This is a genomic window from Spirosoma aureum (assembly GCF_011604685.1).
In the GTDB taxonomy this organism is placed as follows: Bacteria; Bacteroidota; Bacteroidia; order Cytophagales; family Spirosomataceae; genus Spirosoma; species Spirosoma aureum.
In genome coordinates this window covers 5602247-5659917 of sequence record NZ_CP050063.1, presented here as the reverse complement: position 1 = coordinate 5659917, position 57671 = coordinate 5602247, and the positions used below count along the sequence as shown (strand labels likewise).

Genomic DNA, 57671 nt, shown 5'->3' with positions numbered 1-57671 from the left:
CTTTACCCGGATTTAGCTGGTCTCAGCCAGGCACAATTTCGGGATGCGTTACTGACCGAACGAGCCCGAGAATTCGTGGGCGAAGGACACTATCGTTGGGATTTGCTACGACATGATCGGCTGATTTCCAACGCCAAGCAACTCGGCATTACGGCGGCTGCCGATAAACACGTGTTATTTCCGATTCCGGCACTGCAACTAAGTCGAAACACGGCACTCAAGCAAAACCCAGGGTATAATTAGGACCCGTCAAGCTTAATTCTACTTAAACCGATAAGGTTTTAGAAACCTTATCGGTTTGAATGCAGCCAATCGCTATTTCTTACCTTTTTTTATATTCTATGAATCAACGTAAACGCAATTCCTGGCTAAAGCTGATGGCACTCAATGCCTGTATGCTCAGCTCTCTTCCCAGCACCGGTTTACTGGCGCAGACCAGTTCTGACAAACCCACACAGATTGAAGTTGATCTGACGAAAGACAAAGGTCCACTAAAACCGATCTGGGCGTGGTTTGGCTATGACGAACCCAATTATACGTATATGAAGGACGGTAAGAAATTGCTGACCGAAATCTCTAAATTGAGTAAAATACCGGTCTATGTTCGGGTGCATAGTCTGCTTGTAACGGGCGATGGAGAAGCCGCGCTAAAATGGGGTTCAACCAATGCCTATACGGAGGACGCCAACGGAAAACCGGTTTATAACTGGACCATCGTCGATAAGATTTTCGATACGTTCATCGAGCGCGGTATGAAGCCCATTGCTCAGATTGGGTTTATGCCGCAGGCTCTTTCTACGAAGCCTGAACCGTACCGGCACCATTGGAAGCCAGGTGATAATTATAATGACATTTACCTCGGCTGGGCTTACCCCCCCAAAGATTACGCCAAATGGAGCGAGCTGGTCTATCAGTGGGTGAAGCACTCGGTCGCGAAATACGGCCAGAAAGAGGTCGAAAGCTGGTATTGGGAACTATGGAATGAACCCAACATCAGCTACTGGAAAGGCACAACGGAGGAATACATCAAACTTTATGACTATACCGCCGATGCCGTGAAGCGGGCTTTGCCAACCGCCAAAATGGGCGGTCCCGAAGTGACGGGTCCGGGCAACGAAAAATCGCATGTATTTTTCAAAGCGTTCATGGATCATATTGTTAATGGAAAGAACTACGTGACGGGAAAGGTCGGTACCCCAATTGATTTCATTACATTCCATGCCAAAGGCGCCCCAAAACTGGTGGATGGGCATGTGCAGATGAACATGGGCACGCAACTACGTGACATCGACAAAGGCTTTGAAGTCGTAGCTTCGTACCCAAGTCTGAAAAACCTGCCGATCATTATTGGCGAGTCAGACCCGGAAGGTTGCGCGGCCTGTTCGGAGGATTTTAGTCCCCAGAATGCCTACCGCAATGGCACGATGTATTCCAGCTATACAGCCGCTTCATTTGCCCGCAAATATGACCTGGCTCAGTCGCGTGGCGTTAACTTGGCCGGTGCGGTTACCTGGGCGTTTGAATTTGAAGATCAGCCCTGGTTCCGGGGTTTCCGCGATCTGGCCACCAACGGCGTCGATAAACCCGTTCTGAACGTATTCCGCATGTTTGGCATGATGCCGACTACGCGCGTCGATGTAAAAAGCGGCTTAGCCTATGACTACGTTCGTGTGCGGGATGCGAGCGTACGTGCCGAAGCAGATATCAATGCCCTGGCGTCTAAAGATGCACAATCGGCCGCTGTAATGGTCTGGAACTACCATGATGATAACGTACCAGCACCTGATGCCCCCGTTTCGGTTCGGTTGAAAGGATTGCCTAATAAGAAAGTTCTTCTTCATCATTACCGCATTGACAAGGAATTCAGCAACTCATATGAAGTCTGGAAGAAAATGGGCTCGCCCAAGAATCCAACGACCGAACAGGTGGCCGAACTGGAAGCCGCTGGACAGTTGAAAGAACTTTCTGCCCCCGAACCAGTAACAGTGACCAGCGGTGAAGCCACGCTGAATTTCTCCTTACCCCGGCAGGGTGTATCCCTGTTAAAGTTGTCGTGGGATTAATATAAACCTTGATTACAACCATTTTAACCAGTTTTTTAAGCCCTGTCACTTGAAATATGTCTACTTTCGTTCAACAATATTGAACGAAAGTAGACGAAGGAATATGATTTCAATCGACAATAATACCAGCAAGCTGAACCTGGGAGATCGGATTAAAATCCTGCGGATTAACCAGAACCGGACACTTCAGGAAATCGCGGATGCCAGCGATTTGTCAAAAAGTATGATCTCGAAAATAGAGAACAATAAAACGGTTCCGTCGGTGGCGGCTCTGGTGAAAATCGCGAATACACTGGGTACAACGATTTCCAATTTACTTGAACATGACGGCTGGCTGAATGCTATTGTAACGCCCCGGCAAAAAGCGGAAGAAAGCCTGACGCAGACGGATAAAGGGTACTCGATTTATCCGTACGCGTCGGAATACCACGAGAAGAAAATGCAGCCGTTTCTATTCGTGGGTAAAAAAGGGGAAGTTAAACCGCATGAGCTGTCCCACGAGGGCGAAGAGTTTATCTACGTCATTCGGGGTCAGATGAAAATGCAGGTTGGTGAGGTTGAATATCAGCTCAAAGAAGGCGACAGCCTTTATTTTAACTCCTCTCTGAAGCACGGCATTCAGCCGACTTCTGATGAGGTAGCCTATTTAGACATCTTTGTTTAATTCGTAAGTACCATGAAAATTCGTGCCGTCAGGACTAAACTCTACCAATGGAACGGGCCGGTAAAAACCGGTGATACCATCTTTGCGACGCCCCTCAGCCCGCTTCATTTTCAACAGGATTCTCAGGCCGCTTTCCGGTTTTTTAGCTGGCTGGTTGTCGAAATCGAAACCGATGAGGGGCATATCGGTATTGGCAATGCGGGTCTTTGTCCCGACGTCACCAAGAAGATTATTGATAGCAAACTGGCGTCGCTGCTGATCGGCGAAAATCCACTGAATACCGAATATCTATTCGAGAAAATGTACCGGTCGACTGTTGCCTACGGTCGAAAAGGTGCCGTCATTGCAGCGATCAGTGCGTTGGACATTGCCTTGTGGGACATCAAAGGGCTGGCTTTCAATCAACCCGTGTTTATGCTGCTGGGCGGACGGACCAAACCGCAGATCGAAACGTATTACAGCCGGTTATACACCCGCGATTTAGACAGTTTGCAGGCAGAAGCCGCTCACTACAAAGCGGAAGGATTTACCGGTATGAAGCTCCGTTGTGGTTATCCATTGACAGATGGACTGACCGGACTGAAGAAAAACGTAGAGATGGTCCGTGTTGTGCGGGAGACCGTCGGCGACGATGTCGACATCATGCTCGAAGCCTATATGGGTTTCAATTTTCCCTACGCCAAACAACTCCTCAAAGCGCTGGAACCCTACAATCTGCGCTGGGTTGAAGAACTAATGCTGCCCGACGAGATCCAGAATTTCGCCAAACTAAAACAGTACACCGACATCCCATTGTCGGGTGGAGAGCATGAATACACGCGCTACGGTTTCCATGATCTGTTGCAGACCGGCGCGCTCGATATTTTCCAGTTCGATACTAACCGGGTCGGTGGTTTCACCGAAGCACAGAAAATCTGCAACATGGCGCTGGTACATGGTGTCGAGGTAATTCCGCACGGTGGGCAGATGCACAATTTGCACGTTGTAATGAGTTCATTCGCCTGCCCGATGGCCGAGTATTTCCCCCAGACCGAAATTGAAGTCGGCAACGAAATGTTCTGGTACATTTTCGATGGCGAAGCTATTGCTGAAAACGGCAAACTCCAGCTCGACGATTCCAAACCGGGCATGGGTCTGACCTTGAAAACCGAAGGACTCGAACAATTTACCATTATCGCCTAAACAACCTGACTGAACGTATTATGGAACAAATTTCGGTGGAACATAGCATTTTAGACCTGTTCAAGCTGCACGGTCAAACGGCGCTGGTGATAGGCGGGAACCGTGGACTTGGTTTGGCGATGGCCCAGGGATTGGCCGAGGCCGGGGCCAATATTGTGATTGCTGCCCGCGATGAAGCCACAAATCAGCAATCCGAAGAAGCGATCAAATCGACCTATGGCGTCGATTGCATCAGCACTGTTTGTGACGTAACGGCCGAAAAAAGCGTCAGATCGGCTGTTAATCAAACGGTAGATCAGTTCGGTAAAGTGGATATTCTGATCAATTCTGCCGGGATCAATATTCGGGGAGCCATCGAAGATTTATCGCTCGATGACTTTACGAAGGTACAGCAGGTCAACGTAACGGGTACCTGGCTGGCCTGCCGCGAAGTGATTCCAGTTATGAAGCAGCATGGATACGGCCGGATCATCAACATCGGCTCGATGCTGGCGTTGACGGCCATTCCCGACCGTACGCCCTATGCCACCAGTAAAGGTGCCATTCTGCAGCTGACCCGCTCGCTGGCCATGGAAGTAGCTAAAGAAGGCATTACGGTCAATGCCATTTTGCCGGGTCCGTTCGCTACTGATTTGAACTTACCCTTACTGAATGACCCGGAGAAATATCAGGCATTCATCGCCAAAATTCCAATGGGCCGCTGGGGCGAACTTCACGAGATTAGCGGTATTGCGCTGTACCTGGCCAGTCGGGCGTCCAGCTATGTAACGGGCTCCTGCTTTTCGGTGGATGGCGGCTGGGTAACTCAGTAACCCATGATATTTCCTCTTTAGTCCTAAACCTTACCCAACTTCATGGAAACGACACGATTAGTGCAACTGTCGGATGCTTCTCGGCAACGGCGGGTTGCTTTGGTGCAGGAACCGTTGCTGCGATTTTTGCAAAATACTACATCAATTTATGCGTTAGCGCTTGACGCAATTCAGAATAAACAGCCTTTAACTGATCTCATTCAGAGCCGTTTGTCAGATGAGTCGATTGATTATCAGCCCGTATACGATGGCCAAAGTGCCTGGAAACTGTTGCCTGCTTTCGATCATCCCGAAGACCCATTCGGGTGTTTGGTGTCGGGAACGGGACTAACCCACAAAAACAGCGCATTAAACCGGCAGATGATGCACGAGTCGGCCGTTGAAAAGCCAACCGATAGCATGCAGATATACCAGTGGGGTCTGGAAGGCGGTTCGCCGGAACCGGGAACCATCGGTGTGCAGCCAGAGTGGTTTTATAAAGGGAATGGGTCGATGCTAAGGGCTCATGGTCAGTCACTTGATGTGCCTGAATACGGAGACGATGGGGGAGAGGAGCCAGAAGTTGCAGGGGTTTATATAGTGGATGAAGCCGGTACGCCCTGGCGGATTGGTTTTTGTACGGGGAATGAGTTTTCCGACCACATCATGGAGAAAAAGAACTACCTGTATCTCGCGCCTTCCAAGTTACGACAGTGCGCTATTGGCCCTGAACTGGTCGTTACCGATGACTTCAGTGAATGGACGGGTACGGTAAGCGTCGACAGGAGCGGAACGTCTCTTTGGGCGTCTCCAATCCGAACGGGCGAGAAAAATATGGCTCATAGCCTGCAAAACCTGGAATACCACCATTTTAAATACGAAGCTCACCGGTTGCCGTTTCAGGCACACGTCCACTTTTTTGGTGCGGATGCCTTCAGTTTCGGTCAGGGAATTGCGTTGCAGGACGGCGATTTGATGCGGGTTGAGTGGGATGGATTAGGCCGTGCACTGCAAAATCCACTCAGGCTCATCAACACGACCGAACAGTTATTGACTGTCAAGGCTTTATGATCAACTAATAGAACCGCTCCGGCGGGCTGGCGGATTTTTATGATGAATATGATAAGTTAAGATCAGTAGTTTAAATCATAATCATCATAAAATCTGCCGGCCCGCCGGAGCGGTTCTATTTTGCTTCCTCAACCCTCATGGAAAATCAGATTGGTTTACTGGGCGATGTTAAACCGTTGAAAATGCGTTGGGTCATGGTGAGCCTGGCATTTCTGGCCACAGTGCTCAACTACGTTCACCGACTTTCGTTCAACTATCTAAGTGCGGATGGTGATCTGCGGAAGCTTATTCCCGACGATGCGTTCGGCTACATTGGCACCGCTTTTTTTGTGGCTTATATGCTATCCAACGCCTTTTCAGGCTTTGTGATCGATAAACTTGGCACGCGCGTCGGGTACGCGTTGTGCATGGCTTTCTGGACGAGTGCCGGGTTAGTTCATGCCTTTGCCGTTACGCCCCTACAGTTCGGCATCTGTCGATTTTTCCTGGGTATTGGCGAAGCAGGAAACTGGCCGGCTGCTATCAAACTGACCACCGAGTGGTTCCCTCCGAACGAGCGGTCTACGGCGTCGGGAATTTTCAACAGCGGTTCCGCTTTGGGTGCGGTGATTGTGCCGCCGATGGTCGCTTATCTTGGCGTCGAATACGGCTGGCAGGCTACGTTCGTCATTCTGGCGGTTTTTGGGTACCTATGGCTGGCTATTTTCTGGTTTACGTACTACACACCCGAACAATCGGTGAAAGAGGCCAAAGCTCGAATTATTCCACCCCTGAAACTACTCAAAACCAGGTTTGTGATCATGTTCACACTCTCAAAAACCTTTATGGACCCGGTTTGGTATTTTGTTACGTTCTGGATTGGCCGTTACCTCGTCGATGTTCATCACTGGGATTTGAAACAGATTGGCTGGTATGCCACGATTCCCTTCATTATCGCTGATGTAGGCAATCTGGTCGGCGGGTATTTCACACAATACATTATCAAGCGGGGCGTTCCAATTCCCAAAGCCCGAAAAATCGCGGTTGCCATCGCTGGCTCCATTATGGGAGTATCCTTGTTGCTGGGACCGATTGTCATTACTACACCCTTGTCGGCGTTGTTGATTTTCGGGATGGCTGGATTTGGGTATACGGCATACACGGCAAATTCGCTGGCGTTTCCGGCAGATGTAGTGCCAAAAAGTGCGGCTGCCTCCGTTTGGGGATTGGCCTGCGTCGGCACGGGGCTTGGCGGGGCTTTATTTCAGTCGCTGTCGGGTCTGGTTCTGAAATCCTATTCAGGCACATTAGGGTATGCGGCCGCCTACAACATCCTGTTTATTGGTTTTGGGGTAGTTGCTCTGATTGGTTTGTTGATTATGATGTTTTTCATGGGCCCGCTGGTCAAAAACAAAGAACTCCATCAGTACGTCGAAGCTGATGTTCCCGTTTTACAGGCTTAACGGACTCCAGTCTGATTCGAATAGTCGGGGCAAGCCAGTCGTGATATTTCGGGTACGGTACATCCAAACTCTGTTTGGCCGGATCGGATTAGTGACTACCGGGCCTTATCTTCATGCTGAGAAAACGAACCTATACCTCTTTAGTGGTAGGCAATAATCGATGAAGATACTGTTAGTAGAAGACGAGCCTGATTTACTGCAGGCGGTGTGTCGCTATCTGGAAGGGGAGGGCTACGCGGTTACCACGGCCGATACGTATCCGGAGGCCGCCCAGAAAGCGAATGATTACGACTATGATTGTGTCGTGGTGGATTTGATGTTGCCCGGCGGACACGGATTCGATCTGGTTCGGGCTTTAAAAGGTCGCCAGTCGGCCACCGGAATTATTGTCGTTACGGCGAAGGATACACTGGCCGATAAACTCACTGGGCTTGAGATCGGAGCGGACGATTATTTGACCAAACCCTTTCATCTCCCTGAGCTGAACGCTCGAATCCGGTCAGTACTCCGTCGGCGCTTGTTTGGCGGCCATGAGCAATTGAAGGCGGGGGAACTGACCATCTGGCTCAATCAGCAACGTGCACAGATTCGGGATACGGATGCCAAACTGACCAGTAAAGAGTATGAATTACTGCTGTTTCTGGTCACCAATGCTGACCGACTCTTAGCCAAATCGGCCATCGCCGAGCATGTATGGGGTGACGCGATGGATGCCGCTGACTCGCACGAGTTTCTCTATACACACGTAAAGAATCTTCGCCGGAAGCTCATTGCTGCGGGCTGCCCTGATTATATTCAGACCCGCTACGGAGCGGGTTACATCTTTTCTGTCCGTACGCCATGAGTCTATTCGGTCAAACGGCCCGTTATCTGTTGCTGTCGGCATTTCTCATTGCTTTGGTGGGGTCTGTCGGGTTTTATACACTCATTCACCGAAAAATCCGGCATGAAGTCGATGAAATTCTGGTCAGTCAGGTTGACCAGGCCCAAAAGCACCTTCAGCACCATCCCTTCGCCGGACTTACCGATGGAGACGATAATCCGCATATCGAACCCATCAGCCAGGTAGTACAATCGGAATTTAAGGATCTGAGGATACGGGATTCAGTAAAAGCGAATTCGTTTATACCCGTGCGCCAGTTCCAGACAACGATAGTTGCCGACGGTCAGCATTATTTAGTGCGGGTTCGGCTACCTTATTATGAATTCAACGAGTTGGCTCGTGATTTGTCGATCTGGATAATCATTGGCTTTTTGGTGCTAATGGCCTTGTCTGTTCTGGTAGGGCTCGCCCTGTCAAGCCGACTGTGGCGTCCCTTCTATGTCACAATTGATCAGCTCAGCCAATTTAGGCTCGATCAACCGGCCAGCCTTTCTTTTCCGCAGGCCCACGTACGCGAGTTTGATTTACTGAGTCGGTCGCTGGGCGAATTGACCCGGAAAGTTCGCCAGCAGTTTTCACTCCAGAAGCAGTTTACCGAAAATGCTTCCCACGAACTGCAAACTCCCTTAGCCGTCGCATCGGCTGAACTGGATTTTTTGCTCCAGTCGCAACACCTGACCGAAAACGACCATACCCATCTCCAACGGGCGACCGATGCCCTAAGTCGGCTGAGCCAGTTAAATCGCTCCCTGTTGTTACTGACCCAGGTTGATAATGACCAGTTTGCGGCCGATGAACTCGCCGATCTGAGCGAAGTTATTCAACAGTATCTGCTTGATTTTGAGCCGTTTTTTACCCATAAACACTTGGCCGTAACCGTAGCCATCCAGCCGGAGGTACAACTCCGGATGAATCGGCAGCTGATGGGTGTACTCCTTACGAATCTCTTAAAAAATACGGCCCGACATTGTCCGGTTGGTGGTCGCGTGGCGCTTTCGTTGACAAATGATCAACTAAGTATTTGCAACACGGGTGAGCCACTTCCGTTTGCCGAAAGTCAGTTATTCAATCGGTTTGTCAAGGATCCGGCCCGCCCTGATTCCATCGGCTTAGGACTGGCCTTAGTCAGGCAGATTTGCGATCGGTACGGGTTTCCACTAACCTATGCCTACGATCAGGCAAATAAAACGCATTCATTTCAGATTGGACTCATCAGCGACAAAGCAAACAACTTCAAATTTGCTACATAATTGATGCCGAAACTTGCGCGCAAATCTTGTCATTGATGAAACAATTTATTCTTTTCGTGATGCTGAGCCTGGCAACTTCGTCGGTTTTCGGCCAAACAGGACGTATAATTCGTGTGGAAGATAGTGCCACCCACGAACCCATTATTGGCGCAACCATCCGGACGCCTTCTTCGATAAAGCTGAGCGCAGCCCGACCGATCGTTGGTGCCGTAACGGATATGCATGGAGTGGCCACAATGCCTGAAACACCAGCCAGCGTCACGGCGCTCACGATCAGTGCCGTTGGTTACGAAACGGAATCATTTCCACTGACGGCGGGTGCTGATACACTGGTATTTCAACTGCACAGTCAGGATGAATCGCTCGACGAAGTGACCGTGACCTCGACGCGAACCAACTCCCGCATCGAAGACTTGCCCATTAAAGTCGAAGTACTGGGTCAGGAAGATATGGATGAAGAAAGTGCGGTTGTGCCGGGCAACGTCAGCAGTATTCTGGGTGATATTTCCATTATTCACGTGCAGCGAACTTCAGCTATCAACGGCAACCAGGCCATTCGGATGCAGGGACTTGATCCCAAATACACCCAGATTTTGCGCGACGGCTTACCTCTTTATGAAGGCTTTTCGGGTAACCTGGGTGTATTGCAGATTCCACCCCTGGATTTAAAACAGATTGAAGTGGTGAAAGGCTCGGTATCAACCCTCTACGGGGGAGGAGCTATTGGGGGAATGATCAACATTGTTTCCAAATCACCGACCTCCGAGACGCCTGAATTTACGGCGTTGCTCAACCGCTCGAATCTAAAAGAAACCAACCTGAATGCCTACTATTCGCAGCGTTATGGCAAAACGGGTTTGACGCTCTTTACAGGCTATACCGACCAAAAAGCGGTGGATGTGACGGGCGACGGCTTTACGGATAGTCCCGGCATCAAGCAGTTTAATTTTCATCCCAAGTTTTTCTGGAATCCAACGGATCATACCAAACTGGATATAGGCTATGCCTTTACCACCGAAAACCGTACCGGGGGATATTTGCCTGCCCTGGAAGGGGCAGAACCGAATTCCTATAAAAACGTCACCGACCTGCAGCGCCATACGGTCGATTTCAACGCCAGTCACCATACATCGGAGACCAACGCCCTAACGGTGAAAGGGGCTGTCAGCACCTTCCACCGGCAAAACACGGATTATCAGAAACTGTCCGACGGTCGGCAGTCGTCGGTGTATCTGGAAGCCAACAATCTGGCCCGTTTTGGTAAACACCAGCTTATTCTTGGCGCCAACCTGACGGTCGAAGCATTCCGCAAGAATCCGGATAGCACCAGGCTGGTAGACTATACTTACAACACCGTTGGGGGCTTTGTGCAGGACGACTGGCAGGTGGGCGAAAAAGTAGCGATTCAAGCGGGTTTGCGGTTAGATCATCACAATACATTCGGCAGTTTTCTGCTCCCTCGCCTGTCGGTAAAACTCAAACCATCTGACCCCTGGACGGTACGGCTGAGTGTGGGAACGGGTTATAAAACGCCCAATCTGTTTGTCAACCAGACGCCGGGGGCCTTGAATGTGAGTTTAATTTTCCCGCGCTTGCTGCCGATCGATGTGGCTACGGTGAAGGCGGAGCGGTCGGTGGGTACCAACATCGACATTGCGTATTCGAAAAGCTTCGAGAGTGGTTTTTCGGTGCAGGTTGATCAGGCGCTTTATTATACCTACGTCAATTCGCCGGTGGTGTCGGCTTTTGCCAGTTTGTCGAGCAACCTGGGGGCCTACACCCAGCTGATCAACGCGCCTTATAATCTGTACAGTCTTGGGACGGACACCTACGTCCGGCTTGAATACAAAGCCTACGAATTATATTTCGGCTACAACCACACACTCGCCCGACGAGACGGACCAACTGATAATACATACCTGCCGCTGGCGCCCCAGGACAAATTTTCCACGACGATTGCCTGGGAAAATGATCACTTCCGGTTTGGGATTGAGAGCAGTTATGTGGGAAGTCAGTATCTCTACAACAATCAGAAAGTGGCGAATTATTGGTTCTTTGCCGCAGCGGCCGAATACCATTACAACGAGCACTGGCGGCTGGTGCTCAATGGCGAAAACATCTTTAATGTGAAACAGGCCAATTACGAAACCGTTGTGCTGGGAGCTAATCCGACCGTGCAACCTACGTTCCGGCCGATTTGGGCACCGCTGGAAGGGCGGATTGTAAATCTGGCCCTGAAGTTTACATTATAGACGATCACATCCCTACTGGAAAATTACCAATTCAGGCGCTTTTCTGGTAGGGATGTCAGGCGAATTTCAGATGAAAACGCCAATAGGACACACCCAGATAAAAACATACTGGATAAAACTTGAACCCTGTGATTAATGATCCGGGTGTTATGCTACATTCGTTCCGTGTCTTGTGTGTTGCCATTCGGTCAGCACCGGTCGGCCAGTCATCGAACCGTCGTTAGGAAGTGGACACTAAATCGCCTAAAACGGCGGTGAATGGCAGCCAATGAATCCTTAAAGTTTTTTTAATGTAATAAATAAAAGGATAAGTTGTATGGTTTTCAGAACGATTTCAATTCGGGAAAAACTTCAGAATTACTTCAAGTTTGGTCAGGACTTTTGCTGGCATTATGAAATCACCATTACGCATTAGTTTCCTCTTATTGCTACTGGTATGGGCTACGCCAATGCTAGCTCAACAGGCTCTATTTACTACGAATAACCGTCTGACGGGAAAAGTACTGGATGTCACAACCAATCAAGCACTTCCTTTCGCGTCCGTAGCGATCTTTAAGCAGGTGAACGGAAAAGATAGCCTGTTAACGGGAAACCAAACCGACGAGCAAGGGATTTTTAGTGTTCCCAACCTTCCGATGGGGTCACTGATTGCGCGGATTTCGTTTGTGGGGTATCAGAATTTCGAACAATCGATTCGTATTAACCAGGCACAAACTGACATCGGTATCCTGGCCCTGAAACCTGACGCCAGTACACTAAAAGAGGTAAAGGTGACAGGTGAGAAAAGTGCCATCGATATGACGATGGAGAAGCGAACCTTTAACGTTGCCAAGAACCTGACGACCATTGGCGGTACAGCTGAAAATATTCTCAAAAACGTACCGTCCATTACCCTCGACGAAAGTGGGAATCCTAGTCTTCGCAACATGGCCACCACGATTTATGTCAATGGTAAACCGACGCAGTTGACTTTGTCGCAGATTCCAGCCAATCAGATTGAATCAGTTGAAGTCATTTCCAATCCGTCAGCTCGTTACGATGCGTCGACCACGGGCGGTATCGTGAATCTGGTGCTGAAGAAAAATCGGCTGCCCGGATACAATGGCTTAATCAGCGCCGGTATCGGCAATAATTCGCGTTTCGATGGCACGCTGAATCTGGACTGGCGCCGGGGTAAATGGAATCTGACGAGCTTTTATTCGATCAACGCAACCAAAAATCCGGTAACGGGTTATGTCTACCGAACGAATCGTCGCACTGATGGTGGCCCGGCCAATTATTTTAATCAGAACACCAACATCAGCCTCGACAATACATTCCAAAGCGGGCGGATTGCCGCCGATTATGCACTGAACAGCCGGAATGCCCTATCTCTGGCGGCAACCCTGGTAGGAGGGGCCTTCAATACAGTTAGCACCCAACCCTATGATTATCGGGATCTGTATCAGACGGTTACCAGCTCGGGAAATCGGACTACGATACCACATAATTCGTTCACCAGCCTTGGTGTAGAGTTTGACTGGAAGCATCAATTTGCCCGCAAAGGCCAGGAATTGAGCCTGGTTACCTCATATAGTCGCAATCACTTGTCGAATGCTGCGGACTGGAATACGACAGCTTTAAACGCAGATGGCTCGGCGCAGGCAGGTTTTCCAGAAACCGATAAAATCACGGGGCGAACCAATGGGAACCAGGTTATTGCCCAACTTGATTATACGCATCCGTTGGGCGATTCGGCAAAACTCGAAATGGGGGTACGCAGTTACACCTATATCCGTGATCAGCAGTATTTCTTTAACAAACTGGCTAACGATACACAGCTCTTTCAGTTAATACCCAGCTATTCACAGGATGCCCGGATTGCCGAAGCGACGAATGCTATCTACGTGCTCTATACCCGTCAGTTTCGACGCAACATCAGTTTACAGGCAGGTTTGCGGTTGGAACAATCCAGTCTGCATGGTACGTCCCGGCTCGATACGACAACCTTTGGCTATAACTACCCATCCAAAACGGGCCAGAACTGGTTTCAGTCCTTTTTCCCTTCGTTCGCCCTCTCTAAAAAGCTGAGCGAAACGGGTGAAATTGGCCTGAGCCTGAGCCGTAAGATTGCCCGGCCTAATTTTCGTCACTTGTTTATTGGCATTCAGGCCAACGATCGCCAGAACATCACCATTGGTAATCCGGCAGTGCGACCTGAATTTGTCAATACTGCCGAGGTCAATTATAATAAGACGTGGGGGGGCTTGAACTGGTTAGCCACGGGGTATTATATCTACGAAGATCACACGATCAAACCGTTTACTCAACCCTTAGCCACCGATTCATCGGTACTGGTCACTACGTTTATTAACGTGAAAGCCGATATCCGCTATGGGTTTGATAATACGTTGAAATTCAACATCGGGCCGAATCTGAGCGCGGTGGCCAATCTGAACGTGTTCAACGTGATTCTGCAATCGGTCGATGTGCGAAACCAGTTAGTTTCTTACAATGCCAAGCTGAACCTGACCTACCGGTTACCAGCTAACATGTCAGCGCAACTGACGGGGACCAACGACGGAAAATCTCCGTCATTGCAGGGTTATCGGGAAGCCGTCCGGGGTGTCGATTTTGCAGTAAGGAAAGGGTTCTGGCAAAATCGGGCTAGTCTGACATTTTCCATCAACGATATGTTCAATTCACGTCGCTTTATCAGCATCTACGATCAGCCGGGAGCCTACCAGGTATCGATGAATCGCCGGGAAGTACGGTTTTATAAATTGTCGATACAACTGCCACTAGGTAGCGATACCGTAAAGCGTAATCAGCGTAAAATGGAACGTCCAGACGTGGACTTCAGCAACTGATCAATCGCGTCCTATTGTAGCCATAGCCACCAGGCTACTCATGTAAGTAGCCTGGTGGCTATGGCTTTTGTAATAGTGTAAGTCAATTCGGCAATTTAGGTGTCTCTTCGCGCTTTAAAGACCAGATCAAAAACCATCTGCCTGAAAATCAATTTTCCAGTTGGGGCGGCATCATTGTCGATTTTAACCGGGATGGCCCTCCCGATAGTCTGGGTGGGGCAATTCAGGTATCTGGTTTTTTACCCTTACGGGTTCGTGCCTGGCAAATGAGGGCAATGCAAACTTTAACGATGTCACAACACAAATAGTCCCCGGATTGACAGTCGGACGTCACTGGGGAATAGCACAGGGGAATTTAAACGGAGACGGTAAAGACGATATCTTTATCGGTGTGTGGTACATAGGCCCGTCTGTTGTTTAGCCGTGTCAAAGGAAATAAGGATTCAAAATTGAGGTGAATAACCAAAATAGATTCAAGAAAGGTATGTTGTTTATAATCAGTGATTTATAGGTTAGTGGAAAAAAATTATAAAAAATATTGATTTTTGGAGGGGACACTTTTCGATTTTTTCACACTACTATATAAAAGCGAAATTGTTTAGTTTTTTCCCTGTTAAGTCCAGTGACAGCCTATTTACACTATACACCTGAAGATTTCATCCAGGACGACCTTTTTCGTCGTTGGGTTCTCACATCAGACGAGGACACAGGGCAATTTTGGCAAAACTTTCTGACGATTTATCCGGATAAAAAACCAGATGTCACCCGTGCCCGCGCCCTGCTGCTGGCCATGGAGTCGCTAGGTGGTGATCCGAGCCTGGAACAGGGGCAGCGGATGAAGCAAACTATTTTTGACCATATAGAAATACAGGAGCTTACAACACAATCAGTATTTACCGTCGTTTACACTAATTTTTCAAGATATTGGGTATCCATTGCCGCAACAGTAGCGCTGGTGGGCATGGTTTGGTGGTATATATCGACCCACAATTCGACGTATTTGCCACCAACCTATGACAAGCAAGTCGCTCAGATGCAAGAACCGCTCATTGAGCAGACCAACCAAACCAGGAATACGCAACGCGTACAATTGCCGGATGGGAGCACTGTCCTGTTAAGTCCTAATGCTAAACTGAGTTATGAACAGGACTTTACCGGCCGTCAACGGAAGGTTTACTTATCGGGACAGGGTTATTTTGAGGTGGTGAAAGACGATTCGAAACCTTTTTTAGTTTTTGCCAATAATGTTGTTACCCAGGTAGTTGGCACTCGTTTTACCGTCAATAGCGCGCAGAGCGCAATTGGAATTAGCGTCATTGTCAAGTCGGGGAAAGTAAAGGTATTCACCCTTGATCAGTACCAAAAACCAGAAACCCAAAAAGCAGCGGAAACAATCGTGCTCACCGCCAATCAGCAGGCGACCTATGATCCAGTTCAGGAATTGCTAACCAAGAGCATCGTTGCCAGGCCGGAAATCGTACAAAATCCCGAAAAATTCCCTGGCTTCAATTTTAAAAGTGCCTCGATCAATGATGTATTTACCACGCTGGAACGGTCGTATGGCGTTACGATCCTGTATAACCAACAGTCTGTCGAAAAATGCAATCTGACCGCTCAACTTGGTGATGAACCCTTGTTTAAAAAATTAGATATAATCTGCCGGACGATCGATGCCACCTATGAAGTGTGGGGAACAAAAATTGTCGTGACCGGAAAAGGCTGTTCACCCGATTAATTCCTGCTAACCGTTAACCCCTCTCTGCCTATGAGAAACCAGTAACCAGCACCCTTATAAATAAAAATACCGGTAATGTGTCCGCATTACCGGCAACTCCCCCTCGTGTTATTCGCTAACAAACCTGTTTCCAGCAGGTCGGGGATTGTTTTGCCCAGTATGTCCAATACATGAACCAAAACGGAGTAAATCTATGCAATTATTCGTTAATTCCTTCCCCTTATTGACCAAAGTTATGAAGGTCACAGGCACTCATATCTTGCTGATTTTGATCTTTGCCAACTTCAGCGTCGCTCGCCCCAGCTTTGCTCAGGAACTGTTGAACCGCCCGGTTTCGATGAATATCAAAAACAAGGAGCTTGGTTCGGTACTTGATCATATAGCCAAAGAAGCCAAAATCCGATTTACCTATGTCCCCAAGCTGATTGATATGGACCAGCGAATCTCACTGGTGGCGACTAAGGAAAAGTTGTCTACGGTTTTAGATCGTCTCCTCAAACCGCTCAATATCAATTACGAGATTGAAGGGGAATTTATCGTGCTTAAACGAGAGCCGGGGCATAGTAGCCGAACAAACGAAACGAGTGATGCCGGTTTATTGAAAGCCATAGCCCTGGCCGATATTGCCTTAACCGGTACCGTTGCCGATGAAAAGGGAGAGCTTTTGCCAGGGGTCAGTGTCGTCTTGAAGGGTACGCAGCGAGGAACGACAACGAACGCCGAGGGGGCCTTTTCGTTTAATGTGCCCGATAACAAAGGCATACTGGTATTCAGCTTTGTGGGCTATATAGCGCAGGAGATCGAAATTGGCAATAAAACAACCTTCACCGTCCGTCTGGCAGCAGAGAGTAAATCATTAAACGAAGTCGTGGTTGTCGGCTATGGCGTACAGGAAAAGAAAACGCTGACCGGTGCCGTCTCTGCTGTTAATGAACAGCAACTCAGAGCCGTACCTACCGGTGATGCAGCCGCCAGGCTTCAGGGGCGGGTCGCCGGAGTGACAGTGGTTACGAGTAGTGAACCTGGTGGAAATTCTACCGTTCGGGTGCGCGGCATTGGGTCGATTAATAACAATGACCCGTTGTACATTGTCGACGGGGTTCCTACCAATACAGGTCTGACGGGGATTAATCCCAATGATGTGGAGTCCATGACTGTCTTAAAGGATGCGTCAGCTTCTGCCATTTACGGATCAAGAGGGGCTAACGGAGTTATTGTTGTCACGACCAAGCGTGGTAAGAAGGGAACATTAAAGCTAAGTTTTGATGCGCGCTACGGCGCTCAACGGGCTGCCAACCAGCTTGCTATGATGAATTCTCAGGAATTAGGGGAACTGTTATGGCAGCGGAAACGAAACGCGGGCTTAACACCCGGTGGCGCTGGCTGGGCGGATGCGCAGTATGGAAATGGAGCGACACCCATTATCCCTGATTACATTATACCGGCAGGAGCTTCAGCCAGTCAGGTGAATGAAAGCACCTACTCGTATCCAACGCCTTACAACGGCATTACGAAAGCGAATAAAGAGGGCACCAACTGGTTCAACGAAGTGTCTTCCGTTGCGCCCATTCAGGAGTACAATTTAGCTGTATCGGGCGGAGGTGAAAAAAGCAATTTTGCCGTAAGCGCCGGGTATTTGAATCAGAAAGGGATTATCGATTATACGGGCTTCAACCGGTATTCTTTACGGGCTAATTCGGATTTTACCGTGACCAAGTGGCTTAAAATTGGCCAAACGATCGGTGCTACCGTGTCCGACCGGTTAGGTTATTTCAATACCAGTACTACCTTCAATACGGGTACGGCAGTTGCTTATTCATTACGTATGCACCCCTTAATACCCGTTTATGATATCCGGGGAAACTTTGCCGGCACGAAAGCATCCGGAACAGGAAATGGGGTAAACCCAGTAGCGATGCTTAACCGGGCTAAAGACAACCTTAGTCGGCAGATGCGCATTATGGGAAGTGTGTACGCGCAAATCGATTTTACCCCCAATCTTTGGTTCAAAAGTCTACTAGGTATTGATTATAATACAACCCGGGCCAAAGTTCGTACCCTGGCCGATCCCGAGTGGACTCAGACCACCAATAATAATGTCCTGACTGAATCCCAACAGGACATCTTCCAGTATAACTGGACCAACATCCTGAATTTTAACAAAACCTTTCGGAACGTCCATACGGTCAACGCATTAGCGGGCGTTGAAGCCATTCGAAACAACAATCAGATCTTTACGGCCACCCGGTCTACATTCCCCTTCACCGACCTGGACTACATGGTGCTGGATGCGGGTCAGAAAGACGTTTCCAATACGGGTACTTTTGATGAGTGGGCGCTGTTTTCCTATTTTGCACGGGTCAATTATGATTACAAAGGGAAGTATTTAGTAGAAGCGACCATCCGCAGGGATGCGTCCTCCCGGTTCGCGGCTGCCAATCGCTGGGGAACCTTCCCGGCTTTTTCAGCAGGTTGGCGACTTGTCGAGGAGCCTTTCCTGAAAGGCGTCAATTGGCTGAGCGATCTAAAAATGCGGGCGGGCTGGGGCCAGAATGGTAATGATAACGTCGGTAATTACAACTCGTATACGACCTACCGTGCGGCCGGGGCCGAGTCCTACTATAATATTTCGGGCACCAGCAGCACCAAGTCCGACGCGGGTCTTCATATTTACTCGCTGGGTAATCCGGCCGGGCAGTGGGAATCATCCACGACGACAAACCTGGGCCTCGATGTGGTCCTCTTCAACAATAAGTTTGAAGCGAACCTTGATTTTTACAACCGTCGGACAACGAATATGCTTTATCCGGATTCCCGGCCGGATACCTGGGGGGCTGTGGTGCTGCCATCGATCAACGTCGGTGAGATGCGCAACAACGGGATCGATCTGATTTTGAGCTATCGGAACCGAATTGGTAAAGATCTGAATTTCAATATCGGAGCCAATTTATCCCACTATAAAAACACGGTGGTTCGGTTGAATGGCAATGCCAACGAAATTCGGTACGGTACTACGTTGCAGAATGATGTATACACCGCTACCACGGCTGGGCAGCCCATCTCATCCTTCTTCGGCTATATTGTGGATGGTATCTTCAATACACAGGAAGAAGTTAGTGCTGCCCCCAAGTATAATCCAGATGTGAATGGAAGAGATACCTACAGCATGCCGGGAGTATTCAAATTCCGGGATATAAACGGGGATGGGAAAATTACCACGGCTGACCGGACTTTTATCGGTTCCCCCCATCCGACGCTTACCTACGGATTGAACCTGGCTGTCAACTACAAAAACTGGGATATGACCTTGTTTTTTCAGGGCGTAACCGGTAACAAACTCGTTAATTATTATAGTCGCGAACTGCTCTTTACCCGCAACGAAGGCAACTACCTGAAGAGCCGGCTGTATGAATCCTGGACACCGGAGCGCTATGCGAATGGCGATAAAATCACGCTCCCAATCACGTTGACCAATGACGCGAATATGCAAAAACCATCCACTTTTTTTGTAGAAAGTGGCGCCTATTTGCGCATGAAGGATTTTCAGATCGGTTACACGTTACCGACTACGCTGACCCAGAAATTGCACATAGACCGGTTAAGAGTCTACTTCCAGTCGACCAACTTATTCACCATCACCAAGTACTCTGGTCTCAATCCTGAGATTACTGAACCCAATGATGGCAACAAAGGCGTTGACACGATTGCTTACCCCACCCCCCAGATTTTCATGATGGGCCTGAATCTGAATTTCTAATCCTTTGACCGAACAGCCATGAAAAATAAAATATATGTTACCCTGACGACACTGATTGTCCTTCTTGGTGCCTGCACTGGGGATTTTTTAGAGATCAAACCAAAAGGCCAGACATTTTTTGACGCTCTACCCAACAAACAGGGTATAAATCTCCTGCTAACAGGTGCTTATGCGGATATCGACGGCGTAAACGGAACTGTGGGTGATGGCTGGGCCAGTGCCGTTACCAACTGGGTATTTGGCGGAGTTTCCTCCGATGATGCCTATAAAGGATCGAACACGGGTGATCAAAACGCCATCAACGCCGTTGAGGGATTTTTTTCCGACGCAGAAAACCTGTATGTTTCCCAGCACTGGACACCCCTCTATGATGGTGTCGTTCGAACGAATGACGTGCTCAAAGCGCTGAAACTGGCTACCGATATGACGGATGCCGAAAAAAAGCTGATTGAAGGCCAGGCACGGTTCCTGCGCGCGCATTACTACTTCGAACTGACTAAAGTACACGGTAAAGTGCCGTATATCGACGAAAATACGACCAATCCGACGGTCGTGCCGAACGATCATGTCTTATGGCCGGAAATGGAAGCAGATCTGAAGCTGGCGGCAGATGCATTGCCTTCCCGCTGGTCTGATAAAGGACGGGCCACCAAGTGGGCAGCCAAAACATACCTGGCAAGGGTCTATATGTTCCAGAAAAAATTTCAACTGGCAAAGGATCTGCTCCAGGATGTGTATACCAATGGCGGTTTTAGTCTGATGCCCAGCTACGAGCAGAATTACATGATCAAGACCATCAATAATGCGGAGTCAATTTTTGAAATTCAGTATGCGGTAAACGATGGCTTTCCGAATTCGCCGAACGCTGGACTTGGAGAATCCATTTGTGGTCCGCATTTTATTGGTTCAAGCGGATTTTATCTGCCGACCCACAGCCTTGTCAGTGCCTACCGGGTGGGGGCAGATGGTCTGCCACTACTGGATGATGCCTATTCTGCAGATGATATCCTACCCTTTGCCACCAACGGATCATCCGTATTGTACAAAGGGCCGGTCGATCCCCGGCTTGACCATACAGTGGGCCGTCCGGGCGTTCCCTTTCTGGATTGGGGTATCCACCAGGGACTTTCCTGGGTGCGGGATCCGAGTAATGCGGGCCCCTACAACAATAAGAAAAACATGTTCCTTAAATCGGAACTGGGGGCTTTGTCGAATACAACGGGGGTAAGGGTCTTTCCCAATGCCAATAATTACCGGCTGTTTAAATTAAGCAATGTCATTATCTGGCTAGCCGAATGTGAAGCGGAAGTCGGCTCGCTACAGACAGCCACAACGCTGGTTAACCTGATCCGAAACCGGGCCAAAAACTCCAATGTCGTTCGTTTTGCCGATGGTACGCCTGCCGCCAATTATAAAGTTGAACCCTATCCAGGCACGTTTTCTACAAAAGATTATGCACTTAAAGCGATTCGGTATGAAAGTCGTATTGAATTTGCTATGGAAGGGATTCGCTTTTTTGAACTGGTGCGCTGGGGCATTGTCGGCCCGGTCATGAACAACTACCTCGCAGTAGAAGGTACGGTCTTGCCCTATAATAAAGGGAAAGTATTTAATGTAGGGCAACATGAAATCTGGCCCATTCCGCAGCGTCAAATCGACATTTCGGTCAAAGATGGCAAGTCAGTACTGACCCAGAATCCAGGCTATTAACCCTTAAAAAATCACTTCCAGAGCTACTGAACAAGTAGCTCTGGCCTTACTCATGCCAAAAAGTAGCCAACCATGAAACGAATTCAACTAATAAGACGCCCAAATACGGTTTTGGGGATAGCATCCTTATCAATTGCCGCTAGTATTCTCGTCGGTTTAGTGGCTTTCCGGGATAATCGGAATGTAGATAAACCCTATACGGACTGGACAATTTACGGGGGGGAAGTGAGAACATCAAATACTCGGCCCTCGATCAGATCAATACCAGCAATGTAAAAAATCTAAAGGTCGCCTGGGAGTACGCTTCCGGCGAAGCCTCTGCAACGAATACGACCGATATGAAAACCAATCCTATTATTGTCAATGGGATCATGTACGGGTTGAATCCGCAACTCAAACTGTTCGCCCTCGATGCGGCTACCGGTACCGTGAAGTGGGTGTACGATCCGGGCAGCATTCCCGAGAAGGGAAAGAATGTGGGCAGGGGACCTTTTGGCCCTTCCACCAAAATTTGCCGGGGGGTTACGTATTACAATGGAGGTAAGAATGACCAACGAATCTTGTATACACCCGGTGGGGGGCATATGCTATACTGCATTAACGCGCTAACGGGCAAGGTTATCCCAACCTTTGGCACCAATGGACACATTGATCTCCACGATGAGCTGGATATGGAAAATGCTCATGATCTGCATATTTCCAATACCAGTCCGGGTATTATTTACAAAAACTTAATCATTATGGGCTCGCGGCTGGCCGAATCTGCTGAGGCAGCACCCGGTCATATCCGGGCGTTCGATGTACATACGGGTAAGCGCAAATGGATCTTTCACACGATTCCACATCCTGGAGAACCGGGCTATGAAACCTGGGAAAGTCCAGGTGCCTATAAATACGTGGGTGGAGCCAATGCCTGGGGCGGTTTTAGTCTGGATGAAAAACGAGGATTGGTCTTTGCCGGTACGGGTTCGGCTACCCCCGATTTCTACGGAGGTAATCGTAAAGGGAATAACCTATACGCTAATTCGATTTTGGCATTGGACGCGGCTACCGGCAAACTAAAATGGCATTATCAGACCGTTCACCATGATTTGTGGGACTGGGACCATGCCGCCCACCCCATCCTGGTCACGGTTAAAAAGGATGGCAAACCAGTCGATGCCGTTGTCCAGATTACGAAGCAGGGCTACATCTTTATGTTCAACCGGGAGACGGGTGACCCCATCCATCCCATCAACGAGGTGCCGGTCCCCAAATCGGACCTGGCGGGTGAATGGACATCCCCAACCCAGCCGGTTCCTTCCTTTTTCAAACCGTTTGTCCGTCAGCGGCTTACCGAAGATGATCTTCTAAAAGAGGGGATACCCGATTCCTCCTACCAGGACATCCTGAAAAAGTTTCGCTCCTACAAGACCGATAACATGTGGAATCCACCCTCGTTACAGGGTACGATTGAAAGTCCGGGCTGGAACGGCGGGGCCGAGTGGGGTGGTCCCACCTTTGATCCCACCTCGGGTATCATGTACATTAACGCCAATGAATCGCCGTGGGTCATGAAAATGCAGGAGGTCAAAAAAGGGGAGATGATCGCGAAACAAACCAACTTCGAGGCTGGCCAGATGCTTTATCAGCAGAATTGCAGTGGTTGCCATGGTAAAGACAGAAGGGCGGGAGAGACGAACAAAGCCTTATCGGCGAATCCATCGCTGGTAGGCATTGCAGAAAACAGCAATTTGAAACCTGGTCAGAAATACGATGAGAGATCATTTAAAAGCCTCATCAGTTCGGGTCGAAATAACATGCCACCCTTTGGTCACCTGAGCGCCGAACAGAAAACAGCGCTGGCTTCCTTCATTTTGAATCTGGACAAAATTAAAGATCAACCCTTTAAAGATTTAAATACGAAAGAAGAACCGGCGCATTTCAGAACGCCCTACAGCTTTGCGGGCGGGCCCTATGGGATTGGTAAATTTCTGACTAAAGAAGGATTCCCCGCCGTAAAGACCCCCTGGGGGCATTTGTCGGCCGTCGATCTCAATACCGGTAAAGAGCTCTGGAAACAGCCCCTCGGTGATTACCCTGAAATGAAAGCGAAAGGCATCCGCTCCGGAAGTGAAAACTTTGGAGGATCGGTGGTAACGGCGGGGGGATTGGTCTTCATTGCGGCTACCCGCGACGAAAAATTCAGGGCCTTCGATAAGAAGACCGGCGAACTACTTTGGGAGGTGAAAATTCCCGCGGCTGGTATTGCGACGCCCGCTGTCTATCAGGTGAACGGTAAACAGTTCGTGGTCATTGCCTGTGGTGGTGGAGGTAAACAACGGACTAAGTCGGGTGATAAATACGTGGCGTTCGCCTTACCGACTTCCCAAAAGTAGTATCCATCCTATGCCCTGCATTTTATCATGAAAAACATACGAAATCTAGTCTTGATCCTGGTAACCCTGACCCTGATGGGTTTACCAGCAAAAGCGCAAAAGTCCGATGGAGATTGGGAAATTCTTTTCAATGGGAAAGATTTCACGGGCTGGCGGCACCTGAACGGCAATCACAAACTGGACGTTCAAGATGGAATGATCGTTGGAACGACGGTGCCCGGTGAGCCGAACGGATTTCTTTGTACCGAAAAAGAATTCGGTGATTTTATTCTGGAACTGGATGTGTCGATCGATACGACGATGAACAACTCCGGTATTCAGTTTCGGAGTTTGAGTAATCTCGATTACCTGAATTATCGTTTACACGGTTTCCAAATGGAGGTCGACCCGAAACCGCAGCGGTGGAGTGGAAGCATTTACGACGAAGCTCGCCGTGGCTGGTTGTATACGACCGAGTTGAATCTGCCTTCCAAAACGGCCTTTAAAAACAATGCCTGGAACCACTACCGCATTGAATGCATCGGTACCAGTAACCGTACGTGGGTAAACGGCGTGCCGGTTTCGCATTTGATTGATGATGAGACGGTTAAAGGAATGATTGGTTTGCAGATGCATAGCAACAACCCCAATGACCCGATTCCACCAGGTGATCACCAGATCCGTTTTAAAAACATCAGGATCAAAACCCAAAACATCAAACCCTCGCCACCCGACGATATATTCATCGTGAACCTGATCCCGAATGATCTATCGGAAGCAGAAAAAAGAGCTGGGTATCGTTCGCTTTTTGACGGGAAAACGGCACAGGGGCTGACGGGGGCATCTAATTCAACATTTCCTAACTCGGATTGGGTCATTGAACAGGGCACACTGACGATTAAGGAGTCGAAACGGAACGAGAAGAAAAGTGTGTTTTTGAAAAATCCGTATGCCGCTTTTGAATTGAAATTTGACTTCAGACTGGCAGAAGGAGCGGATAGTGGCGTAAAATACCTGTTGTCCAAAGCGGAAGAAAATGCGGAGAGTCTCGAATTTCAAATCCAGGACGATATGCTGCCTGGGAATGTGCCGAGGGGAAAGGATCTTACCGCATTGGGTTCGGTGAAGGGGTTGGCGGAGTCGAAGCAAACGATTTTCTCGAAAAGGCGGATCGGATTGTGGAGCAATGCGATGATCCGGGTTTATCCGGACAACCGCGTCGAGCATTGGATCAATGGATTCAAAATGGCGGAATACAAAGGCAGGTCGCATGAAAAGGGTTTTATCATGTTGGAAAACAATGGTTTATCGGTTTCGTACCGGAGTATTAAAATCAAAGAATTACGCTGATGTATACATGCAGAGTGCTCGCCATTTTTGTGCTGGTTGTGTGCGGTTTTGTTTCAGGTTTTGGGCAGAAATCGAAGGATAACCGCTTCGAAATTGTCACAGAATCAGATACTTCGTTTTCAATTTATAGAGACAAAGTAAAGCAACTGGTACTAACTCAGGTAGCCAAACCCGACGAGCGTCCGTATATCCATCCCATTATGGCACCCGATGGGCAAAGTCCGGTAACCGAGTTTCGTCCCAATCATCACCTCCACCAGACCGGCCTGTTCTGGGGCCTCAAGCGAGTGAACGGACGAGATTATTTTATGAAGTGGAAAGGTGATTACTGGAAGCGGGTTTCAACCAAAATAACAATTCGTCAGGGTAAGCAGGTTGCCTGGCAAACGGTCTATAACGTACTCGATTCAACGGGACAAACGACTCTGGTGGAAACCCAAAACTGGACCCTTCAGGAAGTCGACGGGAAATTTATGCTGGACCTCGAATGGAAAGGTCAGGCCAGGACCGATGTTACGATGGGTAAATTTTACGTAGGCGGTTTATTCGTGCGGATGCCCTGGACAAAGGAGCTGGCTGGTGAAGTGATCAATGCGTCAGGTCAGATGAATAAGCAGGCCGAAGCGCAGCGCAGTGAGTGGCTGGATGTGGGTGTGCAGCGAAGAGATCGCTCGGACTGGGCGCATTTTACGCTGTTTGATCATCCCCAAAACAAAGCGTTTCCAACTCCCTGGCGTGTCGATAACGAGTTCGGGGTGGGACCTTCTCGCCAGATCATCGAAGACTGGACCATTCCTGAAGGACAAACCGAGACGATCCGCTACCGAATCCTGATTTACACAGGCCCGATCAATCAATCGCAAATCCGTGACCTGGCTAAAGCCTATCAGGAAATCAATCATCATTGATGACGCCAGGTTTTTGGGCAGCTCTATGAAAGTGGATGGTAGCCTGATCTTCATGCCTTCACAATTTTCTGGTTTGTATTCCGCAACCGAAAAGCCCTATCACTGCCGAAGGCGATTGTGTCAAGTAACTATTAACCCTTTTTAAATTCTTCTTCACCTTAATCAGCGCTGACTTTTGTCGGCATTAACTCATTGAGTTTATGAAATTAAATATTGCCATCGTAGGCCTTGGTTTTGGGGCCGAGTTCATTCCTATTTATCAGCGTCATCCGGCCGCTAACATGTATGCGATCTGCCAGCGAAACGTCCAGAAACTCAAGGAGATCGGGGATGCTTATGGCATTGAGAAACGATACAGCAGTTTCGACGAGCTACTGGAAGATCCGGCGGTTGATGCCGTTCATATCAACTCCCCCATTCCCAATCATGCCGAGCAGAGTTTGAAAGCCTTACGGGCGGGCAAACACGTGGCCTGTACAGTGCCCATGGCAACAACGGTTGACGACTGTAAGGAACTAGTCCGGGTCACCAACGAGACGGGCAAAAAATACATGATGATGGAAACGGTAGTGTACAGTCGGGAGTTTCTGTTCGTCAAGGAGTTATACGAAAAAGGAGAACTGGGCAAAGTGCAATTTCTGAAAGCCAGCCACCAGCAGGATATGGACGGCTGGCCTGATTACTGGCCAGGTTTACCGCCCATGCACTACGCAACCCACTGCGTTGGGCCGGTGGCCGGTTTACTTAAGCTGGAAGCCGAATACGTGTCCTGCTTTGGGTCGGGGACCATTCGGGAGGAATTGGCAAAAATTCACAACTCGCCATTTGCAGTCGAGTCGGCGCATATCAAATTCAAAGACAGCGATTTATCGGCTTATGTGTATCGATCGTTGTTCGATGTAGCTCGTCAGTACCGGGAAAGCTTTGAGGTATACGGAAGCAAGAAATCGTTTGAATGGCCATTGATCGAAGATGAAATGCCTGTGATTCATACCGCTAAAAAACCAGAACCCGACATTCCAGAATTAGTCGTCGTGCCCGATTATGCGCACTATCTGCCCAATGAAATTGCCGGATTTACGACAAAAGGTGTTTATGATGCCGATGACCAACAGCATTTATCGTTCACCCAGGGCGGTGGTCACGGTGGATCACACCCCCACATGGTTCATGAGTTTGTATCGGCGATTGTTGAAGGCCGCGACCCATTTCCCAATGCGGTTCAATCGGCAAACTGGACGAGTGTCGGCATCGTTGCTCATGAATCTGCATTAAAAGGTGGTCAATTGCTCCCAATACCTGATTTCAGGGCCATTTAAGATTTTCAGCGCACGATAGGCGACATACTGGAAAAATACAGTCGGTCAGCCGCTTCGATTGTTGATAAAGCCTTTCCCGTTTTTTGATTTGTTAGGGGAAATTGGGTTAAAAGGATAATCGAACACGGTTAAACGATTAACTCCAGGTTCGAAAGGTAGCATTTATTGTTTTTTCATAGGTTGGTAGTTCGGCACGGGATAAGATACTGTCTTATCCCGTTCTTTAGGTAATACCCAAGATTTTAAGTTGAGATATACGATTTTAATTGCATTATACTGCTTTAAAATTGTGATTTTGTAATCTGTATTCAGTAACTTTGGTTATTTCTGATACCTATAACTTTGGAACAGAGCCTACCGTTAGATCATGTACTTTGGGATGCAATCCGAGAGGGTGACAAAGCGTCATTAGGCGAATTGTATGAACGATATTATCGGCTCTTATACCGATATGGAACCAGGTTAATCTCCGATACGGACCTTGTGGAGGATACGATCCAGGATGTATTTATTACCATCTGGAATAACCGACAGAAATTAGCCATTGTCAGGAATATCAAGGCCTATTTATTTACCATACTTCGGAGAGGGATTCATCAGAAATCAAAGAAAGATGAATTTATTTCTGACATAGAAACTACCCCAAATTTAACTTACCCGGAAGGTAAGGGTAATTATGAGGATGTAGAGTATGAAAAGTGGCTTATTGAGAAATTAGCCACTGTCCTTAAAAGTTTACCACAACGCCAAATGGATGTGATCCTATTGCGCTACTATGAAAATTTCCAAACATCCGAAATCGCCACCATTATGGGTATTACGGAGAAGTCTGTCCGCAATACGCTTTATAAAGCACTGACACACTTAAGAACACACATTCAGCCTCTGGATTTTATACTCTTTATTTTTCTGTTACTTCAGACCCTGGGATACTAACAGTATCTGGCTTTCATCTAAAAGGGGGCGTCTTGTCCTGGAAGTATCAACTTGCTTACTTACGCGTTGTCTTATCCGATTCAAAATTTACACATCAGGCATCCGTAATGACGACTTTCTGACCATCAGTTTTGTCTTTAAGACATTGTTAATCGAGGCAATTTGACCGCCGGGGTTTTTAATCAGATCAATCAATAAACTGGCGGCTGATTGCCCCATCTCGAAAGCTGGTTGGGCCACTGAACTTAACGGTGGATTTAGCAGGGACGCAAAAGGCAAATCCGCAAAACCAACTAAAGCAATCTCCCCCGGCATGGATAAACCAAGTTCATTAATGGCGGCATGACACCCTAAAGCAATCGTATCGCTGGCCGCAAAAATACCGTCGGGTCGTTTGGATCTACCGAGCAGTTCACGAGTAATCGTCAGCGACTGTTGGGCATTAAATGCTAAGGGAATAATTTAATCATCCACAATCGGGCGGTTATAATCCAGTAAAGCCGCTCGGTAACCGTGCATTCGTCGTCGACTCGTCACTAGATTTTGAGAGCCCGCTAAAAGGGCAATGTGTTCGCAACCCTGCTTAATGAGATGCTCAGTAGCCATATAGGCACCCTCGAAGTCATCGACTAGTATACTATGGGTATCAATGCCATCACAAACCCGATCAAAAAAAACGATCGGAAACCCTTTCTCATGCAGATTCTGGAAATGGGAATAATCCTGCGTGGCGGTGGCAATCGAAACGAGCAAACCATCTTTTCGTTGTTGAGCAATGTGTTTTACGTTCAACACTTCTCGTTCATAGCTATCGTGGCTTTGATAAATAACGACCTGATAGCCCTGAGCAAACGCAATGGCTTCAATGCCCGCAATGACAACGGCAAAAAAAGGATTGGCTATTTCCGGAACAATAACGCCAATTTCCTGACTATGGCTACTCAGTAAACTGAGCGCAACCGGGTTGGGATTGTAGTCGAGACGTTGAGCCAGTTCCAGCACCCGGCGTTTAGTTTCTGGATTAATTTCCCAGCTGTCTCTCAACGCTCTGGAAACAGTAGAAATCGACAGATTCAACTCGCTGGCGAGATCTTTAATGGTCACTTGTTTCATAGCGCTCAACTTACTGAAATAATACTATTTTGCTGGTCCTTACAAATGAAAATTTAAGTGAAACTAACTTGGAGCTACATAGGGTTTACATAGGTCTGCTGTATTAAAGAAGGTATGTAAAAGCTACGGAGGCTCTACTTTTTCGTATCCTCGGAGTTATGTATTTCATCAGAAGAAAGCGAAACGGGAAGGCAGAATGATCATCAATCTAACCACAATTTTGCACGCGGAAAAAAATGAAGCCGAAGTTGTTCCACTGAACGGATAGCCGTGGGATGGCTGATGCCGATCAAGAACACCAACGTCAGCTCACACGAAAGAATGTGGGTAAGCTGACGTAAGGTAATGAATGAGGAAGTTATGTCTGGACAGTGAGGCCGACTGATCGATGGTTACAAATTCATTAAGGTTTCAATGCGTTTCTGGATGACATCGATAGAACTGGCAAGTTTAACATATCCTTGTGTTGGGGAGCGCGAACCAGCTCTCCATTCATTGCTGCCATCGGGGGCTACCTGACAATATCCGTCGGTTTCAACCGAAAAGTAGGGGGTATTGCCCTCAACAGCTTGCAAAACAGCGATCTGATCCCAACTGGCTCGCCCTTTGAAGTTATTGTAGTATTCATAGGCTTTATACACAGGACTATTGGGCTTACAATTCGCCTTAAATGCTTCGCCACCGGTTACAATTTGCTGGCCCACTTCCCAACCGGCAAACGTTACAGGCAATTGCCAGTTAGCCAGGCAATCAACCGTGGAGGCTGGGTCAGGACGATAGAAGTTGGCTTCTTTTCCACTGGGGAACTGGCCTCCCATACACGACCAGGCCTTCACTTTTCGGGCAATTAATTCCTGACCACTCAGTGGACTAATGGAATCCGGTGATGAATGAAGTAAACGGCTCAAACTGGTTAAATGCCCAATCGTGATGATCACTACACTACGGTCGGGTTGGCTGGCCAGCAAACGCCGATAGACCGACGTGCTCGTTTCGGCAATTGCGTTGGACGCCAGCCGATGCGGAAATGCCTGAGCAATTTTCTGCGTGTACCTGGAAAAGCTTTTCAGCGAATCGCGCTGACTTACGCCAATAGGTATATCTTTTCGACCAAAGTAGGTATTGATCGCATCCGTACACGCGGCACTGTATCGATCATCGCTCGTCACAATTACGCCCAGTATACGGGCCTGGCCAGCCCGTTCGAAGGCATGAAGCATGGCCAGAGCACCAACGTCGTCAACATCCGAATCCATATCCGTATCCAGAATAACAGCTATAGGCGGGCCAGGGTGAGTGGATTGAGTTGGCTGCTTGGACAGCCAACTGAGCAGGCTTGTCAGAATGAGAAGAAATTTTATTGCCATACAACCAGAAATCTCCAGCGTAAAATAAACTGTTTCAATAGCATGAATGAACCCAACGTGATTCAGCCGATGCTTTTCGAATTGATAATTAGTAATCTACATTCAGCTTTCGCCGTAGATAATAATCCGTTACCAGCAATACACTTACGGCAAAAATGGTGAACGGATAACTAATCGGAAGGGATTCAAGCGAACCCTCTATACTGGAAAGAAAGCGATCTAGTCCGGATGATGTGTGCTGGGCTGGCCCGGTAGGTAACACAAGAAAGCAAAAGAGAAGAATAAACAGCAGCGATGCAGCGATCATATACCATACTCTTGGGCTAATGATGGGCTCAAACTGTTTTGAGGGCGAAACCATAACCTGACTCATCACCCGGCCACTGAAACCGGCTGATGGTTTCTCGACAAGGGTATATGATTGGAACAGTTGACTCAGGGCTGCTTCTTTTGCCGAGTCGAGTTCCGATTCAGCCTGTACCAATTTCATGATGGTATCGGTAAAGTCAGCACCCGGTTCATCAAGTTCTACTTTTTGGATCAGTTTCCTTAACGAATCTTCTTTTTCGTCCTCCATAGCTTAACAGACCGTTTAGGTTAACAACCGGTTCATTTACAATAAAAAACGCAACTGTTCTTCCAGTACTTTTCTGGCCCGGAATAATTTTACCTTAATGTTGGATTCCGATAGGCCGGTGATCACCTCAATTTCCCTGATTGACTTTTCATCAAGGTAATACAACGTAATTAATAGTCCTTCAGTTACCGGCAATCGACTAATAGCATCTTTAATATACTTCTGTTGCTCCGATAGCTGTAGACGGTCCAATTGAGGAGTCTGATACGAATGCGAATAGGCTTCCGTCATTTCGTCATGGATCGGAACCGTTGCGACTCGCTGGTGCTCTAATTTAGTAATGGCTACCCGATAAACAATGGTGTAAAGCCAGGTGGAAAACTTCGATTTGCCCTCAAACTTATGGATTTGCTGATACGCTTTTACGAAAGCTTCCTGCGCTACGTCTTCGGCATCTTCGGCATTCCGTATAATTCTTACCGCAATCGTATACGCCATATGCTTGTAGCGGTCAACAAGAAATGCATAGGAAGCCGAGTCTCCATTTTTGACTTTGTCGATATAGACCTGATCTTCCGGTTGCTTCACGAGCCTATTGGTTAGTTTGAGAATCTGTTCGCGCCCCTTGCCCGATTAGACCTTCGTTTTCAAAATGAGGTTACAGCGTATAGCCATTTTATTTTAGGACTTTCGCTCAGAACCGTGCCATGGTTACTGTTGCTGCTCCTGATAACCTTGGCACGGTTCTGAGCGAAAGTCCAATATTTTTATTTCTAAATTTTTACCAAAATCTGTAACCCGATTTCTTATTCAGATGTCATATGCTGCGAAAATCAGTTAGTAACAATCGGTAAACGAGTTTCTCTATGAGTGGTGATGATATAAAACATATACTTATTTCCCTTGGCGCATTCGCCAGTGTTTTCGGTATCATATATGTATTCCTGATGACACGTTCGCGGGAGCGCATGGCCATGATCGAGCGGGGAGTCGATGCATCTATTTTTTCGGGCAACGACTCGATTTCACCCACGCTGAAATTCGGAATGCTCTTCGTAGGAATTGCCGTCGGAATGATCGTTGGCGATGTTCTGCACGACAACTATGGGTTCAGTAAAGGCACTTCTTTTCTGGCTATGGTATTTTTATTCGGTGGGCTGAGTTTAATCATCAACTTCGTGATTGAGCGGTTATTGGCCCGAAAGAAGTAACTGCCTGTTCATCTCTTCCTTATTGATTGCCCGTAGAGCCAGGCAGTGCTTCTCTGGCCTGATCATTCCCGGTTAATTCCGATACCGTTCCATTTCCTCTGCTGTGATTTCCTCAAAAGAGCTAAAGCACTTCGTGGAACCACTTTGCCTTTACTCATCGATAAGTCAATACATCCATGAAAATACTAACCTTACTCTGGGTATCGATTCTCCTGTTGGGTCTGCATGTGGCAGTTGCCCAGAAAAACGCAGGAAGTTATTCAATTCACGGAATTATTGCTGATTCAGCAAGCCACAAGCCCTTGATATTCATGACTGTTCATCTACTGAAAGGCTCGGATTTGGCCTTAAAGGTAGATTATTCCAGGGCGGATGGCTCATTTTCATTTACAGGATTGCAAGCGGGAACGTACTCGCTGGCTATTCAGGGGGTAGGTTACAAAACCCGAAAAATCCCGGTCGAGTTGACCGATTCAGTTCAAAAGACAGTGGAATTGGGCATTGTAGCACTTCCTCCTGACATGATGGGACTGAAAGAAGTAGTCGTAGCCGGTACGAAACAGATTGTAAAACAGGAAATAGACCGCATTACCTACGATCTGCAGGCCGACCCTGAAAGTAAAGTGTTGAGTGTGCTGGACATGATGCGAAAAGTGCCGTTACTTTCACTGGATGCCGATAATAATATCCTGATGAAAGGAAACAGCGATTTCAAGATCCTGATTAATGGTAAACCGTCGAGTATGATGGAGCGAAACTATAAGGATATTCTTCGGACAATGCCCGCTTCGTCCATCGAGCGTATTGAAGTGATTACGTCGCCCCCGGCCAAATACGATGCGGAGGGATTGGCAGGAATCATTAACATTATCACAACGAAAAAGCTGGATAACGGCTATAACGGTTCTGTCAATGTTAGCGAACGTTTTCCTACCGGAGGGCCAGGACTGGGCGGATCGGTTTCGGCTAAGCTCGGTAAGTTTGGCATCTCAGCTTTTGGTGGAGCTAATCTGAATAATAATCGGACAGTTCGGGGTGGTATTCAGCGAATTACCACAGGGCTGCAACCTACTGAGCTTTTGCAGGAAGGCACTACGGAGTCGAAGAGTCGGACGGCCTACATAGGCTACGAAATGAGTTATGAAATCGATACGCTGAACCTGGTCTCGACTCAATTTAACCTGAATGGCAACCGCTCGGAAGGCACTATGATACAAACCAGCGATCTGATGAGTTCGGCTGTTCATTTACAAGGATATACGCTGGAAAACACCAATACTGGCAAGGGAAATGGCGTGGATGCGTCAGTAAATTATCAACGCAGTTTTCGGTCGGATAAAAACCGTTTGCTGACCTTTTCGTACCGCTACTTGACCTATGAAACGAAGCAGAATAATGACCTGAGCATCACTAATCGGGAGAATTATACAATGCCTAATTATCGGCAGGAAAACGATCAGCGATTTTCGGAACAAACCCTTCAGGTTGATTATGTCCATCCTGGTAAGCGGCACCAACTGGAAGCGGGTTTAAAGGGAATTTTACGGGATAATAACAGCGATTTTCAGAATTCGGCAGCTGATTCTGTAACGCATCAATATGTGATTCAACCGATGCTCAGTAACCGATTCAGAAATACACAGAATGTCTTTGGCGGGTATACAACCTATCAATACACCCTAAAAAACTGGGGTGTAAAAGCAGGTTTACGTATCGAGCAAACCGTTATCGATGCCGATTTTATATCGGTCGATTCAAAGGTAAAAAGAACGTACTTTAACCTGATCCCTTCCGTATCTGTAAATCGTAAATTCAAGAATAACAGTGCGCTTAATCTGGCTTATACGCAGCGAATCCAACGACCAGGCATTTACCAGCTGAACCCTTTTGTGGATCGCTCCAACCCGAATTTTGAACGAACAGGCAATCCTGATCTGCGGCCTGCGGTTGTCAATGACATCCAGGTAACGTTCAGTGGGACAGGGAAAATTCAACTGAATACGGGCTTGGGATTTACGTTTTTCCGGGATCTGGTTTTTCCGGTTTCAGTTTATGATTCAACGACGACCATTACGCGCACATCCTATGGGAACACAGGTACGGCAAAGCTTCCAAACCTGTACGTGACTATCAATTATCCGCTCACGAAACAGTGGAACGTAAGTGTAAACAGCCGTGCCGCTTATGGGATGGTGCAGGGTTTGGTAAATGGCGTATTGATTAAGAACGAAGGGTTAATGTATAATGTCGCACTGTCAACCAATTACAAACTACCCAAAGAATGGCGCTTAACGGCTAATCTGCAGATGAATGGGCGGGGAGTTAATTTGCAGGGAACGACCAATAGTATGGTAAGCACTTCATTTAGTGTCAATAAAGACCTGATTAAGGACAAAGTATCTATTGGGGGTTCGATCAGCAACCCGTTTCGTAAATACAGGGAAAACCTTGCCAGTACGTTCGGCCCGGATTTCCAACAGACTAATTTCCGTTGGGATTATTTCCGGTCATTCACGTTTAGTCTGAACTATAAATTCGGCAAGCTCAGGGAGTCGATTATAAAGAACAAACGAGGTATTCGTAATGATGATGTCCAAAGCGGAAATTAGCGCAGGCACCCGGTTTCAGGACTTCGTCAAAATAGTATTTTACTACTGTTTAAACTAAAGCGTAGAGTTTATCACCCTGGTTTATATTTACTACTTTCCTGGTTGTTGCTCAGGAAAGGTAGGGCTTCTCGGGAGGAGATGCGCAAGCCACTTCACTATAAATAAGTTATTGCGTTGCTCTTTATATTTGCCGGTGATCAACCCAACCCTTTCTGAAATGAACCGTAGTGCCAGCAACTCCCGTACGATTAGCAGGAAATGCTTCCTTTTTTCTGTAGTTTCTGTTGTTTTCTATCTTGTCATCAATCCAATTGCTAAGGCCCAGATCGTCTTACATACTGATGATTTACCCCGTTTCTTCCAGGCCTACGATTCAGTAATGACTACGGCTGACACAGCCCGACAAGCCCACTTTATTCAAACCTTGTATGTGGACAAAGCCAGTCCTGGATTAACCCAATTTATGGAGTTGCGGGGCGGAAATACAGCCAAATGGAGAGCCTTTATGGAAAAAGACAAAACCATCCTGGCCAAAAAAAGACCGTGGATACTAGCCGTCCTGGAACAGAAAGCCGAGATCTTGAGACGAATAGGCCGGTTTAAAGAAATCTATCCTGACTTTCGAGAGGGTGATATCTACTTTTGTGTGGGTGTCAACAATTCCGGCGGCACTATCGATGATCGGACAGTCTACATTGGGACCGAAGTCGCGGCCAGTGATCAACCCCACTGGGCGGTTCCGTTAGTGTTGCATGAATTCGTTCATACCCAGCAATGGACCCAGCGAAATAAAGAGCGAGTCCTCAAGAATGAACAACTACTGAACGAGTACACGGCCTCTCATAAGCAATTGCTAGGAAAGTGCCTGGAAGAAGGCATGGCGGACTTCATCGCAGAACTTGTTTATGAACAACCTCTGGCTAAAGTCAATCCCAACGGCCACACAGCATTCGGTTTACAGCATGAGCAGCAGATTTGGGAGGCCTTTAAAAAGGAGATGTATTCAGATGTAGACTGGAAAGGGGGTTGGTTATACGCTAAGCGGGAGATTGATGGGCAGAAGGTGAGTGACTTAGGTTATTTTGTGGGCCACCAGGTCTGTAAGGCGTATTACCAGAAAGCCAAAAATAAGCAAACGGCCATTCGCTATATGCTGGGGTTGAATCTGACGGATGAAAATGCAAAACGCTTTCTGGAAGAATCCGGCTACTCCCCGGAAAAGCAGGCCATCCGCTGAGGATATGTCTTATAATACCGTCAACCTGCCAGAGCTGGTCTTGTCGAGAAGATTATGACACGGTTGAAGTCAGAACCGGTCTTCATTGTAAAATTACTTTTTGGACTTCTCAATAAAGCAATTTTGGACTTTTCAATAAACTCCTACGACTGACAGAGCTCTACTTTTGCATCACCGATAAACTAAAGATTTTCAGTGATGAAGCATTCAGAAACAGTACTGGTGACCGGAGGATCAGGTTTCCTGGGCATGCGGATCGTGTTGCTGCTTTTACAGAAAGAATATCATGTACGGACGACCGTTCGCAGTTTGGAAAGCAAAAACAAGCTGATTCAGACATTGCGATCAAATGGTATCACATCATTCGAAAGGCTTTCGTTTGCCGAGACCGAATTGACTAGGGATGACAACTGGGATAGCGCTATGAAAGGGTGTACCTATGTGCTGAGCGTAGCATCGCCTGTATTCTTTGAAACGCCTAAAAATGAAAATGATGCCATTCGTCCTGCGGTCGAGGGGATACGTCGTGTCTTGAGGTTCGCCAAAAAAGCGGGCGTCAAACGTATTGTGATGACTTCCAATTTTGGTGCCGTAGGATTCAGTCAAACAGACAAAACTAAAGAGACGACAGAATCTGACTGGACCGACGTTAAGTTAAAGGGGCTGTCTGTTTATGAAAAATCAAAAACGCTGGCTGAACGCGCTGCCTGGGACTTTATGAATAGCGAAGGTGGTGATCTGGAATTTGCTACCATTAATCCAGTCGCCATTTTAGGGCCATCGTTGGATGCGCATATCTCAGGTAGTTTTCACCTGCTTGAAAATCTGTTAAATGGCTCGATGAAAGCCGTACCGAATATTCCCCTGAACGTAGTCGATGTGAGAGACGTGGCCGATCTGCATATTCGGGCGATGATCCATCCTGATGCAAACAGGCAACGGTTCATCGCATCCGCCGATGGGCAGATTACATTGCCTGAAATAGCGTCACTGCTCAAAAGCAAAAGGCCCGATGTTTCAGAACAGGTTTTCACCAGAAAGTTACCCAATTGGCTACTCAGCCTGGCTTCACTTGTCAACAATCAGGCCAGAGAGGGAGCTATGCTGCTGAATGTAAACCGGAATGTCAGTAATGCAAAGGCGAAGGCATTATTAGGCTGGAAGCCCATCGCCACCCAGGAACAGGCTATAGTAGCAGCGGTAGACAGTATGGTTAAGTATGGTATTCTGAAATGAGAGCAATTCCCGAAGAGACGAAAGCGAAGATCTTAAACGAGCAATTTATTCCCGACCATGTTTTCCTCGTAGTCGTTCATGGGGAAATCAGCTTTTTCGATGCCAGCAAACGTTATACGATCAAGGCTGGCGAGTGCTGTTTTGTGCGGAAAAACCGGCTGGTGCGATTTATGCGTTCAAGCGGTGCGGAGGAGTTTGAGCCGATATTATTTTGCTTTGAGCAGTCTTTCCTTAGGGCGTTTCAGAAAAAATACAACTACTCCAGGTCGGCAGGTTTCGAAACCGAGGACGCACTGATCAGGATACCGAAACCCGCCTTGTTGGACGATTTCATCCGGTCCATAAAGCCGTACTACAAAGGAGTCATGGAATTGGATGAATTATTCGAAGAGTTGAAATACGAAGAGCTATTAATCATCCTTCTTCAAAATCAGCCAGCGCTTACCGGCTTTCTCTTTGATTTTGAAATTCCTCAAAAAATTGATTTAGAGGGATTTATGAATCGTAACTTCAAGTTCAACGTAAGTATCCAACAGTTCGCCTACCTGACAGGACGCAGTTTGTCGGCCTTCAAATGGGATTTCAACGCAATATTCAACGATACACCAGGTCATTGGCTGGTGAGAAGGCGCTTGCAGGAAGCGTATTTTCTGATTGAGACTGGCAGACAAAAGCCGTCCGACTTTTATCTGGATCTCGGCTTTGAAAGTTTATCACATTTATCATTTGCCTTTAAGAAGGAATTTGGACTAACACCTTCAGAGGTCGCCATGTCTAACTGATCTTTATTAGAGGTGAATGTTTCAAGAAACCCTCGAGGCTATTTCAGAACTCTATTCGGAGGTAAACTGATGAATCTGGTTTGCTGCTTGAGCTGTCTACCAGTCAGTAGGCAGATTAATTTGGTCAGTCGTGGTTTTGCAAAAGTTGTGCAATTGCAAAGGGCTTTTCCTCAAATGGGTAAACATGGAATGAGTACCTTCGTAAAAACGCCCTTAAAATGGAGTTAGACCATATTTTTATATTTACTCATCAGGCTCAACAAGTCGCCACGGCCTTACAATCGTTTGGCCTGAGCGAAGGAACAGCCAATGTCCATCCCGGACAGGGAACAGCTTGTCGGCGATTCTTTTTTCAGAATGCGTATATAGAATTAGTCTGGGTGATTAATGAGGATGAAATTAAGCATTCAGAAATTAAAAGAGCCAATCTATGGGAAAGGTCACAGTACGAGTTCACTAACTATTGCCCTTTTGGCTTCTGTTTCAGAACAGAACAGCCATCAGACCATGCGATTCGCTTAGTTTTTGAGGATGGCTGGCGATACTACTCCGTTTATCTACCCCAAGGCCAATTTGCCAACATAGCCTCGAATGAGGCTTTCCCTGTTGAACCAATGCTCTTTGAGATGCCTTTTTTTGGCTTAGCTCCGAAAGATTATCCTCAACAAAAGCGGCAGCCATTGACACATGCAAATGGCTTCCAAGAACTGACGAAGGTAACCATAACACTACCACCGGTCAACGACTTATCGTCGGCTATGAAAAAGGTTCTTCATGAAAGTATTCTTCATAGTTCACAAGGAAATACCTATCTGGTTACCTTAGAATTTGACGATGGCAAACAAGGTCAACAGCAAAACTTTACCCCCTTGATTCCATTAGTTATTAGCTGGTAGACAATCAATGCGCTAACGCACGCCAAATACTTATGGCTGCCGTTACACAACTAGTTAATTGTCTAAGCTCAGACCGTTTATTCGGGGATAGGAGTTCCGGGTTTTACATCTACGTTGTGGTAGGAAACAATTTTCCAACCGTCTGGCTCTTTGGTTAACACCTGTAATAAACGGGTATTGAGTTGCCCCTTGGTATCTAATTGAATTCTGGGTGGAAGACCTTCTTTGGCAAAGCCAGAAACCTGACACAAGGTTTCCATAATGGCGACATCGGAGCGTATAAATTTCAGAGACACGATTTTCTGGTTTAAGACCGTATTCTTAAAAAAGCTTTTAAAAATCACCTCGTGCTGGTCTAAAAAAGCTTTATGCCCTTTAAAGAACATACCCCCAATATTGGTAAAGGTGCCATCACGGGAAAATGATTGGGAGTAAGCCGTTGCATCCCCCTTGTTCCAGGCCTGATCTTCCTGCTGGAGGATAGTTTGAATCGCTACCGAATCCTTAGCGTTTTGCGCAAAAAGGCTGGATGAAGAAAGAATCAGAAAAAGAACCAAAAATCCTCTGGTAACCGAATCTATTTTCATGATAGTTGACTTTAGATAAAATAATTTGAAAGCTACCCAAAGGGATACTCCTAAACTAACCTGCTTTATTTATCGGTAAACTAGAGCTTGGCCAATTTAGACCGATATGGTTTTTGAAACCGCACCGGCGGCCGGGCTTATAGGTTTGTCATCAATCCTAAATAGAAATAGGAAGAGCACTGGAAGAAAACCTGACCTATTGCATTGGGAGCGGTCCAGTTTCTAAAGGCTACCTGAACATCAGTTTGCCAACACAGTTGTACCTATAGGCTTTTTTACCATGCCTATAAAATCTCACCTAACGGAGCTACCTCCATGCAATTGGCCGATAATATTGTTCCCCTTTTGACACTGATCGTTCTGGAAACCATTCTGGGCATTGACAACATCATTTTTATCTCTATTCTGGCCGATAAGCTACCGGATGAACAGCGCGACAGGTTACGCTACTGGGGTATCGGACTATCGATGGTCATGCGGTTAGGGCTGCTCGCTCTCATTGCCTGGATCATGGAGCTCGACCAAACCCTGTTTGTTATATCGGGTATCGCCATCACGGGAAAGGGGCTGATTTTACTGGCAGGTGGATTATTCCTGATTTACAAAAGTACCAAAGAGATTTACCATAAAGCCGAACTGGGCGACGATGCCAATGCGCCGGATACGGCCAAAGCCACATTTCGGGATTTGCTGATCCAGGTTCTCATCCTGGATCTGGTATTTTCCATCGACTCCATTATTACGGCTGTCGGAATGGTCGAGCAGCTTTGGGTGATGTACACCGCCGTCATCGTCACGGTAGGCATCATGCTGGTGGCCTCCAAACCGATTGCTTCGTTTATTAGCCGTCATCCCTCGTTCAAGATTCTGGCTCTCTGTTTTTTATTGATCATCGGTATGTCGCTGGTAGCCGAAGGATTACATGTTGAAATACCTAAAGGCTATATCTATTTTTCTATGGCCTTTGCCTTTCTGGTCGATGTGATTCAGATGAAGACAGTCCGCCCAGGTAAACCTGGCAACTGATTGACTGTGATTTATGCACGCTATTCGGCGTTGGTTGCTACCTTGCCAGTAGTTATTCCATACACCTGGGATCGGTTTCGCTTCCCAAACTAGTCTTAGCATAATGATGTCTGGTGTCAATGCTCATTTGTTGGTGGTTGAAGACGAACCTAAGGTAGCTGCGTTCATCAAAAAAGGACTTCAAACCCAGGCCTATACGGTCGATGTAGCGTTAACCGGTGAAGAAGGTAAACAGCTCTTCGACACGACGCCCTACAAACTGGTCATTCTGGATGTTAATCTGCCAGGTTTGAGTGGACTTGATCTGGCGGAGTACATCCGCAGTCAGCAAAGCCGGTTGCCGATTCTGATGTTGACGGCGCTGGATACGACCGCCGACAAACTACTGGGTTTTGAGGCTGGTGCTGACGATTACCTGGCCAAACCGTTTGATTTTCTTGAACTACTGGCTCGGGTAAAAGCCCTGCTCCGCCGGTCGACCCCAAATGAAGAAGAAATGCAAATACTTCGCGTGGCCGACCTGGAACTGGACCTTCATCAACGTGTAGCCCGTCGACGGGGAGAATCCATTGACTTGACCGCCCGTGAGTTTTCCCTGCTGGAGTACCTGATGCGCAATGCCGGACGGGTTGTTTCGCGGGTTGATATTGCTGAGCAGGTTTGGGATATCGGCTTCGATACCGGAACGAATGTGATTGATGTTTACATTAGTTACCTGCGCGCTAAAATCGACAAAGATTCACCCGTCAAACTCATTCATACCTTGATCGGAATGGGTTATGTGCTTAAAGAAAAATGAGCCTCCGTACCCGACTGACCCTTTTGTTCACCGCCATTGTCTCGGTTTTATTGGCTTTGTTTTGCGGGCTACTGTTCAAGCTGGCCGATCAATACCGGGAGCACCAATTTCAGGAGCGTCTTCTGGCAGAAGCGACAACGGCGGGCCATCTGCTGCTGAGCCAGGAGCGAATTGGTCCAACCCTCTATAAATTACTGGACAAAAATCATCTGACGGTTCTTCCAGAGGAAGAGATTATCATTTACAATACACAGAACAAACTGGTCTACGAAAGTGGAACGGACTACCTCACGCTCACCCCCGAAAACCTGAATCACATTCGACAAAGCCGACGGGCGGTCTGGAAAGAAGCCAATCGTGAGATCGTGGGTATCTTATTTAACGACCATCAGCAGCCGTTTGTCATTGTAGCCTCCGCGGTGGATACGTATGGAACCCGTACGGTAATGAACTTAGGTAAACTACTCGGTGTGGGTTGGTGCGTCATGATTGGCCTGCTATTGCTCGCTGGCCGTTTTTTTGTGGGTCGTATGCTTCGGCCCATCAGTCGGATTAATCGACAGATCGACGCTATAACAGCTTCAAATCTCTCCCTGCGCTTACCCGAAGAATCGCAGGGCGACGAGTTAACCCGGTTAGTTCAGCGATTCAACCGGATGTTAAGTCGGTTGGAAGAGGCTTTCCGCTTGCAACGTTCGTTTGTATCGAGTGCTTCCCATGAATTACGAACGCCCCTCACCGCTATTACAGGTCAGTTGGAAGTCTCGCTGCTGGCCGACGATGAACCAGACGAGTTACGGGCTACGCTTCGGTCGGTTCTGGAGGATGTTCGTGGTTTAAACCGAATGGCCAATGGATTATTGGCGCTGGCCAATGCCAGCATGGATGCTTCCGCCGTACCAATGGCCCCTGTGCAACTGGACACCCTCCTTGAGCAGATCCGGTTGGAGTTCCAGCGAATCCAGCCGACGTATACGATTTATCTGAACATTGACTCGAACACGAAAGGAACCCCTATCTGGCAAATGATGGGTAGTGAGGCTCTATTGCGGACGGCTTTTTTTAATTTGCTGGATAACGGCGGAAAGTTCTCACCAGACCGTACCGTTTGGGTACAATTGACTAGCCAGGATGCCGCGATACAACTGACGGTTCATAACACAGGTTCCGTTATTGCCCCCGATCAACTGGCCATTATTTTCAGTCCCTTCCAGCGAGGGCGGAACGCCACTGGCCATCCCGGCCATGGAATCGGTCTGGCGCTTACGGAGCGCATAATCAAACTACACCAGGGACAGATCCAGGTTGATTCATCCGTTGACGCAGGAACAACCTTTACGGTTATCTTACCTCACTAGTATTCCTGGTTTGTTGTTGCCCAATTTACCGTTCGCATCGGGCAGATAAGTTACATTTTGATCAGGCCCTCAGACAGCTAACTGCATTTCTAATTCCGTTCTAATGCGGCTCTAACACGAGCCTAATGCCGGTGTACGAGCTTTGTGAAGTCAACCAGCAGATGAGATGAAACGGTCTCAAATTGAGCTGGATAACGACTAAATTAGACAAACCATGAAACGGATCTTATTAATAGCAGCCCTCAGCGGCCTTTCGTTGATAACAGCCTCGGCCCAGGATGATAACAAAGTACGGAACGATCACACCTACTCGACGCATAACTACAAGCACGCCAATAAAGCAGCCACGGCTCGCCAATGGGAAAACAAGTCTGGCGCTTCCGTTCGTGCACCTGGGTTGGGCACGGCTCCGCTGGCCAACTACAAACACCAGGTACCGGGAGCCGTACCAACGGGAGGTGTGGTGTTGCCGCATACGCCGGAAACGGATGTAGCTCTTCGGAATTATAAAATTCAGCGCGTTAGTCTGCCGAACTCAACCACTCGAATGGTGGCTAAAACAGGTGATTCGTCGTCTAGTAAACCGAACGCCCAAACGGGTCAGTAAGTGCAGAAACCTGGGTTTTAGCGATTCGATCGCTACGACTCAAACCAGCTTGCTTGGTAGATCACGCTCCTGAGGCTCGCCAGCCGATGAACGAACTCAGGAGCCGTGGTTCTTTTAGTGAAAACAAAACGTTAGTTGTAATACATAATAGAGGAAAACTCTGGAGGCTGTGGGAACACAGCCTCCAGAGTTCATTCTGTCAACAGGACAGGCCACCCTAAACGGACCACTCGGTGGGAGACTTGCCGTATTTTCGCTTAAACGAATGCGAGAAATGAGACAGACTTTCAAAGCCAAGTTCGAGGTAGATCGCAGAGGGTTTTTTGTGCTTGGTTTCGATTAGATGCCGGGCTTCTGCAAGCCGCCTTTCCTGTAGCCAGTGCCGGGGTGCCATGCCAAATATCTTCTGGAAATCACGCTTGAATCCCGCCAGGCTTCGACCCGTTAGTCTGGCAAATTGTTCAACCGGAACGTTGTAATGAAAATTGCTAAGCATGAACTTTTCCATATCCAGCTTATAGGGTTCCGAAAAGTCGAATAAGAATGTCTCCAGTTCCGGCTTGGTATGTAGCAGAAGATGAACAGCCTCCCTGACTTTCAGCTTGCCCATAGCCTGAGTAATTCTCTCTTGCGGATGAGCAACATAGGGCATCACGGACTGAAAGAAAGCCCGCAAAAAATCGTTTGCAGGAATCAGAACGTTGGGTGGACCCAGGTATTTTTGACCGATTTCGATTTGCTCCTCCAGGGCAATCTGCCTCAGCAGATCTTCTTTCAGACTGATGACAATGGTTTGATACGTCCCGCCTTCCAGAGGAGTCTTGGTCAGTTCCCCCAATTGATTTTTTTGGATCAGTAACATCTCACCGATCCCCATCGAGATCTTTTCGGTGGCCGTTTCGAGTGAGAAACGACCTGACACCTGCAATACCAGGGTATTGTGTTCCATAAAAGCTACCTTCTCCTTCCTCATGGTCGAGAGATACGAGAAAAAAATAACTCCGGGGATTATTTCAATTGGGTTCGTCACTAGGTAAAGATAGTAAAATGTAGGGCTTATGCACCGCCCTGTTATCGCTGAAGATATGTGCCGCCAAGGATCGCGCCCGGCGAAAACTGTGAAGTCAGTGTATCCATCTCCTCAGCTGTGAACTCGATCTCCATGGCCTCGATGTTTTCTGGGAGCCGCGATCGTCGACTCATGCTGACCAAAGGCATGATATGATCGCCCTGCCTATTGACCCAGGCGATGGCCAGTTGGGTCGGCGTGTATCCTTTTTCGGTTGCCATTTGCTTTAATACGTTCACCTTTTCCAGATTCCTGATCAGATTTTCGCCCTGAAAACGTGAGAAATGCGTATGGTAATCATTGGCCGGAAGGGGTGCTTTCATCTCACCAGTGAGTAGCCCTTCGGCTGTATTGGCAAAGGCCACGACGCCAATACCCAATTCCTTCGCTGCAGGAAGCAGGTCGCTTTCAATCTGACGATCGGCCAATGAATACCCAATTTCCAGGGCAGTTACAGGGTGAACGCTATGGGCTTTGCGCAGTTGATCCGCCGTTATTTCAGAAACACCCAGGTAACGAACTTTTCCTTCCTGGATCAGGTCGGCAATTGTACCAATCACCTCTTCAATGGGAACACTATTATCAAGTCTGCATGGCTGATACAGGTCAATGGTATCGATACCCAGGCGTACCAGCGAATAATTGATAAAATTCTTGATGGCAACAGGGCGCAAGTCCAGCCCAATCCATTGACCGTTGTAAAAAATAGCCCCAAATTTAACACTAATGAAAGCGTCGTCCCGCCGGCCTTTGATGGCTTTGCCAACTAACAGCTCGTTGTGGCCGCTTCCGTAAAAGTCTCCGGTATTCAGGAAATTGATGCCGCTGTCCAACGCCAGTTGAATGGTTGCTTCACTTTCATGCTCGTCATTTGTCGGACCGCCCCATACCGACGACATGCGCATACAGCCTAGGCCAAGTTTGGAAACGAGTGGCCCGTTTTTACCCAGATTTATTTTAGTGATCGTCGTCATTGCTGATGTTGTATGATTTAACTCATGCAAAGGTCAGCGTTGTTCGGCATTGCCGAATTTCGTCTACGGCTCAACTTACTTGTCTGTATGGGTCATTGGCGCTTTCCGCTTGTGTCAAAGCCGCATACAGTAGCCATGATTGTTTTGTGAGATGGTAACTATATAGACCAGTCTGACATAGTGTTGAAAGCGGCCGCTCAGTATTTATTCTGCACTGAAGCAAGCACCTCCTGTGGATAACCCTTCGCAATGGCGCTAACCTCATCGAGACGCGTTACCTGATTGGCAGTTAGCAGAATATCAGTCGCCTTCAAACTAGTCTCCAGTTGGGCTATTGTCCGTGCGCCGATGATCGGAAATATTGCTTTACTCAGTACCCAGGCCAACGCTATCTGTCCCGGAGTGGCATCGAGTTCGCTGGCCATCAGCTCCAGTTGATCGATTACTGCCTTTGTTCGCTCGTCTTCCTGAGAACCATCGGCCGCAGTACGTGTCAAACGCCCAGAGGATCCCTGCCGGTACTTCCCCGTCAGTAATCCCCCAGCCAGGGGAGAGTAACCCATTATACCCAATCCAACGTATTCAGCCATTGGCGTTAGCTCTCGTTCTGCGGTTCGTTGTAGCAGGTTGTATTCGATCTGAATCGTCGTCAGCGGCATAGAAGCAGCGATGGTAGCCACTTTCCAGGCGGGGAAATTAGCCAACCCTGTATATAAAACTTTTCCAGCGGTAACCAGATCTTCCAGCCCACGAACGGTTTCCTCTATGGGCGTTACACCATCATCAAAATGCGGCATATAGATGTCGATGTAATCCGTTCTCAGGCGTTTCAGACTGCTCTCTATTGCCTGGCGCATGGCCTTCCGGTGATTACCCCCATTGGCCGGCGACGGGTCTGACTGACTGCTCCGGGTGTACTTGGTACAAATAATAAAATCGTGTCGTTTGTGCTCTAAAAACCGACCGACCGTCTCTTCCGCTTCGCCAAACTGATACTGGTCAGAGATGTCGATGAAGTTTCCACCGGCATCGGTATAGGCCGCGAGTAGTTGAAGTGCGTCCTGAGTGGGGGTGCCATAACCCCGGCGGTCCCCCAACTGTGAACCACCCATAATCAGGACGCTGGCAGGTAAACCGGTCTGTGTTCCGAATAATTTATGTTTCATTCAGCAAAGGTCAGGAGCGAGCCAGGCACAATCAAGTAGGGCTAAATTCAGCCGTATTTAAAAGATCTTCAGCTAGCTTATATTTGTTGGATGTACAAGAGAAAGTTACCGGTCGAACTCGACTGCGGCCTCCACCTGTTCATGGAAGTGATGAATGGGAAGTGGAAAATCAGCCTCATCTGGAGCATTCATTCTGGCATCAGGCGGCCGGGCGAATTACAGCGCAAGATTCCTAAAGCGTCACGAAGACTGTTAGACACCCAATTAAATCAGTTAGTGGAGCATGGAATCCTTTCCAAAACTAGTTTTGATCAATTGCCTTTGAAGGTAGAGTACGAACTCACACCACTGGGCCAGAGCTTGATTCCCATTATTGAGTTGACGGCTCAATGGGGCGAAGACCATCGAAGTTTATTAGAACCACTATTTGCCAGGTAGCGTATTGAGGAAGCTCCGTATGTTTATATACCAATAAGCCGGGCCGCTGGTGCGGTTTCAAAAACCTTATCGGTTTAAATTGGTCGAGCTCCAGTTTGTTGGCTTTTAAGTCTTCTGGCAATGATCAGGCGATAAAAAATCCAAATACTGGCCAGGATGCCGATCCCAATAAATACGATTTTGTATTGCTCGTGGAGAAACGCAAATGCCTCTTCTCCCACTTGGGTCAGATTGTGCCCTGCCAGGGCAACGGTTATGGCCCAGAGCAGTGCTCCGAATGCGTTCAATAAGGCAAAGCGAATGGGAGGATAACTAGCTATCCCAACGGCGGCAGGAATGGCTCCACGAAGGCCGTAGAACGCGCGAAAGCCCACGACCAGCGTAGATCCATAGCGGACCATCAATTTCTCCACTCGGTTATAGCGACCTTGCCAGCGGGGCCGCCTGGTCAGAAATGAACTGCCATAACGGTGTCCCAGGTAGTAACAAAATTGAGCGATGACAAAAGAAGATAGGGCAGCTACACAGATGACGCCTGCCAGCGAGAAGTATCCCCGGTGTGCCAGGTAAACACCTACCAGCAGAAAAGCTTCACTTTCCAGCAATACGCCAAGAAATAGGATGGGGTAGCCATAGGTCAGCATTAATTCCTGGAAGTCCATTTTTCAGATGCTTTAGGATATACCAGCGCTAGACCAATTAGTATGCCATAAGGGTAGGAGCGGGGGCCTGGCCAGTATTAGTAGGCGAATGCAGTGCCGTACATCGGTTTTAGTTAATCCATTGGTTTCTACGAGAAATCCTTCTTGTCTACAAAACAACTCAATCTTGTAGATCGTATTACACAATATCTACTCTAAGATGACTGGATTTTGCTAGTGATCGACCCCCTGTTAATGTGTTCGTCAATGCTATAAATGAGAGTTGGTACAGAAGGTGCCACATCATCGGACTGCCAATTGCTGGCTGCCTTGTAGGGCTTAAATAATTATCTGCTCGAATCTGTAACGTCCACTAAGGTTACAGATTCGAGCAGACAAAAGCCTGTCCATTTCTGTACTGAAGGTGTTTAGATATGAACAAATCATTGCCCGATAGATTGGCATCGGCATTCGGGTAGTTGTTAAACTATTATGGATTCCATTCGACGAATCTTCCTCGGTTTCAACTCTAAATGGAGCCGATCTTTAATGTTATTAACAGGGTGCGTATGATGTGCCTTGAATTAAGCGCGGTATACCGTCGGAAATACCCCAACCCACCGGGGAGACTGGAGGTATTGCGGGACATTAAAAGGTAATGCCGACAGGATGTTGGCGGAGACCCGCCAGGATTATTGGTGTTCCTGAGCCACATAAGACGAGAGGCTACCGCAATTTTCGACCATTTTTTGTTCATTTGTACTTTCCTCCAGACCTGTTCATGAAACGTTTAACCTACTCAGCCTTAGTCCTGACCGTTGGCCTGCTCAGCCTGGCCGAAAAACCCGCCACTACCGACTGGCCCGAATACAACGGCGGGCCAGATCGTAACCATTTTTCGCCACTCACGCAGCTAAACTCCGGCAACGTTGCGGGCCTACAGGTCGCCTGGGAATATGCTTCGGGCGGAGTCGATACCCTCAAAAACAACACCCAGATTCAGTGCAACCCGCTTATCATCGGCGGGGTGCTGTATGGTGTTTCGGCAGGGTCGCAGGCCTTTGCGCTCGACGCTGCTACGGGTAAGGAGATTTGGAAAACGGCCTTCACCGACGATACCTTTGCCATGAATAGCCGGGGCGTTACCTACTGGACCGATGGGCGGGAAGTCCGAATTTTCTTCGCCTACGGCTCGCTGCTCTACGCCCTCGACGCCCGAACGGGAAAACCGGTGGCCAGTTTTGGGAAAGGCGGAAAAATCAACTTAAAAGACGGCCTCGCCCGTCCCGGAGCCGACGATTACGTGGTGAGCAATACGCCGGGTGTAGTGTATAAAAATCTGCTCATCATGGGCCACCGGGTGTCGGAGATCGCGCCTGCCCTGCCCGGCGACGTGCGCGCCTATGACCTGCACACGGGGCGGCTCGTCTGGACGTTCCACACCATACCACATCCCGGCGAGTACGGAGCCAACACCTGGCCGAAAGACGGCCACCGTAACTTTGGTGGAGCCAACAACTGGATGGGCATGGCCATCGACCGGCAGCGTGGCATCGTATACGTGCCTACGGGAACGGCTGCCTTCGATTTATACGGCAGTAGCCGGCCCGGCCAGAACCTGTTCGGCAACAGCCTTATAGCCCTTGATGCGGCCACAGGCAAGCGGCTCTGGCATTTTCAGACGATCCACCACGACATCTGGGATCGCGATATTCCGGCTCCCCCCAATTTATTCACCGTCGTTCATGGTAGCAAAAAGGTTGATGCCGTTTCGGTTTTATCCAAACAAGGTTTTCTTTTTGTCTTCGATCGGGTCACAGGTAAGCCGCTGTTTCCGATTGAGGAACGACCCATGCCTGCTTCCAGCGTTCCGGGAGAAAAAGCCTGGCCTACCCAGCCGATTCCCCTCAAACCCGCGCCTTTTACCCGGCAATCGTTTTCGGAAAGCGATATTAACGACTTTGTCACCGACCGCGACACCGTGCTGGCCCAGCTTCGGCGCTGGCAATCGGGTAAGGAGTTTATTCCCCTTCCACTAAGTCCCAACCGTACCGTATTTTTCCCAGGCACCGACGGTGGCGCGCAATGGGGTGGGGCAGCGGTGGACGAAGCCGGCATTATGTACGTTCCCTCCAAGCAAATTCCGGTCACCATGGGGTTGGTTCCGACCCCCGCCGGTTCGTTGTCAGGTGGTGCAGTTGACCGCACTGGCAGTCAACTCTACCAAACCCACTGTGCCAACTGCCACGGCCCAAACCGCGAAGGCAGTCACGATGGGACCTATCCGGCCCTGACCAGTATTTCCCAAAAACGCAACGAGACGTCCGTGGCTCAGGTTCTCGCCAAAGGCCAGGGCATGATGCCAGCATTCACCCAACTAAAGGAAGCCGAACGTAAGGCCATCGTGGATTTTTTGTTCGGCAAAACAACGACCGTCGCCAGCACTGCAGGACTTAATACCGCTCCCTACCACCACACAGGGTTTACCCGCTGGTATGACCGGGCCGGGTACCCCGTTAGCCGTCCACCCTGGGGCACGCTGACAGCGATCGACCTGAATACGGGCGAACACCGTTGGCAAGTTCCGCTGGGCGAGTACCCCGAACTGGTGGCGAAGGGCATCCCCCCGACGGGCACCGACAACTATGGTGCTCCGGCCGTCACGGCGGGCGGGTTGCTCTTCATTGCCTCCTCCCGCGACGAACTGATTCGGGCTTTCGACCGAAAAACGGGCCGTGAACTCTGGCGCGCCAAACTGCCCGCTGCCGGGTATGCCTCGCCGAGTACCTACGCCGTCAATGGCAAGCAATATGTCGTGATTGCCTGCGGAGGAGGCAAACTCAAAACGAAGTCGGGGGATCGGTACGTGGCGTTTGCGTTGCCATAATCAGCTACTTCGTCGTTGAGAGGTTGCTAACGTTTCATAAGAAACAGGATTCCAGGACTTTCGCTTGGAAGCGTGCCAACGCAACGGTGGACCGTGGTTTGTCTGCGTATCACTAGTAACCATGGAACGCTTCCAAGCGAAAGTCCTGGAGTCGAAAAACAAACAGAAAGTTTACCGAAAAATGGTCAGATCATAAACGACTAAGCGACTTGAATTTTTGGGTCAGTTCGGTAAGCGATACTTCCACGCCCATTCTCTCCAGCGACGAGGCACCTACAAAACCCTGTACGTTCGTCCGGTCAAGCACGATACGAACATCGTCGGGGGTGTTGATGGGTCCACCATGCGCCAGGAAAAAAATGTCGGGGTTTACGGCCCGACCAGCATTGATAATGGCCTGCGTTCGCTCGACGGCTTCGTCCATGGAGCAGCTTGCTTCTGTGACGCCAATGGACCCACCGACGGTAGTACCGACGTGAGCAATGATCGCGTCAGCACCTACTTCGGCCATTTGACGGGCTTCATCGGGTGTGGCAACGTAGACGATGGAAAACAGGTCCATTTTACTCGCCAACCGTACCATTTCAACTTCCTTATCGAAACCCATTCCGGTTTCTTCCAGCACCCGCCGAAAATGGCCGTCTACGATGCAATGGGTTGGGAAATTGTTAATGCCGGAGAAGCCCATTTCTTTCACTTTCAGCAGGTGATGCCACATTCGTCGGCGGGGGTCGGAGCCATGCACTCCGCAAATCACCGGGATCTCTTCAACGACAGGCAGCACTTCAAACTCACCGATTTCCATCGCTACGGCGTTGGCATCTCCATAGGCCATCAGACCCGCCGTAGAACCGTGACCCGACATGCGGAACCGCCCGGAGTTGTAGATAATTATCAGATCGGCGCCCCCTTTCTCGATGAATTTAGCGCTGATACCTGTTCCGGCCCCTGCAGCAATAATGGCCTTCTGACTAGTCAGTGTCGCTTGTAAACGCGCTCTGACTTCGTCTCTTGTATAGGGATTTCCTTTTCCAGTCCATTGGTTCGGCATACGATATGTCTTGCTTTATCTTGGTTGTAATAATTCCAGTAAACTCGCAACCAATACGTCGGCAAATGCCGGATCGTTGATGTGCGTGGGCGATTCAATTAGTTTTATCCGTTGAGAAAGATTGCTTTTTATGGTGTCGAAAAGTACCCTATTGACCTCAGGCTGGTAAAAGGCATTTCCAGCAGCGTCAATCTGCGAGATACCGTTCAAAGGTAAAACAACCGTTACGTTCGCTTTCGATTGATTTACTTTCTGAGCTAATAACTTTCCAAGTTGTTCATTCTCAGATGCGTCGGTTCGCAGGAGGGTTACGGTCGGTGTCCAGTTGTACAGTTGACGGTGCTGATAATGCGCAGGAACCGTGTCAGGTTGGCTGAAATTAACCATATCCAGACAGCCCGGTACCACTACCTGCGGCAGGCCCATTCGGGCTGCGGCCATTAGTCGATCTGGCCCGGCACTGCAAACACCTCCGCATAATTCATCGGCCAGTTCGGTAGTCGTAACGTCCAGCACAGCGTCGAAATGCCCTTCGCCAATCAGGCTTTCCATCGCTCGACCGCCCAGGCCATTGGCATGAAAGGCGATCACTTCATATCCCTTTTTTTCAAGACGTTCTGTGCAATAGCTCACGCACGTGGTTGTGTTACCAAACATACTAATGGCAATTCGGCCCGCCGATTTTTGATGCATTGTCGGTGTTACGTCGGCCATCGCGCAAATGGCGGCTGCCGCCTGTTCGATTAGCGGGGTCAGCATGCCGTTTAGTCCCGCAACGTCCACTACCGAAGCCATTAGCGTTACGTCTTTCGTCCCAACCTGCCGGGTTAAGTCCTTACCGGCCATGGTTGACAGACAAAGTTTGGGTACTCCAAATGGAATAGGTTGCATTGCCGAGAGCGCCACGAACGTACCACCCCCACCGCCCATGCCAATAGCGCCCTTCAACTGCCCCGAACGTATCAACTGTTCCACAATGGCAGCTGCTCCCGTCCCCATGATCTCAATCGCTCGCCCACGGTCCCGACTCGTGCGGAGCCTCTCCAGTGAATCGTTAGCGGCCTCGGCAACGACTTCTGCATCATAATCAATCGGGAAATCGACCACCGTTTTCATCATGCCCGTATTGATTGTGAGGACAGATTCGCCCCTCGCCAGTATGCAGTTCCGCAGAAAGGCGAAGGCGGGGCCTTTGGTGTCGAAACAACCGATAATGACGATGGATTTTTGCATATACTACCGAAAGAGCGATTTGTAGAAATCTAACCCTTCACTGGCCAGTTCATCGGGGCTATTTGCTAATGGCCTCCAGATGGACGCGGCTTTGGCGAGTTCTGCGGATGGTGCACCGAAGGTTTCGATGACGACGGCTCCGTCATAGCCAATATCGATCAAGGCTTCGTTGATACCCGGCCAGTCAACGTTACCGGTTCCAGGTGTGCCCCGATCACTTTCATTGCCCTGAACATGGCAAAGCAACTCCTTCCCAACAGCCCGAATAGTAGCCGGAATACTTTTTTCCTCAATGTTATTGTGGAACGTATCGAGCGAGATTTTGAGGAACGGATGGCCAACTTCGCGCACCAGAGATAGTGCCTGCTCTGCCGTGTTGACCATGTCCGTTTCGAAGCGATTGAGCGGTTCCAGTCCAATCACTACACCACATTGCCGGGCTACTTCGCTGGCCTGATGCAGGTTTTCAAGGCACCAGTTTCGTTCCTGATGTTTACGTTCGGCAGAAACAAGACGTGTTTTCCCTACTGCTGAATAAACCGGCCCCGTAAAAATGGGGCTTTCCATCGCTTCGGCCAGACGCAGGCAATCTTCGATGTACGAAAGTCCATTTTTTCGGATGGCAGGCTCGTCGCTGGATAGGTCGCGGTTGGGGCCGAATGCTCCGCTAATGGTTATTTTTAGCCCTGTTTCGCGTGCCAGTTGTTTGAGTTTTACCCAGTCGATCAGATCTTTATCTTCAACAGCTACTTCAATAATATCGTAACCCATGTCGGCGACTTTATAGAGCAGGTCGAATGAGTTTGTGGTGAAAGGGGACACCCAGATGAAGGTACTGGCACCAAATTGAATCATGCTAGTAGTGAATTAGCGTTGAGCATAGGCTGGAATGTAGTAATGAAAGCTATTAGTCCTCACTACGTCAGATGTAAGCAGTTGATTTCATGAAAAGTAACGCCAACTAATACGAAGGAATGGTGATTCGTTCCCCACCTTTCATGGCCGATTCGTGGGCGCAGATACCGGCGAGAGTATAATTGGCGGCTAATTCCGCATCTACCGCCGAGTCGCGACCTTCGATGATGGCAGCCATGAACTCCTGTACCAGGTGCGGGTGCGACCCGCCGTGACCCGCTCCCTGCAAAAACGATACGTGGTTAGGATCGTCGATTTTTTCGCGCTTCGTGAAGTGCTTGATGGGATCGATGAGCAGCTCGTCGGTGTCGGGTACGTTGATACGCCGGGCATTTTCGCCCCCGTCGAAAATAATGTGTTCCTCATCCTGCAACTGCTCCCACTCGAACGACATTTTGGTGCCGTAAACATCGTAGCTTTCCCGATACTGGCGTACTACGTCGAACAGCGAGCGTGTGGCTTCGGCAATTACGTCGGAATCTTTAAGCGTGAATGTAGCAGTTTCAACCGCAAAAGGTGAACCATAACGGCTGGCCAGATCGTCTCTCAACCGTCCTGATCCATGACAGACGACGGTTTCGGCCGTTGTGTTGTTGATACGGAGCAGAGGGGAAATTGCGTGGGTACCGTTGAGCATCGGTGGGTAACCTTTCCAGTATTCACCCCAACCTTCCATGCTCATGTCCTGGATGTGCGATCCCCGAACAAACTGAATCCGTCCTAACTCGCCGGTTTCGGCTAAGTTGAGACCGTAGAGAAACTCGCGGGTGTAAAGGGCTGTCTCCATCATCATATACACCTTACCACTTCGTCGTTTGGCTTCCACAATGGCCTTACAATCCTCCTTGGTCATTGCCATCGGGATGGTGCAGGCGGTGTGTTTATTGGCGTTGAGCGAAGCCAGCGTCATGCGGGCGTGGTCTGGAACGGGGGTTACTACGTGGATGGCATCGACATCGGCGCGACCGGGTATATCCTCGAAATGCTCAAAGCAAAGCTCCGGGTCGAGGTTGTATTTCGTTCTGAGGTCGTCGAGTGTCTGGCGATTGCGGGTACAGATGCCCACCTTATTGATATTGGGGTGTTGCAGGTAAATGGGGATGAACTCCTTGCCAAAGCCCATGCCAACAATGACAACGGTAATTTTCTGATCACTCATAATTGATTCAATTGTTTGAAATGGAATGTTACTCGGTTGATGGAACGCAGATCAGTATGATGCCTATGTTTAGATAAGATCATAGTCTATCATAAGAATCATACTGATCTGCGTTCTATCTCCTTCCAGCCCATGCCACAGAATTTCGCAGCAGCGTCTGGTAAACGGGCAAATTGTGCGATTCTGCATCATGGCCTAGCGCCAGACCGACGATACGCGCTTTGGGATGATTAACCACAAACACCGATGGATAAACCGGGTCAGAAGGAGATAAGCTCGAACTGGCCAGCACTGTAATGCCTGGTCCGGCCGGGTCGGGAATGTAGTAGTAGCGTTCGTCTTTCAGGCTGAATTTTTGTTCAACTCCCTTCGTAATGGGGTGTTGGGTGTCAGTCACAGTGACATCGAAGGGGCCATACTTATCGTGCTTGCGGGTTCCGCCACTGACGAGATTCTGATTGTATTCAGGCCAGTCTTTCCAGTTATACCACATGGCTGCGTGGGCAATCAGCAAGCCCTTGCCTGCGTTGGCGTGATCCATAATAGCCTGACGCACTGCCGGGTTGGTAATGGGCCGGTTGTTACTGAGGTACAATACATCGGTCTGGGGCAGATAGGTCAGCATGGAGTCGGGATCGCCTACGTAGTTGACAGTGGCGAAACCGTCGCGGCTTAGTGTCTGTCCGTCCACGTTGCGGTACCACATTCCGAAGTTATGCGACGTACCGCCACCCACCACCAGCACCCGAATAGGTTTACCAGCTTTGGCGGTGGCGTTTGAACTCGTTTTGCAACGGGTGAGGGAAATAAGCAGCGTTGGCAGCAGGAGGTAAATTAGAAATCGGTACATGGTATATGTTGGTTATCGGACGTTCGTTGATTCATTTACTTTTTCGACGCGCATAACGCCCCGCATGATACTCCAGTGGCCGGGAAACGTACAGATAAATGGATAGTCGCCGGGTTTGGCCGGGGCAACAAATTCGAGCGTATATGATTCCCCCGGATTGACTAAAATACTGGAAGCTACAATTTCCGGTAACTGTGGAACGTAGTGTTTCTCAACACTTTTAGGGTCCTGTGCCATCTTATCGGCGGCTTTCCCGACTTTCTCGGCAGTAGCGGGTTTGCAGATAACGATGTTGTGCTGCATGATGTCCGGGTTTTCGAGCGTCAGTACTACAGGTTGTCCGGCACGTACCGTAAACTGTTTTGTGTCGTATTTCATCTGCTCTTCTACTACCTTGATAGTCACTATCGTTGCCTTGTCAGAAATGGGCTTTTTCGGTAACATTGGTTGGGATTCGCCGGTTGGGTTGCGAATCTCCAGCGTAGCGTTTTGCACATTACCCATAAAATCGAAGGACGACGTAGTATTGTATGCGCCCGCATAAACACCCATCGAGTTTTCATTGGTAAAATCCCGCTGCACCCGAATACTACCCGTCAACGGTTTGGTAAATAAGGAAGGCGCTTTGCCTTTTGCAGCTTCCCGACCGTTTACAAATAGCACCATCTCGCCATTGTTCACAAGACGCCCCTCAAACTCAAAATTGTCGGGAAGCCCTTCCCTGGTGCTGGCAGAATAAACTTTTTCGTTTTGTTTCACAACCATTGTCAGGTGGCCATCTTTTATGTATAGCCCATAGCCGCCCTCTTTATCACCTTGCCCCATAATGAAACCTTCCAGGTTACGGATTCCTTTCGTGGCCGAACCTTTTACAATAATCTCCTTACCCGATACGTCAGGAGGCATGGTAATGACAGCTCGTCGTTGCAGCGAATACACTTCTTTATTGATGCCCGATAGCAACCGGCTGGCCAGTGAATTTTCCGCAGTAGGGGTAGCTTTAGCGGCTTCGGCCAGAAAACCGGTCCGGTGAACGGCAGCAGCGGCAAACAAGGCTCGTCCAAGCCATTCGTCGGTATCGTTTTCGGGACGTAGCGCGGCCCGGTAAAGCGCGGCTCCGAGTGCTTCCGATGATGGTATTTGCACCATTGCCAACATTGCCGCCATTCGAACGTTCAGATTTGGGTCGTCCAGTAAACCCACTTTCTGAAGATTGTCCAGTGTCTGACTTGTTGCGGGCAGTACCTCAATGGCGGCTTTACGAACCCCGGCGGCTTTGTGTGTCAATGCTTTAGAGACTGCCTGAATCGCTTCGGAATTAGCACTCGTTAGCGCCCCCAGACCATGAAGCGTCCACAGGGCGT

The 57671-nt window shown here is 48.6% G+C and carries 45 protein-coding genes and 1 pseudogene (2 of these 46 running past the window's edge); 31 read left to right on the top strand and 15 right to left on the bottom strand.

Translation table 11 applies throughout. The features are described 5' to 3' along the window. The 19 genes from G8759_RS22515 to G8759_RS22420 all read left to right on the top strand — a co-directional run. Window positions 1-243 carry the end of a RagB/SusD family nutrient uptake outer membrane protein gene (locus G8759_RS22515; RefSeq protein ID WP_167212777.1) on the top strand. It extends 1308 nt beyond the left edge of the window, so 243 of the gene's 1551 nt are visible here — the last part of the coding sequence; its start codon lies off the left edge, out of view; the stop codon is at window positions 241-243. A 152-nt stretch (window positions 244-395) separates the two neighbouring features. Further along, window positions 396-2063, top strand: coding sequence for a GH39 family glycosyl hydrolase (locus G8759_RS22510; RefSeq protein ID WP_232074319.1), 1668 nt, complete (start codon window positions 396-398; stop codon window positions 2061-2063). A gap of 103 nt (window positions 2064-2166) precedes the next feature. Then, window positions 2167-2727 carry a helix-turn-helix domain-containing protein gene (locus G8759_RS22505; protein WP_162390445.1) on the top strand — a complete coding sequence of 187 codons (561 nt, stop codon included), beginning with the start codon at window positions 2167-2169 and terminating at the stop codon, window positions 2725-2727. A gap of 12 nt (window positions 2728-2739) precedes the next feature. Beyond that, a complete protein-coding gene (locus G8759_RS22500) occupies window positions 2740-3909 on the top strand; it encodes an enolase C-terminal domain-like protein (RefSeq protein WP_167212770.1) in 1170 nt (389 codons plus the stop codon). A gap of 20 nt (window positions 3910-3929) precedes the next feature. After that, a complete protein-coding gene (locus G8759_RS22495; protein ID WP_167212766.1) occupies window positions 3930-4721 on the top strand; it encodes an SDR family NAD(P)-dependent oxidoreductase in 792 nt (263 codons plus the stop codon). Window positions 4722-4763: 42 nt separating this feature from the next. Next, the gene (gene araD1, locus G8759_RS22490) at window positions 4764-5771 is read left to right on the top strand and encodes an AraD1 family protein (protein ID WP_167212762.1); all 1008 of its coding nucleotides are present in this window, start codon (window positions 4764-4766) and stop codon (window positions 5769-5771) included. A 137-nt stretch (window positions 5772-5908) separates the two neighbouring features. Further along, window positions 5909-7213, top strand: a complete 1305-nt coding sequence (locus tag G8759_RS22485) for an MFS transporter (protein WP_167212759.1) — start codon at window positions 5909-5911, stop codon at window positions 7211-7213. Window positions 7214-7373: 160 nt separating this feature from the next. Next, window positions 7374-8057 (top strand): response regulator transcription factor, encoded by a 684-nt coding sequence (locus tag G8759_RS22480; RefSeq protein ID WP_167212756.1) that lies wholly within the window; start codon window positions 7374-7376, stop codon window positions 8055-8057. After that, on the top strand, window positions 8054-9346 hold the full coding sequence (locus G8759_RS22475; protein WP_167212753.1) for a sensor histidine kinase: 1293 nt from the start codon (window positions 8054-8056) through the stop codon (window positions 9344-9346). The genes G8759_RS22480 and G8759_RS22475 overlap by 4 nt, the downstream gene beginning before the upstream one ends. A 35-nt stretch (window positions 9347-9381) precedes the next feature. Then, complete coding sequence (locus G8759_RS22470; protein WP_167212751.1) at window positions 9382-11598, top strand: TonB-dependent receptor; 2217 nt, start codon at window positions 9382-9384, stop codon at window positions 11596-11598. Window positions 11599-11990: 392 nt separating this feature from the next. Next, window positions 11991-14447, top strand: a complete 2457-nt coding sequence (locus tag G8759_RS22465) for a TonB-dependent receptor domain-containing protein (protein ID WP_167212747.1) — start codon at window positions 11991-11993, stop codon at window positions 14445-14447. Window positions 14448-15069: 622 nt separating this feature from the next. Next, window positions 15070-16182 carry a FecR family protein gene (locus G8759_RS22455; protein ID WP_167212744.1) on the top strand — a complete coding sequence of 371 codons (1113 nt, stop codon included), beginning with the start codon at window positions 15070-15072 and terminating at the stop codon, window positions 16180-16182. 193 nt (window positions 16183-16375) lie between these two features. Further along, a complete protein-coding gene (locus G8759_RS22450) occupies window positions 16376-19939 on the top strand; it encodes a SusC/RagA family TonB-linked outer membrane protein (protein ID WP_167212741.1) in 3564 nt (1187 codons plus the stop codon). Window positions 19940-19957: 18 nt separating this feature from the next. Beyond that, window positions 19958-21649 (top strand): RagB/SusD family nutrient uptake outer membrane protein, encoded by a 1692-nt coding sequence (locus G8759_RS22445; protein WP_167212738.1) that lies wholly within the window; start codon window positions 19958-19960, stop codon window positions 21647-21649. A 203-nt stretch (window positions 21650-21852) separates the two neighbouring features. Then, window positions 21853-24027 carry an outer membrane protein assembly factor BamB family protein gene (locus G8759_RS22440; protein WP_449448594.1) on the top strand — a complete coding sequence of 725 codons (2175 nt, stop codon included), beginning with the start codon at window positions 21853-21855 and terminating at the stop codon, window positions 24025-24027. Between the two features lie 27 nt (window positions 24028-24054). After that, window positions 24055-25356 carry a 3-keto-disaccharide hydrolase gene (locus G8759_RS22435; protein ID WP_167212735.1) on the top strand — a complete coding sequence of 434 codons (1302 nt, stop codon included), beginning with the start codon at window positions 24055-24057 and terminating at the stop codon, window positions 25354-25356. Further along, window positions 25356-26264, top strand: coding sequence for a DUF6807 family protein (locus G8759_RS22430; protein WP_167212730.1), 909 nt, complete (start codon window positions 25356-25358; stop codon window positions 26262-26264). Before G8759_RS22435 ends, G8759_RS22430 begins: the two co-directional genes overlap by 1 nt. Window positions 26265-26464: 200 nt before the next feature. Next, entirely contained in the window at window positions 26465-27583 is a 1119-nt protein-coding gene (locus G8759_RS22425; protein WP_167212727.1) for a Gfo/Idh/MocA family protein, read from the top strand. A 342-nt stretch (window positions 27584-27925) separates the two neighbouring features. Then, on the top strand, window positions 27926-28519 hold the full coding sequence (locus G8759_RS22420) for an RNA polymerase sigma factor (RefSeq protein WP_167212724.1): 594 nt from the start codon (window positions 27926-27928) through the stop codon (window positions 28517-28519). Between the two features lie 87 nt (window positions 28520-28606). Here G8759_RS22420 and G8759_RS22415 read toward each other — a convergent pair. From G8759_RS22415 to G8759_RS22400, 4 genes and pseudogenes are all read right to left on the bottom strand, one after another. After that, window positions 28607-29632 (bottom strand): annotated as a pseudogene (locus G8759_RS22415) (LacI family DNA-binding transcriptional regulator). A gap of 392 nt (window positions 29633-30024) precedes the next feature. Beyond that, the gene (locus tag G8759_RS22410; RefSeq protein WP_167212722.1) at window positions 30025-30999 is read right to left on the bottom strand and encodes a nucleoside hydrolase; all 975 of its coding nucleotides are present in this window, start codon (window positions 30997-30999) and stop codon (window positions 30025-30027) included. A gap of 88 nt (window positions 31000-31087) precedes the next feature. After that, a complete protein-coding gene (locus G8759_RS22405; protein ID WP_167212719.1) occupies window positions 31088-31576 on the bottom strand; it encodes a hypothetical protein in 489 nt (162 codons plus the stop codon). Between the two features lie 36 nt (window positions 31577-31612). After that, window positions 31613-32164 (bottom strand): RNA polymerase sigma factor, encoded by a 552-nt coding sequence (locus G8759_RS22400; protein WP_167212716.1) that lies wholly within the window; start codon window positions 32162-32164, stop codon window positions 31613-31615. A 278-nt stretch (window positions 32165-32442) separates the two neighbouring features. Between G8759_RS22400 and G8759_RS22395 the strand changes: the two genes are divergently transcribed. From G8759_RS22395 to G8759_RS22370, 6 genes are all read left to right on the top strand, one after another. After that, complete coding sequence (locus G8759_RS22395) at window positions 32443-32787, top strand: DUF6249 domain-containing protein (protein WP_167212712.1); 345 nt, start codon at window positions 32443-32445, stop codon at window positions 32785-32787. A gap of 176 nt (window positions 32788-32963) precedes the next feature. Then, window positions 32964-35396: an outer membrane beta-barrel family protein gene (locus tag G8759_RS22390; RefSeq protein WP_167212709.1), complete on the top strand. Its 2433-nt coding sequence runs from the start codon at window positions 32964-32966 to the stop codon at window positions 35394-35396. Between the two features lie 379 nt (window positions 35397-35775). Continuing rightward, window positions 35776-36633, top strand: a complete 858-nt coding sequence (locus G8759_RS22385) for a hypothetical protein (protein ID WP_232073905.1) — start codon at window positions 35776-35778, stop codon at window positions 36631-36633. Between the two features lie 198 nt (window positions 36634-36831). After that, complete coding sequence (locus G8759_RS22380) at window positions 36832-37869, top strand: SDR family oxidoreductase (protein WP_167212703.1); 1038 nt, start codon at window positions 36832-36834, stop codon at window positions 37867-37869. Then, entirely contained in the window at window positions 37866-38651 is a 786-nt protein-coding gene (locus G8759_RS22375; protein WP_167212700.1) for a helix-turn-helix domain-containing protein, read from the top strand. The genes G8759_RS22380 and G8759_RS22375 overlap by 4 nt, the downstream gene beginning before the upstream one ends. A 218-nt stretch (window positions 38652-38869) precedes the next feature. Beyond that, window positions 38870-39547 carry a VOC family protein gene (locus G8759_RS22370; protein WP_167212697.1) on the top strand — a complete coding sequence of 226 codons (678 nt, stop codon included), beginning with the start codon at window positions 38870-38872 and terminating at the stop codon, window positions 39545-39547. Window positions 39548-39624: 77 nt separating this feature from the next. Here the strand turns inward: G8759_RS22370 and G8759_RS22365 are convergent, their stop codons facing one another. Further along, window positions 39625-40134 carry an SgcJ/EcaC family oxidoreductase gene (locus G8759_RS22365; protein ID WP_167212692.1) on the bottom strand — a complete coding sequence of 170 codons (510 nt, stop codon included), beginning with the start codon at window positions 40132-40134 and terminating at the stop codon, window positions 39625-39627. A 315-nt stretch (window positions 40135-40449) separates the two neighbouring features. Here G8759_RS22365 and G8759_RS22360 point away from each other — a divergent pair, with 315 nt between their 5' ends. The 4 genes from G8759_RS22360 to G8759_RS22345 all read left to right on the top strand — a co-directional run bounded on the left by G8759_RS22360 (window position 40450) and on the right by G8759_RS22345 (window position 43924). After that, a complete protein-coding gene (locus tag G8759_RS22360) occupies window positions 40450-41160 on the top strand; it encodes a TerC family protein (RefSeq protein ID WP_167212689.1) in 711 nt (236 codons plus the stop codon). A 103-nt stretch (window positions 41161-41263) separates the two neighbouring features. Beyond that, window positions 41264-41959: a response regulator gene (locus tag G8759_RS22355; protein WP_167212686.1), complete on the top strand. Its 696-nt coding sequence runs from the start codon at window positions 41264-41266 to the stop codon at window positions 41957-41959. Then, window positions 41956-43317: a HAMP domain-containing sensor histidine kinase gene (locus G8759_RS22350; protein WP_167212683.1), complete on the top strand. Its 1362-nt coding sequence runs from the start codon at window positions 41956-41958 to the stop codon at window positions 43315-43317. Before G8759_RS22355 ends, G8759_RS22350 begins: the two co-directional genes overlap by 4 nt. Window positions 43318-43531: 214 nt before the next feature. After that, window positions 43532-43924 carry a hypothetical protein gene (locus tag G8759_RS22345; protein ID WP_167212680.1) on the top strand — a complete coding sequence of 131 codons (393 nt, stop codon included), beginning with the start codon at window positions 43532-43534 and terminating at the stop codon, window positions 43922-43924. Window positions 43925-44141: 217 nt separating this feature from the next. On the opposite strand, the gene G8759_RS22340 is transcribed toward G8759_RS22345, so the two are convergent. The 3 genes from G8759_RS22340 to G8759_RS22330 all read right to left on the bottom strand — a co-directional run bounded on the left by G8759_RS22340 (window position 44142) and on the right by G8759_RS22330 (window position 47133). After that, entirely contained in the window at window positions 44142-44873 is a 732-nt protein-coding gene (locus G8759_RS22340) for a helix-turn-helix domain-containing protein (RefSeq protein ID WP_232073904.1), read from the bottom strand. A gap of 122 nt (window positions 44874-44995) precedes the next feature. Next, window positions 44996-45967 (bottom strand): aldo/keto reductase, encoded by a 972-nt coding sequence (locus tag G8759_RS22335; RefSeq protein WP_167212674.1) that lies wholly within the window; start codon window positions 45965-45967, stop codon window positions 44996-44998. Window positions 45968-46164: 197 nt separating this feature from the next. Continuing rightward, a complete protein-coding gene (locus tag G8759_RS22330) occupies window positions 46165-47133 on the bottom strand; it encodes an aldo/keto reductase (protein WP_167212671.1) in 969 nt (322 codons plus the stop codon). A 90-nt stretch (window positions 47134-47223) separates the two neighbouring features. Here G8759_RS22330 and G8759_RS22325 point away from each other — a divergent pair, with 90 nt between their 5' ends. Then, on the top strand, window positions 47224-47571 hold the full coding sequence (locus G8759_RS22325; protein WP_167212668.1) for a winged helix-turn-helix transcriptional regulator: 348 nt from the start codon (window positions 47224-47226) through the stop codon (window positions 47569-47571). A 74-nt stretch (window positions 47572-47645) separates the two neighbouring features. On the opposite strand, the gene G8759_RS22320 is transcribed toward G8759_RS22325, so the two are convergent. Beyond that, the gene (locus G8759_RS22320) at window positions 47646-48233 is read right to left on the bottom strand and encodes a DedA family protein (RefSeq protein WP_167212666.1); all 588 of its coding nucleotides are present in this window, start codon (window positions 48231-48233) and stop codon (window positions 47646-47648) included. Window positions 48234-48993: 760 nt separating this feature from the next. Between G8759_RS22320 and G8759_RS22315 the strand changes: the two genes are divergently transcribed. Beyond that, window positions 48994-51099, top strand: a complete 2106-nt coding sequence (locus G8759_RS22315; protein WP_167212663.1) for an outer membrane protein assembly factor BamB family protein — start codon at window positions 48994-48996, stop codon at window positions 51097-51099. 190 nt (window positions 51100-51289) lie between these two features. Here the strand turns inward: G8759_RS22315 and G8759_RS22310 are convergent, their stop codons facing one another. The 6 genes from G8759_RS22310 to G8759_RS22285 all read right to left on the bottom strand — a co-directional run. Beyond that, entirely contained in the window at window positions 51290-52150 is an 861-nt protein-coding gene (locus G8759_RS22310) for a phosphoenolpyruvate hydrolase family protein (RefSeq protein ID WP_167212660.1), read from the bottom strand. 15 nt (window positions 52151-52165) lie between these two features. Further along, complete coding sequence (locus G8759_RS22305; RefSeq protein ID WP_167212657.1) at window positions 52166-53383, bottom strand: Tm-1-like ATP-binding domain-containing protein; 1218 nt, start codon at window positions 53381-53383, stop codon at window positions 52166-52168. A 3-nt stretch (window positions 53384-53386) separates the two neighbouring features. Next, on the bottom strand, window positions 53387-54238 hold the full coding sequence (locus tag G8759_RS22300) for a sugar phosphate isomerase/epimerase family protein (protein WP_232073903.1): 852 nt from the start codon (window positions 54236-54238) through the stop codon (window positions 53387-53389). A gap of 106 nt (window positions 54239-54344) precedes the next feature. Next, window positions 54345-55457, bottom strand: a complete 1113-nt coding sequence (locus tag G8759_RS22295) for a Gfo/Idh/MocA family protein (protein WP_167212654.1) — start codon at window positions 55455-55457, stop codon at window positions 54345-54347. A 115-nt stretch (window positions 55458-55572) separates the two neighbouring features. After that, a complete protein-coding gene (locus tag G8759_RS22290; protein WP_167212651.1) occupies window positions 55573-56307 on the bottom strand; it encodes a ThuA domain-containing protein in 735 nt (244 codons plus the stop codon). A 12-nt stretch (window positions 56308-56319) separates the two neighbouring features. Beyond that, a protein-coding gene (locus G8759_RS22285; RefSeq protein WP_167212648.1) for a PVC-type heme-binding CxxCH protein crosses the window boundary here: on the bottom strand, window positions 56320-57671 show its end. The gene runs 2233 nt beyond the window's last position; only the last 1352 of its 3585 coding nucleotides appear in the window; its start codon lies off the right edge, out of view; its stop codon occupies window positions 56320-56322.

What these genes read in the sequence shown, in the direction of transcription:
- G8759_RS22290 (WP_167212651.1), bottom strand. Translation starts at nt 56,307, where the DNA reads ATGTACCGATTTCTAATTTACCTCCTGCTGCCAACGCTGCTTATTTCC.
- G8759_RS22300 (WP_232073903.1), bottom strand. Translation starts at nt 54,238, where the DNA reads ATGATTCAATTTGGTGCCAGTACCTTCATCTGGGTGTCCCCTTTCACC.
- G8759_RS22390 (WP_167212709.1), top strand. Translation starts at nt 32,964, where the DNA reads ATGAAAATACTAACCTTACTCTGGGTATCGATTCTCCTGTTGGGTCTG.
- araD1 (WP_167212762.1), top strand. Translation starts at nt 4,764, where the DNA reads ATGGAAACGACACGATTAGTGCAACTGTCGGATGCTTCTCGGCAACGG.
- G8759_RS22355 (WP_167212686.1), top strand. Translation starts at nt 41,264, where the DNA reads ATGATGTCTGGTGTCAATGCTCATTTGTTGGTGGTTGAAGACGAACCT.
- G8759_RS22325 (WP_167212668.1), top strand. Translation starts at nt 47,224, where the DNA reads ATGTACAAGAGAAAGTTACCGGTCGAACTCGACTGCGGCCTCCACCTG.
- G8759_RS22340 (WP_232073904.1), bottom strand. Translation starts at nt 44,873, where the DNA reads ATGGAACACAATACCCTGGTATTGCAGGTGTCAGGTCGTTTCTCACTC.
- G8759_RS22475 (WP_167212753.1), top strand. Translation starts at nt 8,054, where the DNA reads ATGAGTCTATTCGGTCAAACGGCCCGTTATCTGTTGCTGTCGGCATTT.
- G8759_RS22365 (WP_167212692.1), bottom strand. Translation starts at nt 40,134, where the DNA reads ATGAAAATAGATTCGGTTACCAGAGGATTTTTGGTTCTTTTTCTGATT.
- G8759_RS22435 (WP_167212735.1), top strand. Translation starts at nt 24,055, where the DNA reads ATGAAAAACATACGAAATCTAGTCTTGATCCTGGTAACCCTGACCCTG.
- G8759_RS22360 (WP_167212689.1), top strand. Translation starts at nt 40,450, where the DNA reads ATGCAATTGGCCGATAATATTGTTCCCCTTTTGACACTGATCGTTCTG.
- G8759_RS22410 (WP_167212722.1), bottom strand. Translation starts at nt 30,999, where the DNA reads ATGGCAATAAAATTTCTTCTCATTCTGACAAGCCTGCTCAGTTGGCTG.
- G8759_RS22445 (WP_167212738.1), top strand. Translation starts at nt 19,958, where the DNA reads ATGAAAAATAAAATATATGTTACCCTGACGACACTGATTGTCCTTCTT.
- G8759_RS22395 (WP_167212712.1), top strand. Translation starts at nt 32,443, where the DNA reads ATGAGTGGTGATGATATAAAACATATACTTATTTCCCTTGGCGCATTC.
- G8759_RS22485 (WP_167212759.1), top strand. Translation starts at nt 5,909, where the DNA reads ATGGAAAATCAGATTGGTTTACTGGGCGATGTTAAACCGTTGAAAATG.
- G8759_RS22450 (WP_167212741.1), top strand. Translation starts at nt 16,376, where the DNA reads ATGCAATTATTCGTTAATTCCTTCCCCTTATTGACCAAAGTTATGAAG.
- G8759_RS22465 (WP_167212747.1), top strand. Translation starts at nt 11,991, where the DNA reads ATGAAATCACCATTACGCATTAGTTTCCTCTTATTGCTACTGGTATGG.
- G8759_RS22505 (WP_162390445.1), top strand. Translation starts at nt 2,167, where the DNA reads ATGATTTCAATCGACAATAATACCAGCAAGCTGAACCTGGGAGATCGG.
- G8759_RS22510 (WP_232074319.1), top strand. Translation starts at nt 396, where the DNA reads ATGCTCAGCTCTCTTCCCAGCACCGGTTTACTGGCGCAGACCAGTTCT.
- G8759_RS22350 (WP_167212683.1), top strand. Translation starts at nt 41,956, where the DNA reads ATGAGCCTCCGTACCCGACTGACCCTTTTGTTCACCGCCATTGTCTCG.
- G8759_RS22345 (WP_167212680.1), top strand. Translation starts at nt 43,532, where the DNA reads ATGAAACGGATCTTATTAATAGCAGCCCTCAGCGGCCTTTCGTTGATA.
- G8759_RS22305 (WP_167212657.1), bottom strand. Translation starts at nt 53,383, where the DNA reads ATGCAAAAATCCATCGTCATTATCGGTTGTTTCGACACCAAAGGCCCC.
- G8759_RS22495 (WP_167212766.1), top strand. Translation starts at nt 3,930, where the DNA reads ATGGAACAAATTTCGGTGGAACATAGCATTTTAGACCTGTTCAAGCTG.
- G8759_RS22380 (WP_167212703.1), top strand. Translation starts at nt 36,832, where the DNA reads ATGAAGCATTCAGAAACAGTACTGGTGACCGGAGGATCAGGTTTCCTG.
- G8759_RS22315 (WP_167212663.1), top strand. Translation starts at nt 48,994, where the DNA reads ATGAAACGTTTAACCTACTCAGCCTTAGTCCTGACCGTTGGCCTGCTC.
- G8759_RS22335 (WP_167212674.1), bottom strand. Translation starts at nt 45,967, where the DNA reads ATGACGACGATCACTAAAATAAATCTGGGTAAAAACGGGCCACTCGTT.
- G8759_RS22330 (WP_167212671.1), bottom strand. Translation starts at nt 47,133, where the DNA reads ATGAAACATAAATTATTCGGAACACAGACCGGTTTACCTGCCAGCGTC.
- G8759_RS22470 (WP_167212751.1), top strand. Translation starts at nt 9,382, where the DNA reads ATGAAACAATTTATTCTTTTCGTGATGCTGAGCCTGGCAACTTCGTCG.
- G8759_RS22385 (WP_232073905.1), top strand. Translation starts at nt 35,776, where the DNA reads ATGACTACGGCTGACACAGCCCGACAAGCCCACTTTATTCAAACCTTG.
- G8759_RS22425 (WP_167212727.1), top strand. Translation starts at nt 26,465, where the DNA reads ATGAAATTAAATATTGCCATCGTAGGCCTTGGTTTTGGGGCCGAGTTC.
- G8759_RS22480 (WP_167212756.1), top strand. Translation starts at nt 7,374, where the DNA reads ATGAAGATACTGTTAGTAGAAGACGAGCCTGATTTACTGCAGGCGGTG.
- G8759_RS22320 (WP_167212666.1), bottom strand. Translation starts at nt 48,233, where the DNA reads ATGGACTTCCAGGAATTAATGCTGACCTATGGCTACCCCATCCTATTT.
- G8759_RS22375 (WP_167212700.1), top strand. Translation starts at nt 37,866, where the DNA reads ATGAGAGCAATTCCCGAAGAGACGAAAGCGAAGATCTTAAACGAGCAA.
- G8759_RS22430 (WP_167212730.1), top strand. Translation starts at nt 25,356, where the DNA reads ATGTATACATGCAGAGTGCTCGCCATTTTTGTGCTGGTTGTGTGCGGT.
- G8759_RS22370 (WP_167212697.1), top strand. Translation starts at nt 38,870, where the DNA reads ATGGAGTTAGACCATATTTTTATATTTACTCATCAGGCTCAACAAGTC.
- G8759_RS22500 (WP_167212770.1), top strand. Translation starts at nt 2,740, where the DNA reads ATGAAAATTCGTGCCGTCAGGACTAAACTCTACCAATGGAACGGGCCG.
- G8759_RS22295 (WP_167212654.1), bottom strand. Translation starts at nt 55,457, where the DNA reads ATGAGTGATCAGAAAATTACCGTTGTCATTGTTGGCATGGGCTTTGGC.
- G8759_RS22405 (WP_167212719.1), bottom strand. Translation starts at nt 31,576, where the DNA reads ATGGAGGACGAAAAAGAAGATTCGTTAAGGAAACTGATCCAAAAAGTA.
- G8759_RS22310 (WP_167212660.1), bottom strand. Translation starts at nt 52,150, where the DNA reads ATGCCGAACCAATGGACTGGAAAAGGAAATCCCTATACAAGAGACGAA.